Annotated in this window: 43 protein-coding genes and 1 pseudogene (1 of these 44 cut by a window edge); 24 read left to right on the top strand and 20 right to left on the bottom strand. The window is 67.9% G+C overall.

Features of this window, described 5'->3' with window-relative positions:
* Positions 1-254: 254 nt before the first annotated feature.
* The 6 genes from rpmH to ACZK08_RS19495 all read left to right on the top strand — a co-directional run bounded on the left by rpmH (position 255) and on the right by ACZK08_RS19495 (position 8010).
* Positions 255-395: a 50S ribosomal protein L34 gene (gene rpmH, locus ACZK08_RS19520; protein ID WP_005411729.1), complete on the top strand. Its 141-nt coding sequence runs from the start codon at positions 255-257 to the stop codon at positions 393-395.
* Between the two features lie 5 nt (positions 396-400).
* A complete protein-coding gene (rnpA, locus tag ACZK08_RS19515) occupies positions 401-895 on the top strand; it encodes a ribonuclease P protein component (RefSeq protein ID WP_080375251.1) in 495 nt (164 codons plus the stop codon).
* Complete coding sequence (gene yidC, locus ACZK08_RS19510) at positions 895-2610, top strand: membrane protein insertase YidC (protein ID WP_065182136.1); 1716 nt, start codon at positions 895-897, stop codon at positions 2608-2610. Before rnpA ends, yidC begins: the two co-directional genes overlap by 1 nt.
* A 115-nt stretch (positions 2611-2725) precedes the next feature.
* Positions 2726-5398 (top strand): polysaccharide deacetylase family protein, encoded by a 2673-nt coding sequence (locus ACZK08_RS19505; RefSeq protein ID WP_065182137.1) that lies wholly within the window; start codon positions 2726-2728, stop codon positions 5396-5398.
* Between the two features lie 3 nt (positions 5399-5401).
* A complete protein-coding gene (gene mnmE, locus ACZK08_RS19500) occupies positions 5402-6751 on the top strand; it encodes a tRNA uridine-5-carboxymethylaminomethyl(34) synthesis GTPase MnmE (RefSeq protein ID WP_478452372.1) in 1350 nt (449 codons plus the stop codon).
* 143 nt (positions 6752-6894) lie between these two features.
* A complete protein-coding gene (locus tag ACZK08_RS19495) occupies positions 6895-8010 on the top strand; it encodes a glycerophosphodiester phosphodiesterase (RefSeq protein ID WP_065182139.1) in 1116 nt (371 codons plus the stop codon).
* A 69-nt stretch (positions 8011-8079) separates the two neighbouring features.
* Here the strand turns inward: ACZK08_RS19495 and ACZK08_RS19490 are convergent, their stop codons facing one another.
* Both ACZK08_RS19490 and ACZK08_RS19485 read right to left on the bottom strand, forming a co-directional pair.
* Positions 8080-8850: a rhomboid family intramembrane serine protease gene (locus ACZK08_RS19490; RefSeq protein WP_053517228.1), complete on the bottom strand. Its 771-nt coding sequence runs from the start codon at positions 8848-8850 to the stop codon at positions 8080-8082.
* 103 nt (positions 8851-8953) lie between these two features.
* Positions 8954-9916 (bottom strand): TerC family protein, encoded by a 963-nt coding sequence (locus ACZK08_RS19485; RefSeq protein WP_053517229.1) that lies wholly within the window; start codon positions 9914-9916, stop codon positions 8954-8956.
* Positions 9917-10266: 350 nt separating this feature from the next.
* On the opposite strand from ACZK08_RS19485, the gene ACZK08_RS19480 reads away from it, so the two are divergent.
* Positions 10267-11436 (top strand): class I SAM-dependent rRNA methyltransferase, encoded by a 1170-nt coding sequence (locus ACZK08_RS19480; protein WP_053517230.1) that lies wholly within the window; start codon positions 10267-10269, stop codon positions 11434-11436.
* Between the two features lie 128 nt (positions 11437-11564).
* Positions 11565-12806 (top strand): dipeptidase, encoded by a 1242-nt coding sequence (locus ACZK08_RS19475; protein WP_065182140.1) that lies wholly within the window; start codon positions 11565-11567, stop codon positions 12804-12806.
* 51 nt (positions 12807-12857) lie between these two features.
* On the opposite strand, the gene ACZK08_RS19470 is transcribed toward ACZK08_RS19475, so the two are convergent.
* From ACZK08_RS19470 to ACZK08_RS19460, 3 genes are all read right to left on the bottom strand, one after another.
* Positions 12858-14285 (bottom strand): amino acid permease, encoded by a 1428-nt coding sequence (locus ACZK08_RS19470; protein ID WP_053517233.1) that lies wholly within the window; start codon positions 14283-14285, stop codon positions 12858-12860.
* Positions 14286-14458: 173 nt separating this feature from the next.
* Positions 14459-15088, bottom strand: coding sequence for a leucine efflux protein LeuE (gene leuE, locus ACZK08_RS19465; protein ID WP_053517234.1), 630 nt, complete (start codon positions 15086-15088; stop codon positions 14459-14461).
* Between the two features lie 15 nt (positions 15089-15103).
* Positions 15104-16075: a LysR family transcriptional regulator gene (locus ACZK08_RS19460; RefSeq protein ID WP_065182141.1), complete on the bottom strand. Its 972-nt coding sequence runs from the start codon at positions 16073-16075 to the stop codon at positions 15104-15106.
* Positions 16076-16166: 91 nt separating this feature from the next.
* Here ACZK08_RS19460 and ACZK08_RS19455 point away from each other — a divergent pair, with 91 nt between their 5' ends.
* Positions 16167-17174 carry a zinc-binding alcohol dehydrogenase family protein gene (locus ACZK08_RS19455; protein WP_065182142.1) on the top strand — a complete coding sequence of 336 codons (1008 nt, stop codon included), beginning with the start codon at positions 16167-16169 and terminating at the stop codon, positions 17172-17174.
* A gap of 72 nt (positions 17175-17246) precedes the next feature.
* Here ACZK08_RS19455 and ACZK08_RS19450 read toward each other — a convergent pair whose 3' ends face one another.
* Complete coding sequence (locus tag ACZK08_RS19450; RefSeq protein ID WP_065182143.1) at positions 17247-17852, bottom strand: glutathione S-transferase family protein; 606 nt, start codon at positions 17850-17852, stop codon at positions 17247-17249.
* A 50-nt stretch (positions 17853-17902) separates the two neighbouring features.
* Between ACZK08_RS19450 and ACZK08_RS19445 the strand changes: the two genes are divergently transcribed.
* From ACZK08_RS19445 to ACZK08_RS19435, 3 genes are all read left to right on the top strand, one after another.
* The gene (locus ACZK08_RS19445; protein ID WP_065182144.1) at positions 17903-19465 is read left to right on the top strand and encodes a DNA recombination protein RmuC; all 1563 of its coding nucleotides are present in this window, start codon (positions 17903-17905) and stop codon (positions 19463-19465) included.
* Between the two features lie 71 nt (positions 19466-19536).
* On the top strand, positions 19537-19926 hold the full coding sequence (locus tag ACZK08_RS19440) for a hypothetical protein (RefSeq protein WP_065182145.1): 390 nt from the start codon (positions 19537-19539) through the stop codon (positions 19924-19926).
* Positions 19927-19994: 68 nt separating this feature from the next.
* Complete coding sequence (locus tag ACZK08_RS19435) at positions 19995-20540, top strand: glutathione peroxidase (protein ID WP_065182146.1); 546 nt, start codon at positions 19995-19997, stop codon at positions 20538-20540.
* Between the two features lie 57 nt (positions 20541-20597).
* Here the strand turns inward: ACZK08_RS19435 and ACZK08_RS19430 are convergent, their stop codons facing one another.
* Genes ACZK08_RS19430 through ACZK08_RS19405 form a run of 6 tightly spaced genes read right to left on the bottom strand, consistent with a single transcriptional unit; the run spans position 20598 to position 24684 of the window.
* Positions 20598-21602: an MlaA family lipoprotein gene (locus ACZK08_RS19430; protein ID WP_065182147.1), complete on the bottom strand. Its 1005-nt coding sequence runs from the start codon at positions 21600-21602 to the stop codon at positions 20598-20600.
* A 1-nt stretch (position 21603) separates the two neighbouring features.
* The gene (locus tag ACZK08_RS19425; RefSeq protein WP_053517244.1) at positions 21604-21915 is read right to left on the bottom strand and encodes an STAS domain-containing protein; all 312 of its coding nucleotides are present in this window, start codon (positions 21913-21915) and stop codon (positions 21604-21606) included.
* A complete protein-coding gene (locus ACZK08_RS19420) occupies positions 21905-22567 on the bottom strand; it encodes an MlaC/ttg2D family ABC transporter substrate-binding protein (RefSeq protein ID WP_053517245.1) in 663 nt (220 codons plus the stop codon). Before ACZK08_RS19420 ends, ACZK08_RS19425 begins: the two co-directional genes overlap by 11 nt.
* On the bottom strand, positions 22564-23088 hold the full coding sequence (gene mlaD / locus ACZK08_RS19415; protein ID WP_053517247.1) for an outer membrane lipid asymmetry maintenance protein MlaD: 525 nt from the start codon (positions 23086-23088) through the stop codon (positions 22564-22566). Before mlaD ends, ACZK08_RS19420 begins: the two co-directional genes overlap by 4 nt.
* A gap of 58 nt (positions 23089-23146) precedes the next feature.
* Complete coding sequence (locus ACZK08_RS19410) at positions 23147-23896, bottom strand: MlaE family lipid ABC transporter permease subunit (RefSeq protein ID WP_053517248.1); 750 nt, start codon at positions 23894-23896, stop codon at positions 23147-23149.
* Positions 23896-24684 carry an ABC transporter ATP-binding protein gene (locus ACZK08_RS19405; RefSeq protein ID WP_065174056.1) on the bottom strand — a complete coding sequence of 263 codons (789 nt, stop codon included), beginning with the start codon at positions 24682-24684 and terminating at the stop codon, positions 23896-23898. The genes ACZK08_RS19410 and ACZK08_RS19405 overlap by 1 nt, the downstream gene beginning before the upstream one ends.
* A 190-nt stretch (positions 24685-24874) precedes the next feature.
* Between ACZK08_RS19405 and recC the strand changes: the two genes are divergently transcribed.
* Genes recC through recD form a run of 3 tightly spaced genes read left to right on the top strand, consistent with a single transcriptional unit; the run spans position 24875 to position 33773 of the window.
* The gene (recC, locus tag ACZK08_RS19400) at positions 24875-28225 is read left to right on the top strand and encodes an exodeoxyribonuclease V subunit gamma (RefSeq protein WP_065182148.1); all 3351 of its coding nucleotides are present in this window, start codon (positions 24875-24877) and stop codon (positions 28223-28225) included.
* Positions 28222-31896 carry an exodeoxyribonuclease V subunit beta gene (gene recB, locus ACZK08_RS19395; RefSeq protein WP_478452368.1) on the top strand — a complete coding sequence of 1225 codons (3675 nt, stop codon included), beginning with the start codon at positions 28222-28224 and terminating at the stop codon, positions 31894-31896. The genes recC and recB overlap by 4 nt, the downstream gene beginning before the upstream one ends.
* Positions 31893-33773 carry an exodeoxyribonuclease V subunit alpha gene (gene recD, locus ACZK08_RS19390; protein WP_065182150.1) on the top strand — a complete coding sequence of 627 codons (1881 nt, stop codon included), beginning with the start codon at positions 31893-31895 and terminating at the stop codon, positions 33771-33773. Before recB ends, recD begins: the two co-directional genes overlap by 4 nt.
* Before the next feature lie 47 nt (positions 33774-33820).
* On the opposite strand, the gene ACZK08_RS19385 is transcribed toward recD, so the two are convergent.
* From ACZK08_RS19385 to ACZK08_RS19360, 6 genes are all read right to left on the bottom strand, one after another.
* The gene (locus ACZK08_RS19385) at positions 33821-34219 is read right to left on the bottom strand and encodes a hypothetical protein (RefSeq protein ID WP_053517252.1); all 399 of its coding nucleotides are present in this window, start codon (positions 34217-34219) and stop codon (positions 33821-33823) included.
* Positions 34220-34313: 94 nt separating this feature from the next.
* Complete coding sequence (locus ACZK08_RS19380; protein WP_065182151.1) at positions 34314-36353, bottom strand: FUSC family protein; 2040 nt, start codon at positions 36351-36353, stop codon at positions 34314-34316.
* Positions 36354-36356: 3 nt separating this feature from the next.
* Positions 36357-37808, bottom strand: a complete 1452-nt coding sequence (locus ACZK08_RS19375) for an efflux transporter outer membrane subunit (protein ID WP_065174051.1) — start codon at positions 37806-37808, stop codon at positions 36357-36359.
* On the bottom strand, positions 37805-38722 hold the full coding sequence (locus ACZK08_RS19370; protein WP_053517256.1) for an efflux RND transporter periplasmic adaptor subunit: 918 nt from the start codon (positions 38720-38722) through the stop codon (positions 37805-37807). Before ACZK08_RS19370 ends, ACZK08_RS19375 begins: the two co-directional genes overlap by 4 nt.
* Entirely contained in the window at positions 38719-38928 is a 210-nt protein-coding gene (locus ACZK08_RS19365) for a DUF1656 domain-containing protein (protein WP_053517257.1), read from the bottom strand. The genes ACZK08_RS19370 and ACZK08_RS19365 overlap by 4 nt, the downstream gene beginning before the upstream one ends.
* Positions 38929-39033: 105 nt before the next feature.
* Complete coding sequence (locus ACZK08_RS19360) at positions 39034-39489, bottom strand: MarR family winged helix-turn-helix transcriptional regulator (RefSeq protein WP_065174050.1); 456 nt, start codon at positions 39487-39489, stop codon at positions 39034-39036.
* A 627-nt stretch (positions 39490-40116) separates the two neighbouring features.
* On the opposite strand from ACZK08_RS19360, the gene folE reads away from it, so the two are divergent.
* From folE to ACZK08_RS19340, 4 genes are all read left to right on the top strand, one after another.
* On the top strand, positions 40117-40728 hold the full coding sequence (folE, locus tag ACZK08_RS19355) for a GTP cyclohydrolase I FolE (RefSeq protein WP_004141296.1): 612 nt from the start codon (positions 40117-40119) through the stop codon (positions 40726-40728).
* Between the two features lie 112 nt (positions 40729-40840).
* Positions 40841-42310, top strand: a complete 1470-nt coding sequence (locus tag ACZK08_RS19350) for a DUF3375 domain-containing protein (protein WP_065182152.1) — start codon at positions 40841-40843, stop codon at positions 42308-42310.
* Entirely contained in the window at positions 42297-42998 is a 702-nt protein-coding gene (locus ACZK08_RS19345; RefSeq protein ID WP_053520047.1) for a DUF4194 domain-containing protein, read from the top strand. The genes ACZK08_RS19350 and ACZK08_RS19345 overlap by 14 nt, the downstream gene beginning before the upstream one ends.
* A gap of 16 nt (positions 42999-43014) precedes the next feature.
* Entirely contained in the window at positions 43015-46395 is a 3381-nt protein-coding gene (locus tag ACZK08_RS19340; protein ID WP_065182153.1) for an ATP-binding protein, read from the top strand.
* Positions 46396-46500: 105 nt separating this feature from the next.
* Here ACZK08_RS19340 and ACZK08_RS19335 read toward each other — a convergent pair whose 3' ends face one another.
* The gene (locus tag ACZK08_RS19335; RefSeq protein WP_053520049.1) at positions 46501-47280 is read right to left on the bottom strand and encodes a sulfite exporter TauE/SafE family protein; all 780 of its coding nucleotides are present in this window, start codon (positions 47278-47280) and stop codon (positions 46501-46503) included.
* An 81-nt stretch (positions 47281-47361) separates the two neighbouring features.
* On the opposite strand from ACZK08_RS19335, the gene ACZK08_RS19330 reads away from it, so the two are divergent.
* The 5 genes from ACZK08_RS19330 (at position 47362) to ACZK08_RS19310 (ending at position 52886) form a co-directional block, all read left to right on the top strand.
* A complete protein-coding gene (locus tag ACZK08_RS19330; RefSeq protein WP_065182154.1) occupies positions 47362-47754 on the top strand; it encodes a YchJ family metal-binding protein in 393 nt (130 codons plus the stop codon).
* A gap of 84 nt (positions 47755-47838) precedes the next feature.
* The gene (gene egtB, locus ACZK08_RS19325; RefSeq protein WP_065182155.1) at positions 47839-49110 is read left to right on the top strand and encodes an ergothioneine biosynthesis protein EgtB; all 1272 of its coding nucleotides are present in this window, start codon (positions 47839-47841) and stop codon (positions 49108-49110) included.
* Positions 49107-50081 carry an L-histidine N(alpha)-methyltransferase gene (gene egtD / locus ACZK08_RS19320; protein WP_065182156.1) on the top strand — a complete coding sequence of 325 codons (975 nt, stop codon included), beginning with the start codon at positions 49107-49109 and terminating at the stop codon, positions 50079-50081. Before egtB ends, egtD begins: the two co-directional genes overlap by 4 nt.
* Positions 50082-50166: 85 nt before the next feature.
* Positions 50167-52332 carry a lytic murein transglycosylase gene (locus tag ACZK08_RS19315; RefSeq protein ID WP_081284397.1) on the top strand — a complete coding sequence of 722 codons (2166 nt, stop codon included), beginning with the start codon at positions 50167-50169 and terminating at the stop codon, positions 52330-52332.
* Positions 52329-52886, top strand: a complete 558-nt coding sequence (locus ACZK08_RS19310; protein WP_065176257.1) for a DUF2628 domain-containing protein — start codon at positions 52329-52331, stop codon at positions 52884-52886. The genes ACZK08_RS19315 and ACZK08_RS19310 overlap by 4 nt, the downstream gene beginning before the upstream one ends.
* Here ACZK08_RS19310 and ACZK08_RS19305 read toward each other — a convergent pair.
* Positions 52883-53662, bottom strand: a pseudogene (locus tag ACZK08_RS19305) (benzoate/H(+) symporter BenE family transporter) (it continues 416 nt past the right edge of the window). The gene ACZK08_RS19310 and the pseudogene ACZK08_RS19305 overlap by 4 nt on opposite strands.

Genomic DNA, 53662 nt, shown 5'->3' with positions numbered 1-53662 from the left:
CAGCAATAATCGTCCGATGGCCGGGGTGGGGGCGCGACAAGGCGCCCAAACACAGGCCGGAAAGGGGGGAAATGGATGGCTCAGACTACCACCGAGCGCCCGCCTTCGGAATGCTTGTCCCCTACTTATTCACAAAAACATCCACAGCTATTGCACAGGCCGGTGAATTCGCGTAGTCCCCAGGGCTTGACGCGGGGTGGGGTACCTCTCTAGAATTTCCGGTTCTTTCCGTCCCATTCATACGAGAGGCCCCAATGGCCACCAAGCGCACCTACCAGCCCAGCAACCTCAAGCGTAAGCGCGACCACGGCTTCCGTGCCCGTATGAAGACCGCTGACGGCCGCAAGATCCTGTCGCGTCGCCGCGCCAAGGGCCGCAAAGTCCTGAGCGCCTGATTGCCATGCCGCACATCGCGGCAGACGCAATCCCTTCGACAGTGAATACTGCAGACCCGCGCAAGCGATTCCCTCGCTCTGCGCGGGTTCGCACGCGTGCCGAATACTCAACGGTCTTCAACGGCGCCCGCCGTGTGTCCGATCCGCTGATGACCCTGCACTGGCTGCCGGCTGACCGGCCGGCCAGGCTGGGTCTGGCGGTTTCCCGCAAGGTCGATCCGAACGCCGTCGGGCGCAACCGGATCAAGCGCGTCCTGCGCGACATCCTGCGTCAGACACGAACCGATATCCAGCCAGGCGACTTTGTCGTCGTGGCCCGTAGTGCTGCGCGTCACGCCAGCAATGACGACATCCGCCAGGCCTTCCTGCGCCTGCTGCGCCGCCTGCGTGCATTGCCCGCGCCGGGCGTGGACGGCACAATGCCGCCGCCTGATGGCATCGCAACTCCCTCTTTGACCGAGCCGGCACCGCGTTCCGGCCCCGCCGAGCCTGTCCGCTGATGAACCAGACCCGCGTATTTCTCATTTTTGCCTGGCTGATGGTGGCCGTGCTGCTGTGGATGGAGTGGAGCCGCGAGCAGGCCGCTCCGCCCCCTGCTCCGACGACCCGTTCTGCCCCGGCCGCGGCGCAGACCGTGCCGGGCGCCGCCGCAGGCAGCGTTCCCAGCGCCCAGGTGCCCGCAGCCCCGGGCCAGGCGCCCACGCAGGCCCAGGCCAGCGCGACCCCGGCCGCCCAGCGCGTGACCGTCACCACCGACGTCCTGCGCCTGGTACTGGACGGGGGCCGCGTGCTCGACGCCGAGCTGCTGCAGTTCCCGCAGACCAAGGATGAAGGCAGCCCGCCGGTCCGCCTGCTGACCGAAGATCCCGCGCATCCGTACAGCGCGATCAGCGGCTGGGCCAGCCAGGACAAGAACGCCCCGGTGCCCGGCGCCGACGGCTTCAAGCTGGTCGGTGACACCCGCGACTTCGTGCTGGCCAAGGGCCAGAACGAACTGCAGATCCCGTTCGTGTGGACCGCCGACAACGGCGTGACCATCAAGCGCACCCTCACCGTCTCGCGCAACGAGTACGCCGTGCGCTTCAAGGATGAAGTCAGCAATGCCGGCGCCACCACGTGGAACGGCTACGTCTACCGCACCCTGGACCGCACCCCGACCATCCTGTCGCGGAGCATGACCAACCCGGATTCCTTCAGCTTCAACGGTGCCACCTGGTACGACAACGACAAAAAGTACCAGCGTCGTGCGTTCAAGGATTACCTGGAGGACGGTGCGCTGAACCAGAACATCACCGGCGGCTGGCTGGCGATGCTGCAGCACCACTTCTTCACCGCGTGGATCCCGCAGAAGGACCAGGTCGCCCACTACGTGCTGTCGCAGGTGGACGGTCGTGACCTGATCGAAGCGCGCGGACCGGCCTTTACCCTGGCCCCGGGCCAGTCCACCAGCACCGAAGCGCGCCTGTGGGTCGGCCCCAAGCTGGTCAACCTGATCGCCAAGGAAGACGTGCCGGGCCTGGATCGCGTGGTCGACTACAGCCGTTTCTCGATGATGGCGGTGATCGGCCAGGGCCTGTTCTGGGTGCTCAACCAGGTGCACAAGCTGGTCGGCAACTGGGGCTGGGCGATCGTCGGCCTGGTGGTGCTGCTTAAGCTGGTGCTGTACCCGCTGTCGGCCGTGCAATACAAGAGTGGCGCCAAGATGCGCCGCTTCCAGCCGCGCATCCAGCAGCTGAAGGAACGCTATGGCGATGACCGCCAGAAGTTCCAGACCGCGATGATGGAGCTGTACAAGAAGGAGAAGATCAATCCGATGGGCGGCTGTCTGCCGATCCTCATCCAGATGCCGATCTTCTTCGCCCTGTACTGGGTGCTGGTGGAGTCGGTCGAACTGCGCCAGGCGCCGTGGCTGGGCTGGATCCAGGACCTGACCGCGCGTGACCCGTACTTCATCCTGCCGGTGATCAACGTGGCGGTGATGTGGTTCACCCAGAAGCTCACGCCTGCGCCGGGCATGGACCCGATGCAGCAGAAGATGATGCAGTTCATGCCGCTGGTGTTCGGCGTCATGATGGCCTTCATGCCGTCCGGCCTGGTCCTGTACTGGGTGGTCAACGGCGGCCTGGGCCTGCTGCAGCAGTGGTGGATGACCAAGCGCCATGGCGGCGACCCGGTCCCGGCCACCGCCGCGTCGGCTCCGGTCAAGAAGAAGTAATCGGTAGAGTCGGCCGCTGGCCGGCTGACCGCAGCAGAAGCCCGCCGCAAGGCGGGCTTTTCGCATGCGGCGTTAGAATTCCCCGCACACCGTTCCTCCCACTTCCGAGTTGGCCATGCCACGTGCGTCGTCGTTCCGCCTGTTCCTTCCTTCGCTGCTGCTTACCCTGGCCGTTGCCGGCTGTGGTGACAAGGATGCGAAGGCACCGGCGACCACCGTCACCCAGCCCAGCCCGCAGGCGGCGGCGGCCGCCGATCCGGCTGCTGCGCCGTTGCTGGCTGCGTTGCAGAGGCAGCTCGACGGCTACCGCCGGATCATCGTGTTGCTGGCCGACGAGGAACAGCAGTCGGCCGCCGATCGTGGTAGGTCCACACGCGTGGGCCAGCAGCTGTTCCACGATGGGCTGGAACAGCGCACGGCGATCGCCACGCAGTTCGATACGCTGCTGCGTGGTTCCAGCTCCCAGCGTTTCGCCACTCTCGGCACCGTGCTGGACTACATCGAGTCGGCGCCGGAACTGTTCGACGCCGACCGCCTGGCCTTCCGCGAAGTGCTGCGCGATCTGCATGAGCGCATCGGCACCGACTCTTCGCTGCCGGCGGTGAAGCTGCACCAGCGCATCGGCGAGGATCTGGAAGCGCTCGATGAGATCGAGCGCAACTACAACCAGGAACTGACCCGCATCTTCAGCCGTTTCGAGCGCACCCGTGCCATCGGGCTCAAACGCGAGAAGTGGGAGGACTACATCGCCCACCTGCGCAAGGACTACAGTCGCGAAGCGATCCTGCGCGACTACGGGGTGATCGAGCCGTATCCGATGTCGATGAAGGACAGCGACCGCGAGATCTTCGGCCGCGACCTGCCGGCCAAGACCGTGGTGCTGACCTTCGACGATGGCCCGCATAAGGCCTATACCGATGAAGTGGTGGCCATCCTCAAACGCTACGACGTGCCGGGCGTGTTCTTCGAGGTCGGTCGCAACCTCGGCAAGGTGGAAGCCGATGGCAAGGTCAGTCTCGGCCCGATGGCGAAGATCAGCCGCCAGCTGATGGAAGACGGCTATGCGGTGGGCAACCACAGCCTGACCCATGCGCAGCTCTCGCGCACCACCGGTGATGCGCTGCGCCAGCAGGTGCTGGACACCGATACGCTGTTGAAGGATGTGGACAGCAAGCGCGCGCCGCTGTTCCGCTTCCCGTACGGTGCGCGCAACGCCGAAGGCATGCAGCTGCTGAACGAGGCCGGACTGAAGTCGATCATGTGGAACATCGACTCGATGGACTGGGCCGATCCGGTGCCGGAATCGATCGTGCAGCGCGTGCTCGACCAGGTGAACAAGGAACAGCGCGGCATCATCCTGTTCCACGACATCCACGATCGCGCAGTGAAGGCGCTGCCGCAGATCCTCGACCGGCTGATTGCCGACGGTTACCAGTTTGCCGGCTGGAACGGCCGCGATTTCACCGTGGCGCGTGCGCGCAAGGGTGATGCCGGTGCCGCCACCGTCACCACCGGCTACGAGAAATCATGGGCGATCGTGGTCGGTATCGACAGCTACGCCAAGTGGCCGAAACTGGAATACGCCAGCCATGATGCGCGGGCGGTCGCCGACACTCTGACCGGGCAGTTCGGCTTCCCGTCCTCGCAGGTGATCGTGCTGAAGAACGAGCAGGCCACGCGCAACAACATCCTCGCCGCCTTCCACGACCGCCTGGCCGATGACCGCACCGGAAAGAACGACCGCGTGTTCGTGTTCTTCGCTGGCCACGGCGCCACCCGCCAGCTCGCCTCCGGACGCGACCTTGGCTACATCATCCCGGTCGATTCGGACCCGAAGGAATTCGCCACCGACGCCATCGCGATGACCGACATCCAGAACATCGCCGAGAGCATGCAGGCCAAGCACGTGCTGTTCGTGATGGATGCCTGCTACAGCGGCCTGGGCCTGACCCGTAGTGGCCCCTCGTCGTCGTCGTTCCTGCGCGAGAACGCGCGTCGCAGCGCGCGGCAGATGTTGACCGCCGGCGGTGCCGACCAGCAGGTGGCCGACGCCGGCCCGAACGGGCACTCGGTGTTCACGTGGGTGCTGCTGCAGGCATTGGCCGGCAAGGGCGATCTCAACGGCGACGGCCTGATCACCGGTACCGAACTGGCCGCCTACGTGGCGCCGGCAGTATCGGCCGTTTCGCACCAGACGCCGGCCTTCGGCAGCCTGCCCGGTTCGCAGGGCGGCGAGTTCGTGTTCCAGGTTCCGGACAGCCAGGAATTCCTCAACGCCGATACGCGCCAGCTGACTGCCGATGCGATCGCACTGAACAACAAGGTCGAGGCCGCCAGTGAAGCCAAGGGCAGCCAGACGCCAGTGACCGTGGCCGACCTGCAGGGCGGCAGGGCCAAGCTGGTGGTGCCCAGCGCCGGCCCTGCGTCGGATCGCCAACGCGCGCAGCAAGCCAATGACCGAGGTCTGCAGCTGTACCGGGAAAAGCAGTACGACGAGGCGGTCGCGCAGTTCACCGAGGCGCTGAAGCTTCGCCCGGACTTCGCCCAGGCCGCGAACAACCTCGGCTTCGTCTACTACCGCCAGCAGCGCTACGCTGAAGCTGCGCGCTGGCTGGAGAACACGCTGAAGATCGACCCATCGCGCGCCGTGGCCTATCTGAATCTGGGCGATGCCTACTTCAACGCCGGCGACAAGGCCAAGGCGAAGCAGGCCTACACCACCTACCTGGCGCTGCAGCCGCAGGGCAGTGGTGCTGCACAGGCGCGCGCACAGCTGGAGAAACTCTGAGTGATGAACGACGCGACCCGCACCGACACCATTGTCGCCATCGCCAGCGCGCCAGGTGCAGGTGGCGTCGGCATTCTGCGCCTGTCCGGCCCGCGCGCCGGCGCCATCGCCAACGCACTGGGCGCAACCGGCCTGCGCCCACGTCACGCGCATTACGCACGTCTACGCGACGCCGACGGCGAGGTGATCGACGATGGCATCGTGCTGTGGTTCCCGGCACCGAACAGCTTCACCGGCGAAGAAGTGGTGGAATTGCAGGGCCATGGCAGCCCGGTGTTGCTGCAGCAACTGGTTGCACGCTGCATCGTGCTCGGCGCGCGGCAGGCGCGGCCCGGTGAGTTCAGCGAGCGCGCCTTCCTCAACGGCAAGCTCGATCTGGCTCAGGCCGAGGCCATCGCCGATCTGATCGCTGCGGGCGACAACCGCGCCGCGCGTGCTGCCCGTCGCTCGCTGGACGGGGTGTTCTCGCGCCGCATCGACGCCGTGGTCGAGCAGTTGGTGCTGCTGCGCGTGCATGTGGAAGCGGCCATCGATTTTGCCGATGAGCCGCTGGATACGCTGGGCGGCGCGCAGGTGCGCCGCGGGCTGGAACTGGCACGCAGCGACCTGGCCCTGCTGCGCCGCGATGCCGAGCGTGGCCGTCGCCTGCGCGATGGCCTGCACGCGGTGCTGATCGGCCCGCCCAACGCCGGCAAGAGTTCGTTGCTCAATGCGCTTGCCGGCAGCGAACGCGCCATCGTCACCGACATCGCCGGCACCACGCGCGACACGCTGCGCGAGACCATCCGCCTGGATGGACTGGAGCTGACCCTGGTCGATACCGCCGGCCTGCGCGACGGTGGCGACGCCATCGAACGCGAAGGCATGCGCCGCGCGCGCGTGGAGATCGAACGCACCGACCTGGCGCTGATCGTGCTGGATGCACGCGATCCGGCGGCGGGAGAGGCGGCCATCGGCGAAGCGGTGCGGGCTGTGCCGCACAAGGTCTACATCCACAACAAGTCGGATCTGCTGCAGGCCGGGCCAACCGTGGACGATCCGGACCGTGTGTTCGTTTCGGCCGCCACCGGTGCAGGACTCGACGACCTCCACGCGCGCCTGCGCGCGATCGCGTCGGCAGGCGCGGGCGAACAGGTGGACGGCGAGTTCTCCGCGCGCACCCGCCACGTGGATGCAATCGAGCGTGCGCAGGAACATGCCCGTCGCGCTGATGGCGAGCTGGCCCACGAACACCTGGAATTGGCAGCCGAAGAGCTGCGCCTGGCGCATGACGCGCTGGGCGAGATCACCGGGCAGATGAGCGCCGATGACCTGCTGGGACGGATCTTCTCCAGCTTCTGCATCGGCAAGTAAGCCGGGGTCAGATTCCCGCAGGGGCTCTGACCCCGTTTGCCACATGGGGTGACAGCCGCTGCGGGGATCCGACCCCAGGTCCCCCACCTGTCACATTGCCGCCGCATACTGCCGCCCATCACCTACCGTTGGGGGACGTTGCAGTGAAGTCGTGGGGTTGTGCGTTGCTGTTGTCGCTGGCCGTGGCACCATCGGTGGCCATGAGTGCTGAATCCTCTCTCCCGGCTGCGGCCAGGGCGTCGGTCTATGGTCATCGCGGCGCCAGCGCGCTGCTGCCGGAACACACCCTGGCTGCGTATGCACAGGCCATCGCCGACGGAGCCGACTACATCGAACCGGACCTGGTGATGACCAGGGACGGGGTGATGGTGGCCCGCCATGAGAACGAGATCGGGGGCACCACCGATGTCGCCTCGCATCCCGAATTCGCCAGCCGCCGCACCCGCAAGGTCATCGACGGGCAGACGGTGGACGGATGGTTCACCGAAGACTTCACCCTGGCCGAGCTGAAGACGCTGTACGCGCGCGAACGCCTGCCCGACCTGCGCAGCACGGCCTACGACGGCCAGTTCCGCATCGCCAGTCTCGATGAAATCCTCGCCTTCCTGGTCCAGCAGGCCGGCCGCGCCAATCGAGGCATCGGTCTGGTGCCGGAGATCAAGCATCCGACCTACTTCCAGTCCATCGGTCTGCCGATGGAAGACAAACTGCTGGCCGCGCTGCGTGGCAATGCCTACACCAACGTCGGTCCGGTCACCATCCAGTCCTTCGAGACCGCCAACCTGCGTTACCTGCGCAGCAAGATCCCGCAGGACAGCAACATCCGCCTGCTGCAGCTGTTGTGGAAGGGCGATACCCAGCCGGCCGACGTCGCCAAGGCCGGGGGCACGCTGACCTATGCACAGATGATGACTCCAGCGGGCCTGAAGGACATCGCGGCCTATGCCGATGGCATCGGTCCTGAACTGCGCTCGATCATTCCGCTGGACGCCAACGGTGCACTGGGAACGCCGACCGCGCTGGTGCGCGATGCGCACGCGGCCGGCCTGATGGTGATCCCGTATACCTTCCGCCCGGAGAATCAGTTCCAGCCCAGCAACCTGCGCAGGGGGGCGGACAACGCGCGCAACGCCGAAGGCTCGATCGCCGAGATGCGCGCCTATCTGGCCACCGGCATCGATGCGTTCTTCACCGATGACCCGGCGCTGGGCCGGCAGGCGGTGGATGGCACTGGCGCGGCGGGCAACGCGGCGAACTGACACGTCAACGCCGCCGGGCATGGCCCGGCGCTACCCGGGTGCCGGGCCATGCCCGGGACCCATCCCACCTCAGCCGCGCGGTTCGTCCGGCCGCCGGAACGGGATGACCACGTAATCCTGCCCTTCGCGCGGCTGCCACAGGACCGGCACACGGTGTGGCGACGGCGGCTCCAGTTCATCGTCGGCCAGCGGTTCTGCGTTGTCTTCCTCGTCCTCCCAGCTGTAGCGCGGACGCGGTGGCAGCGGGTCGGCGGTGCGGAACAGCAGCGCTGCGATGATGCCGGCGAAGGCGCCGCCCATGTGCGATTGCCAGGACACGCCGTCGGCATGCGGCAGGATGGTCATCAGCATGCCACCGTAGAACAGCATGCCGATCAGGCCGGTGGCGATGGCGGCGCGGTCGCGACGCAGCAGGCCGAGGCCGGCGAGCAGGAACATCAGACCGTGGGTCACGCCACTGGCACCCAGATGGACGCTGCCGGGATTGCCCAGCATCCATGCGCCCACACCCGATCCCAGCCAGAGCAGGGGCAGGGCGCGGACGGTGGCCCTGGGATAGACGCTTCCGGCCAGGGTGCCGAGGATCAGGATCGCGATGCTGTTGGCGGCGATGTGCTCGACCGAGGCATGCAGCAGCGGGCCGCCGAGCAGGCCGAGCAGGCCCTTGGCTTCCAGCGGCGCTACCGCCCAGGGGCGCCAGTCGAACGTGCCCTGCAGGGCGAACACGACCACCAGCACCAGCACGGCGGCCAGGCTGACATTGAACGCCCGCAGGATGCGGAGGCGGTCGTTACGGGGGGCCGGCACGTCGCCGGCGGGCAGGGGCGCGTTGCTGTTCATACCTCAAGCAATGGCGGTGGCTGGCGCGAAACCAAGGCCACCGCTGCGGGAGAGTGGAAGCGGCCAGCGGGACAATCCCGCTGGCCATGTCTGCCAGCCGCGATCAGGCCTGGCCTTCGCCTTCCTTGGGCGGGTACTTCAGGCTCAGCACGACGGTGGCGGCAATGATCAGCGCGACCACGCCCAGCGAGACCGGGGTCGGGATCTTGAACAGGTCGATGATCATCATCTTGATGCCGATGAAACCCAGCACCAGTGCCAGGCCGTACGGCAGCAGGTGGAAGCGGTCGGCCATGCCGGCCAGCAGGAAGAACATCGCACGCAGGCCCAGTACCGCGAACACGTTGGAGGTCAGCACGATGAACGGATCGGTGGTGATCGCGAAGATCGCCGGGATGCTGTCCACCGCGAAGATCACGTCGGTGACGGCGATCAGGATCAGCACCGCGAACAACGGGGTGAACCAGCGCACGCCGTCGCGCTTCACGCTCAGGGCGTTGCCGGCGTACTCCGGCAGCAGGCGAAGGTGCTTGCGCATCCAGCGCAGGGCCGGGTTGCTCTCCAGGTCCGGCTCCTGTCCGGCGGCAAACCACATCTTCCAGCCGGTGAACAGCAGGAAGGCGCCGAACACGTAGAGCAGCCAATGGAACTGGCTGATCAGCACGCTGCCGGCGAAGATCATGATCGTACGCAGCACGATCGCGCCCAGGATGCCGATGATCAGCACCTTCTGGCGCTGTTCCTCCGGCACCGCGAAGTAGCTCATGATCATCAGGAAGACAAAGATGTTGTCCACCGCCAGCGCCTTCTCGACCAGGTAGCCGGTCAGGAACTCGAGACCGACCTTGTTGGCCACGACCTGGCCGGCCGTCTCATTCAGGTAGTACCAGAGGCCGGCGTTGAACAGCAGGGCCAGCGCGACCCAGCCGATGGACCACCACAGGGCCTCCTTGAAGGTGACCTTGTGCGGGCCACCATGGCGCATCAACACGAGGTCGACCAGCAGGGCGATGACCACCACCGCTGCGAAGCCGCCCCACAACCACATGTTACCGATCGTCTGCATTGGGAATGTCCGTTGGAAAGATGAATGCCAGGCCGGACGGCGAGGATCTGCAACGGAGGATCGGGAGGGGATCCAGGGACAGAGCTTCGCCAGTACGGCGAAGGTCTCGCTCGCAGTTCCAGTCGGCTGGAACTGCCGTTGCACCGGAGCCTGCGGGCTCGAAATGACGGCGACAACGTCTGGGAGCTACTCCCCTTCTGGCGCCGATTCTGCGGCCTGCCGCGTCCGCCGTCAAATGCCCGGGCACCGGGGTCGGATCCCCGCAGGGGCCCCGAGCCCATGTTCCCGCCAGAGAGGGGTCAGAGCCCCTGCGGGGATCTGACTCCCGGCGGCCGGTTTACAATAGGTGGATGAATACCCCCCTTCCCGTTGTCCGCCTCAAGAACGCGTGGCGCTCCAGCCACCCGTGGATCTTCCAGAAACTGGTCGAGAAGCCGACCGTCCGGCCCAAGCCCGGTTCCCTCGTCGACGTGGTCGGGGTGGACGGGGAATTCATCGGGCGCGGGTTCTACAACGGGCACTCGCGCATCGCCGTGCGCATTCTTGAAACCCATCAGGCCGTTGCGGTTGATGCCGGCTGGTTCTCGCGCAAGATCGCCCAGGCGGTGTCGCTGCGCCGTGACGTGCTGAAGCTGGACGCCGTGTCCGACGCCTGGCGCGTGGTGCACAGCGAGGGCGATGGCCTGTCCGGCCTGGTGGTCGATCGCTACGGCGACCTGGTGGTGGTCGAGTTCTTTGCCGCCGGCATGTTCCGCCACCGCGAGTGGATCTACGATGCGCTGCGTGAGCAGTTCCCCGGCTGCCGCTTCCACAGCTTCGCCGACGAACACGTGCAGAAGCAGGAAAGCTTCGATTTCCACGGCAACACCACCACCGAAGCGTCGGTGATCACAGAGTACGGGATCAAGTTCCGCGCCGATCCGGCCGGCGCGCACAAGACCGGCTTCTTCGCCGACCAGCGCGAGAACCGGCAATGGCTGAGCCAGCAGGTGGAAGGCAAGAGCGTGCTCGACCTGTGCTGCAACACCGGCGGCTTCGCGGTCTATGCAGCGGCACGCGGGGCCTCGGACGTGGTCGGCATCGACATCGATGAAGACGTCATCCAGATCGCCAAGGGCAATTCGCGCCTGAACAACGTGCGCCCGAAGTTCATCCAGTCCGACATCTTCCCGTGGCTGCGCGATGCCGCCAACCGCGGTGAGCAGTACGACGTGGTGATCCTGGATCCGGCCAAGATGACCCGCGACCGCGACCAGGTGATCAATGCGCTGAAGAAGTACCTGGACATGAACAAGCTGGCGCTGGGCGTGGTCAAGCCCGGTGGCCTGTTCGCCACCTTCTCCTGCACCGGCCTGGTGGCCGAGGACCAGTTCCTGGACATGCTGCGCCGTGCGGCCTATTTCTCCGGCCGCACCCTGCAGATCCTGAAGGTTGCCGGTGCCGGCGCGGATCATCCGTTCATGGCCCACGTGCAGGAATCGCGTTACCTGAAGGCGGTGTTCTGCCGCGTGGTTGATTGACCGCGTGGCGCTGTAGAGCCGAGCCCACGCTCGGCTGATCTGTCTGGCAGCCGAGCATGCGCTCGGCTCTACAAATTGGCCGGCCGCAGCGCTATGGTCGGGTTCTTCCCATTGCCGGTAGGAACCTCATGCCGTCGTTGCGCCGTCTGTCCGTGCTGCTTGCCCTGGCGCTGAGCGCGCCGCTGACCGCCCATGCCATCGAGTTCAGCGCGCAGGAGCTTGCGCGTGCCAAGACATTGCAGCAGCGCCTGCTGACGCTCGACAGCCACCTGGATACGCCGGCCAACTTTGGCCGCACCGGCTTCGATATCGAACAGCGCCATGATCGCAATGCGCTGTCACAGGTGGACTACCCGCGCATGGTCGAGGGAGCACTGGACGGCGGGTTCTGGGCGATCTACACCGAGCAGGGCGACCGCAGCGCCGCCGCCCACCTGGCCGAGCGCGATCACGGCCTGCAGCGCCTGCTGGAAATCCGCGAAATGGTGGCGGCCAACGGCGATCGGTTCGCCCTGGCCCTGACCGCTGACGATGCGGCGCGGATCAAGGCCGCCGGCAAACGCGTGGTCTACATCAGCATGGAGAACGCCAGCCCGCTGGTGGCCGACCCCAGCCTGCTTTCGTTCTATCACCGTGCCGGCCTGCGCCTGCTGAGCACGGTGCATTTCGCCAACAACGAGTTCGCTGATTCTGCGACCGATCCGAAGGGACCGGAGTGGAAAGGCCTGAGCCCGGCCGGCAAGGCGCTGGTGCGCGAGGCGGTGAAGCTCGGCATCGTCATCGACCAGTCGCATGCCTCCGATGCCGTGTTCGACGATCTGCTGGCGATGATGCCGGTGCCGTTCGTGCTCTCGCACAGTTCAGCCAAGGCGGTCTACGACCATCCACGCAACCTCGACGACGCGCGGCTGAAGAAGCTGGCCAAGGCTGGTGGTGTGATCCAGGTCAACGCCTATGGCGGCTATCTGATCGACACCGGCAAGACGGCCGAGCGCAAACAGGCCGAAGAAGCACTCAGCCGGCAGCTGGGAGGCTGGGAAGGCATGGGCATCGAGCAGGGCGTGGCCCTGTTGAAGGCCGAACAGGCACTGGACCACGAACACCCCGTCCGGCACGCCAGCCTGGAGGACTTCTTCGCCCACTTCGAGCACATCCTCCAGGTGGTCGGGCCCGAACACGCGGGCATCGGCCTGGACTGGGACGGCGGCGGCGGCCTGAGTGACCTGCCCGATGTCAGCCAGCTGCCGAAGATCACCGCGTGGCTGCTGCGCAAGGGATACACGGAACAGCAGATCGCCGGCATCTGGGGCGGCAATCTGCTGCGGGTGATGCGGCAGGCGCAGGACTACGCCGCCAGGCAGGGCGGGTAACCGCCCCGCCCGGGCCGGATCTGCGCCGGGCCGTGCCCGGCGCGATCTGGATCAGCGCGCGATCAGCGCATGGCGGCGGCTGTACAGGAAGTACAGCACCAGGCCCGCGACATTCCACAGCAGGAAGTACAGCTGCGTGGTGTGCGGCAGGCTGATGAACAGGTAGATGCAGCCCAGCGCCGCCAGTGGCCCGACGATGAAGGCCAGCGGCGTGCGGAAGGTCCGCTCGCGGTTCGGTTCACGCACGCGCAGCACGACCAGGCAGATGCCTACCGCGGTGAACGCCGCCAGGGTGCCGGCGTTGGCCAATGCCGCGATCTCGTCCAGGCGTGCCACGCCGGCCAGCGCCGACACCACCAGCGCGGTGAACAGCGTGGTGGCCACCGGCGTGCCGGTGCGCGCGCTGACCTTGGACAGGCCACGCGGCAGCAGGCCATCGCGGCTCATGACGAAGAAGATGCGGCTCTGCCCGTACAGGAAGGCCAGCAGCACGGTCGGCAGGGCGATGATCGCGATGACACCGATCACCATCGCCGCGGTGGGGTGGCCGAGCTGGCGCATGATCAGCGCCAGTGGCTCGGCGCTGTGGCCGAACACCGCGTAGCTCATCGCACCCACGGCGGCCAGCGCCACCAGCACGTAGACGATGGTGCAGCCGATCATCGAACCGATGATGCCGATCGACAGGTCGCGGCCCGGGTTCTTGGTCTCCTCGGCAGCGGTGGAGATCGCGTCGAAACCGTAGAAGGCGAAGAAGATGATCGCGGCGGCCGCCATCACGCCTCGCTCGACACCATCCGGACCCAGTGATTTGGCGAAGCCATACGGCATGAACGGCTGCAGGTTGCTGCTGTCGAAGGCCGGCAGTGCCACTGCCACGAAGATGGCCAGTGCGATCAGCTTGAACACCACCAGGATCGCGTTGAGGGTCGCGCTCTCCTTGGTGCCGGCCATCAGCATCAGGGCCACCAGCCAGGTGATGACGATCGCCGGCAGATTGATCATGCCGCCTTCCACGTGCGGACCCGCGGCCAGCGCGGCCGGCAGGGTCACGTCCCAGCCGAACTGGGTGTGGACCCACTCCAGGAAGCCGACGAAGTACCCCGACCAGCCCACGGCCACCGTGCTGACCACCAGCGAGTACTCCAGGATTAGGCTCCAGCCCACCACCCAGGCGAACACCTCGCCCAACGCGCTGTAGCTGTAGGTGTAGGCACTGCCGGCGGCCGGCATCATCGTCGACAGCTCGGCGTAGGACAGGGCCGCGCAGGCGCAGACCGCACCGGCGATGGCGAAGGAGATCAGGACGGCCGGGCCGGCGAGATTGGCACCGACGCCGATCAGCGTGTAGATGCCGGTACCGACGATGGCGCCGATGCCCAGCGCGATCAGGTGCGGCCAGCTGAGTGTCGGGACCAGTCGCCTGCCGGCTTCATGGACGGTGACGGAATCTAGGGACTTGCGCCGGAGCAGGGACATGCAGGCCTCGGAAGGGGTGACTGATAACGACAAGTCTCCGAGTGTGACCGAACGCAGCGCAGCATTACCACTGACGGGGGTCATGCCTGGCGCAGCGCGCGCATGACCGCGACGACACTGCCGGAATCAGCACAAAGGTTGCGGAACGGGCCCGACCGCCGTCGCCGTGCCGGTCAGCCGTTCAGTCCCAGGCGGATGCCGAAGCCGACCAGGAACACCCCGGCCACGCGTCGCAGCGCGTCGCTGACGCGCGGATGCTGGATCAACCGGCGCCGCGCCAGGTTGCCGACCCAGATCAACAGCGAGCAGTAGGCGATGCTGACCACGAAGATGATCCCCGCCAGCGCGACGAAGGTGGCGATGCCCTGGTGCGCCCTGGGGTCGATGAACAGTGGCAGGAAGGCCATGTAGAACAGGATCGCCTTCGGATTGAGCAGGCTGACCAGGATCGCCTGCTGGAAGTAGCGGCCCGGCTGCATGCGGATCGGGCCGGCATCGCCGCCCTCCTGCCTGGGCGTGCGCAGCAGGCTGATGCCCACCCACACCAGATAGGCCGCGCCCAGGTACTGCACGGCGTGAAAGACCAGCGGGTTGGCCTTCAGCAGGGCCGCCACGCCGGCCAGGGCCAGCCACATCAGGATCTGGTCGCCGACCAGCAGGCCTGCCAGTGCGGTGTAACCACCGCGCACCCCGCCCCTGCCGGTGGCGGTCAACAGGGTGAACGTGCCAGGCCCGGGCAGGGCGAGGAACACCAGCACGGCGACCAGAAACGTCCACAGGTCCTGGATGCCCATCCACGGCATGGCGGTGTTCTCTCGCTACGGGGAGCCGGTATTGTCGGCCAGTGCCGCGCGCTGCGACAGGGGGCCGCCGCCGCCCTCGGGCATGCCCGACAGCAGCGGTTGCAGGTGCTGGCGCAGTTGCGCATGCAACTGCCGCACCGCGGGCGAGAACTGCTTGCGGTGCGGGCAGACCAGCTGCAGTGGGATGTGGCTGCCCACACCGCGAAGCAGCAGCTGCAGGCGCCCGGCGAGCACGTCCTCGCGCAGGTCCAGCCAGGACTTGTAGGTGATGCCCTCACCGGCCACCGCCCAGCGCCGCACCACATCGGCGTCGTCGCACACCAGCGGGCCCTGTACCGGGATCACCACGCGACGGCCGTCGACCTCGAAGGCCCAGCGGTCGTAGGCGCGACCACCGAGCTGGTAGGCCAGGCAGTCGTGCTCGCGCAGATCCTCCAGCCGCTGCGGCGTGCCGCGCCGCTGCAGATAGCCGGGCGACGCCGCCAGCACGCGCCGGTTGCCTTCCAGCAGGGGCAGGGCGACATAGCTGGCATCATCGAAGTGCCCGATGCGGATCGCCACATCGACCGGATCGCGGAATACATCAGCCACTTCGTCGGACAGGCGCAGATGCAGCCGCAAGCGCGGATGCATCGCACGGAACCGGGTCAGCCACGGCAGCAGCAGGTTGCGTCCGAAGTCCGACGGGGCAGAGAGCCGCAGCGTGCCATGCAGCTCGGCATCCTCGCCCTGCACCCGGGCCTGGCCTTCGCGCAGGGTCGCCAGCACCTCCTGCGCGTAAGGCAGGTACAGCGCGCCTTCGGCGGTCAGCCGCAGGCTGCGGGTGGTGCGCACGAACAGGCGCAGGTCCAGTTCGCGCTCGAGCCGGGCCACGGCGGCGGCGACCTGACCGGGCAGCAGGTCGGCCTCGCGCGCGGCCTGCGAGAAGCTGCCCAGTGCGGCGGTACGGACGAACAGCTGCAGGTCGTCGAAGCGGATCATTTTCATTGCAGGAGTGAAAGTCCTGCCCGATTGTGCGCCTTTCCGGCGGACCGTGCGCGGCGCACGCTGTGGCCTCCTTTCCCACTGGACCGCTGCCATGCGCGCCATTGCCTATTCCCATGCCGGCCTGCCGATCGACGATGCACAGGCCCTGATCGATATCGACCTGCCGCTTCCGCAGCCGGGCCCGCGCGACCTCCGGGTGGCGGTGCGCGCGGTGGCGGTGAACCCGGTCGACACCAAGGTCCGCCGCAACATGGCCACCGATGGCCCGCGCGTGCTCGGCTGGGATGCCGTCGGCATCGTCGATGCGGTGGGCGCTGAGGTGACCTTGTTCCAGCCGGGCGATGCGGTCTACTACGCAGGCGTGATCGACCGGTCCGGCAGCAATGCCGAGTACCAGCTGGTGGACGAGCGCAGCGTGGGCCGCAAGCCGGCCAGCCTCGATGATGCGGCCGCCGCAGCCCTGCCGCTGACGGCGATCACGGCCTGGGAGCTGCTGTTTGATCGCCTGCGCATCGCCGAGGGCGCAGGCGAGGGCCAGACCCTGCTGGTGATCGGCGCGGCCGGTGGCGTCGGCTCGATCCTGGTGCAGCTTGCGCGTCGCCTGACCCGCTTGACCGTGATCGGCACCGCCTCGCGCCCGGAGACGCAGGACTGGGTGTACGCGATGGGCGCGCATCATGTGATCGACCACAGCCAGCCACTGGCCGAAGGGCTGGCACGGCTGGGCATCGCGCAGGTGGAGCATGTCGCCAGCCTGACCCACACCGACCAGCATTTCGCGCAGATCGTGGAGGTGCTGGCGCCACAGGGCCAGTTGGGGCTGATCGACGATCCTGGCCAGCTGGATGTGATGGCCCTCAAGCGCAAGGCGCTGTCGCTGCATTGGGAATCGATGTTCACCCGCCCGCTGTACCGGACGCCGGACATGCAGCAGCAGCACGTGCTGTTGAACCGCGTCGCGGACCTGGTCGATGCCGGCGTGCTGCAGACCACGCTGGGCGAGCATTTCGGCCGCATTGAAGCGGCGAGCCTGCGCCGCGCGCATGCCGTGCTGGAGAGTCACCGCGCCAAGGGCAAGATCGTTCTCGAGGGCTGGTAGAGGCCTGTCTGCCTCCTGCAGAGCAAAGCATGACCCGGCCCTGCAGGAGGCCTCGCGGTACGTGCCGCTGCCTCAGGGGTCACCGTTGTCGACGTGTTCGGCGAACCCGGGTCGCGGCCGCAGGCGGTCAAACCAGGCGTCAAGGCAGGGCAGCGCGGGCTTGGCGCCGGGGGTGCTGCGCCAGCGCTGGGTGGACAGGCCGAGCACGATGTCAGCCAGGGTGAAGTCGTCGCCGGTGACATACGCTCCCGTGCCGGCCAGCTGGGCATCCAGCAGACCCATGAGCTCATTCCAGCGGGCCAGGCCGGTCTCGGCGCGGTCGTCGTCGGGATAGTCAGGATGCTGCCGCACGCGCGCCATGAACACGTGGCGCCAAGCGGTGTTGAGGTCGGTCGCCTGCCAGTCCATCCATTGCTCGACCTTCGCACGCGCCTGCGCATCTGCCGGCAGCAGGTCAGCGCGTCCGGCGCGGGAGGCCAGGTAACGGCAGATGCTGTTCGATTCCCACAGCACGAAGCCGCCGTCGCGCAGCACCGGCACCTGCAGGTTCGGATTCAGCCCGGCCAGCCGCCGTGCCGACGGTGCCGGGTCGTGCTCGATGGCCAGCCTGAGCTCGGCGCACAGCCACAGCACCTTGCGTACGTTGATCGACGTGGGCTTTCCGAACAGCGCGAGCATGACCGGGGCGGGACGCAGCAGTTGAGACTGGCCCAGCCTACACTGGTGCCATGCAAACCGAATCCCTGCTCATCGCCGGCCTCCTGTTGGTCGTACTCATCCTGCAGCTGGTCGCCCTGCTGCGCCGCCCACCGCATGATCGGCTGGAGCAGGCCGTACGCGAGGAGGCGCGGACGGGCCGCAGTGAACTGCGCGAACAGTTGGATGGCTTTGCCCGGGCGCTGACCGACCTGTCGACCCGCACCGACCAGCGCCTGGACCTGCTGCGCGAGGCGCTGGGCGAGGATGCACGCAAGGCACGCGCCGAAGCCGCCGACAGCCAGCAGCGCAGCGGTGCCCTGCTGGCGCAGCGGCTGCAGGAACTGCGCGGCCAGCTGGAGAGCTTCGGCCAGCAGCAGGAGGCGCGCATCCATGCCTTCGGCCAGCAACTGCAGGAACTCACCGGCCGCACCGATGCCCAGCTCGGCGCGCTGCGCCAGACCCTGGTGGACGATGCACGCAAGGGCCGCGAAGAGGGTGCACTGTCCCAGCAGCGCCTGACCGAGAGCCTGGGCCTGCGGCTGCAGGAGCTGACCCAGCGCAATGAACAGCGCATCGCCGAGATGCGCGCCACTCTGGAAGAACAGCTGCGCGCGCTGCAGAACGACAACGCCCAGAAGCTGGAGCAGATGCGCCACACCGTCGATGAGAAGCTGCAGTCGACGCTGGAAACACGACTGGGGCAGTCGTTCACCCTGGTCTCCGAACGCCTGGAGCAGGTGCAGCGCGGGCTGGGCGAGATGCAGCAGCTGGCCACCGGCGTCGGCGACCTCAAGCGCGTGCTGACCAACGTCAAGAACCGCGGCAGCTGGGGCGAAGTGCAGCTGGAGAACATTCTCGAGCAGACCCTGACCCAGGAGCAGTACGCGCGGGGCGTCAAGGTCCGTCCAGACAGTGGCGAGATGGTCGACATCGCCGTGCGCCTGCCGGGCCGCAGGAACGACGACACGCCGGTATGGCTGCCGATCGACTCCAAGTTCCCGCGTGAGGACTATGAGCGCCTGCTCGATGCGCAGGAGCAGGGCGATGCCGAGGGCGTGCGCCTGCAGGGCATCCAGCTTGAGCGCGCGGTGCGGGTGCAGGCCAAGTCGATCTGCGAGAAGTACATCGTGCCGCCGCACACCACGGATTTCGCAGTGATGTTCCTGCCTACCGAAGGCCTGTATGCCGAAGTGATCCGGCGTCCGGGCCTGGTCGACGGCCTGCAGCGCGATCACCGCGTGGTCGTGGCCGGGCCGACCACGGTCACCGCTCTGCTCAACAGCCTGCAGATGGGTTTCCGCACGCTGGCCATCGAACAGCGGTCCAGCGAGGTGTGGAGCCTGCTGGGGGCGGTGAAGAGCGAATTCGGCAAGTTCGCCGGCATCCTCGAGAAGGCCGAGAAGCAGATCAGCACCGTGGGCCGCAGTATTGGCGACGCCAGCCGCAAGACGCGCACCATCGAGCGCAGGCTGCGCGGAGTGGAATCGCTGGCCACCGAGCAGGCGCAATCGCTGCTCGGCGACCTGGGCGAAGGGGATGCGGAAGGCAGCGGCGAGGATGACGGAAGTGAAGGCGAGAGCGACGCCCGCTGAGCGACGCAGACACCCTGCCGACGGGGGCGATGCGTATGCTGGCGGCCTGTCCATCGCCAACAGGTACCGCCATGCGTTTCCACCTTGCCGCCAGTGCCGCCCTGGCCGCAGTGCTTGCTGCATGCAGCAGTACACCGCCTGCCACGCAGGCCGGTGATGCCCAGCCAGGCCCGGAGGCCACGCAGGCCTACCAGGACGCGCGGGATGTGGACTGCCAGGCCGCCGGCGGCACCCTGCAGCCGCTGGGACGCCTGCAGCGCCTGCAGTGCGTGATTCCATACGCCGACGCAGGAAAGACGTGCAGCAGCAAGCGTGACTGCACCGGCCAATGCCTGGCCAGCGACGGCATCGCCGTCGGCACGGCAGCCACCGGCACCTGCCAGCGCGACGTCAGCCAGAACTTCGGCTGCCGTCAGCGCATCGACGACGGCAAGGCACAGGGCACGCTCTGCGTGGATTGAGGCGTTCCGGCGCAGCCACGTGGCGCTATGCTGATGGGCCATTCCCCGCTGTTGCCGGAGCACCCCGCGTGAGCACCCCGATCCAGGACATTCCCCTCACCACCATCGACGGCCAGCCGTCCAGTCTTGCCGATTACCAGGGCAGGGTGCTGCTGCTGGTCAACGTCGCCTCCAAGTGCGGCCTGACCCCGCAGTACGAGGGCCTGCAGGCGCTGTATGCGCAGAAGCAGGCACAGGGGCTGGAAGTGCTCGGTTTCCCGGCCAACAATTTCCTTGGCCAGGAGCCGGGCAGCGAGGCGGAGATCCAGCAGTTCTGCCAGCTGACCTACGATGTCACCTTCCCGATGTTCGCCAAGATCAGCGTGGCCGGCGATGACACGCACCCGCTCTACCAGCAGCTGATCGCCGCGCAGCCGCAGGCCATCGGCGAAGGCCCGCTGCGCGAGCGACTGTCCAGCAAGGAGATTCCGATCCACCCGGCGCCGGCGGTGTTGTGGAACTTCGAGAAGTTCCTGGTGGGCCGCGACGGCGCGGTCATCGCCCGCTTCGCGCCGGATGTGGCCGCCGATGATGCGCGTCTGCGCGAGGCCGTCGACGCCGCACTGGGCGCCTGATCGCCCGCAATGAAAAACCCCGCCGAGGCGGGGTTTTTCATCGGGTGCCGGCAGGACTCAGTTGCCCCACTGCGGCATCGGCATCGCATCGATCGGGATCGGCGAATTGGGATCGTCCTGGCCGCGGTTGCGCTTGCCACGCAGATCGTTCTCGATCTGGTAGTTGCGACGCTGCAGCCACGCATCACGGACCAGCGCGTACTCGTCCACCGCCGAACTGCGCAGATCGTCCACCGCCAGCAGCTGCGCGCGGCTGTCGACCAGCTGCAGGCCCTGCAGGCCGATGCGGACCTTGTCCTCTTCGATGTTGCGGATCGGCGAGAGCGGCATGTCGCCGGCCAGGCCGAACACATCACGCACGGTGCGGGGACCGAAGAACGGCAGCTCGACGTAGCGCGAGCGACGCCAGCCCCATGCACCCAGCGTCTGGCCGAAGTCTTCCTTGCGGTTGGCGACCATCGCCTTGCTGGCCGGATCGAACAGGCCACCGATACCCAGCGTCGAGTTCATCAGGAAGCGACCCAGCGTGTCCCAGGCATCATCCGGACGGCCCTGCAGCAGCTGGTTGACGATCGTCACCGGCGAGCGCAGGTTGCTGAAGAAGTTGCTCACACCGGTGCGGGCAAAGCGTGGCACCACGTGGGTGTAAGCCGTCGCCAGCGGTCGCGCGACGGCATTGTCGACCGCCACGTTGAACCGGTGCACCTTGCGGTTGAACGGTTCCCACGGGTCGTAGGCCACCGCGTTGCCAGCCGCACCGTCGGCGCCGTACAGCGCGTCGAAATCATCGTCGCCGCCGGGCTGCGCAGCGGCAGCCGAGGCACTGGTTCCAGCAGAGGCGTCCGTGGCCGGAGGCGTATTGGCCGTGGCCGTTTCGCCGCTGGCCACGGGGGTGGGCTCCGCTGCCGGTGCGGGGGCATCGGTGGCGGTATCGGTGGCGGCGGTCGGGCTGGCCGGAACCAGCGTATCGGCAACCGGCGCATCGCTGCGCGCGGGCTTGCCGGCACAGGCGCTGAGCGCGGCGGCCAGGACGATCAGGGGGATAGCGCGTACGACGTTCATGTCAGCTCGCAGCAGAAGTAGCGTTGAAATCCAGGTCGGGCGACAGCCGGTAGGCTGCGCTCAGTTCGTTGTAGCCGGCGGGCATGCCGGAGATCACCAGGGGGTGGCCGGCCTTGCGCGCGCGCGCGGCCAGCTCGGCCAGCAGGGCCAGGCCGGCGCTGTCCACGCGCTCGACCTCGCCCAGTTCCAGCCGTGCCAGCTGCGCCGGCAACGCCTGCAGCTGCGGCCACAGTGCAATGACAGCGGCACGATCCAGCGCCCCGCGCAGGCGCAGGGTGCCGCCTTCCAGCAGTGCCAGCGCGTTACTTGCCATTGCCGGCCGGTCCGGCCTGGATGCTGCCGCTGTGCAGTTCGTTGGCCACCTGTCGGATGCCCTTCTGGCGCAGGGGACTGTCGAACTGGTTGCGGAAGGTCTGCACGTAGGAGATGCCCTCGATGTTGACGTCGAAGATCTTCCACTGGCCGTTCACGTTGCGCATCCAGTACTCGACGGGCGTCGGTTCGTTGCCCGCACGCACCAGCTCGGTGCTCACGCGCACGCCGCGGTTGCCGGGCAGCGGGCTTTCACCCTTCAGGCGGAAGCTCGGCCTGCCCTGGATGTTCAGCAGGGCCGAACCGTAGCGCTGCATCAGGCTGTCGGCCATCGCATCGGCGAACAGCTTGATGTCCGCATCCGACGCGCCGCGTGCATGCGTGCCCAGCACCAGGCGCGCCGCGTAGTCGCGGTCGAAGGTGCGGTTCAGTTCGCTGTCGATGTAGGAGCGCAGGCTGGACGGATTGCTGCTGAACTCGCTCTTGCGCTGCTGCAGGGTGGACAGGATGCGGCTGCTGGCATCGATCACCACTTTGCCGGCCTGGGCCTGCGGAGCGGCGGCAGCGGGGGCCGCGGCCTGCGCCTGGGCGAGCAACGGGGTCGCCAGCAGCAGCGAGGACGCGAGCAGGGCCGGGATCAGTTTCATCTTCATGGTTGCGGTTCCTTTGCAGGCGCCTGTGCGCCATCGTTGGGCTTCGGGTCTGCGCCGCCGCCGGCGCCGCCACTGAACATGTACTTGCCGACCAGCTGGATCAGGTCCACTGCCGGCTGGGTGAAGACGATCTCCTCACCGGGCTTGAGCACTTCCGGATCACCACCGGGCTGAAGACCGATATAGCTCTCGCCCAGCAAACCACTGGTGAAGATGCCGGCCGAGGTATCCGCCGGCAGGTCCTTGACCTTGCTGTCCATGCGCAGGGTCACGATGGATTCGAACTTGACCGGGTCCAGGTCGATTGCGGCAACCTGGCCGACGGTAACGCCGCCGATCTTGACCGGCGCCTGCTTGCGCAGCTGGCCGACCTGGGAGAAGCGCGCCTTCAGCTCGTAGCCGTCACCGCCCCAGCTCCAGCGCTGGTTGGTGGAAGCCACGGCCAGCACCAGCAGCGACGCCAGGGCCAGCAGCAGGAATGCGCCGACGGAGAATTCGAGTCTGGGACCGCGGATGGCCATGGGGAGTACCTGATCGAGTCGTTGTGGCCGCGCGCACCGCGCACCGCCGATGGAAGGGTTAGGTGAACAGCATTGCCGACAGCACGAAGTTGAACATCAGCACCAGCAGGGAGGCATTGACCACCGCACGGGTGGTGGCCACCGAAGTGCCTTCGATGGTCGGCTCGGCGTGGAAACCGACATAGGCGGCGACCAGGGCTGCAGTGCCGCCGAAGATCGCCGACTTCAGCATCGCCACGCCGAAATCGTCCCAGAAGTCGACACTGTTGCGCAGCGCCGACCAGAACACGCCATTGTCCAGGCCGAGCACGTGCACCGCTTCGAAGTAGCTGGCGCTGATCGCCAGCGAACAGAAGATGCCGGTCAGCAGCGGCACGGTCAGCACGGCTGCCCAGAAGCGCGGCGCCACGGCCTTGGCCACCGGGTCGATCGCCATCAGCTCCAGTGCCTTGATCTGGTCGGTGGCGCGCATCAGGCCCAGTTCGGCGGCGATCGAGCTGCCGGCACGGCCGATGAACAGCAGCGCGGTCAGCACCGGGGCCAGTTCACGGTAGAGCGACAAGCCGAGCAGGGTCGACAGGGCATCGGCCGCGCCGAAGGTGGTCAGCGTGCGGTAGCCCTGCAGGGTCAACACCAGACCGACGAAGGCGCCGCCGACAGCGATGATCGGCAGCGAGCGCGCGCCGATCTTGTAGATCTCGCGGGTCAGTTCGCTCAGGAAATCACGGGTCGGCAGCGAACCGCGCAGCACGGTCAGCGAAAACAGGCCGGCGCGGCCCAGCGAGCGGGTGGCTTGGATGAAGGGCATCAGGCGACCCTCGCGCGCGGCTCGGCGTCGAACGGGATGGGGCCATCGGGCTGGCCGTGCAGGAACTGACGCAGCAACGGGTCCTGGCTGGACTGCAGCGCGTCGGGCGTGCCCTGGAAGACGATGCCGCCATTGGCGATGGCGATCACCTGGTCGCAGATCGGCAGCGTCTCGTGCACGTGGTGGCTGACGATGATGCTGGTCAGTCCCAGGCTGTGGTTGAGACGCTGGATCAGGCTCATGATCACCCCGGACGCGATCGGGTCCAGCCCGGTCAGCGGCTCGTCATAGATCATCAGCGGTGGATCCAGCGCCAGCGCACGGGCCAACGCCACGCGGCGCGCCATGCCGCCGGACAGCTCGCGCGGCCAGGCGTCGGCCGCGGCCAGCAATCCCACCGCGTGCAGCTTCATCTGCACCAGCCGGCGCAGCACCGCCGCCGGCAGGCGGGTGTGGGTGCGCAGCGGCAGGGCGACGTTCTCGGCCACGGTGAGGTCGGTCAGCAGGCCATTGCCCTGCAGCAGGACGCCGACGCTCTTGCGCATCTCCAGCAGCTCGGCGCTGCGGTGCGGGATCGGCTTGCCGAACAGGGTGATATCGCCGGCCGCCGGGCGCAGTTCGCCGGTCAGCGCGGCCAGCAGGGTCGACTTGCCGCTGCCGGAGGGACCGAGCACGGCGGTGATGCTGCCCTTCGGCACCTGCAGGGAAACGTCGCGCAGGATCGTGCGTCCGCTCCGGTCGATGCGGACGTTGGACAACTGCACCAGACTGGAGGTGGAAGCCGACATGGGCACCATTAACATTTTTTCGACATCGAAGGATCGGGTCAGCCGGCTGAACATAAGCAGACTGGACGGTGCAGTATTGTGGCACGGCAGGGCCCCGGGCAGGTCGGGACAATCGCCGGGCGACCCGGAACAATCCGTGCCGGTGACAGGTTTGACCATTGAATACTGCCAGCCGTGCTGCACACTGTGCATGATGAGTGACCCGGGCAGCGACTTCCGCCTCTACCATTCCAACTCGCTGGATGTGCTGGCCGCGCTGCTGGCACGCAACGTCCGTGCGCCGATGTCAGGGCAGCCGCTGCTCGCACCGGACGTGGTGCTGATCCCGCAGGTGGCGATGCGGCGCTGGCTGCAGGCGACATTGGCCGCCGAATACGGTGTCGCCGCCAACCTCGAATTCCTCACCCCGGGTGAGTTCGTCGCCCGTGCGCTCAACGCCAACGTCGATGGCGAAGCCGACGATCTCGATGCTGCCGGCCTGCACTGGCGGCTGTACCGGGCGCTGCGCGATCCGGCGCTGCTCGGGCAACCACCGATGCGCGCGCTGCAGTCCTATCTTGCCGGCAGCGATGGGCTGAAACCCTGGGCCCTGGCCGGCGAGCTGGCGTCGGTGTTCGAGAAATACCAGGCCTGGCGGCGCGACTGGCTGCTGCGCTGGGAGGCCGGGGCCGACCCGGCCGATCCCCAGGCGATCCTGTGGCGCGCCGTTGCCGGTGGGCATGGCTACCGCGCGCGCCGCATCCAGACCTACCTGGACCGCTTCGAGGGTGCCGGCCAGCCATTGCCGCAGGGGTTGCCGCCGCGCATGTCCGCATTCGCGACGCTCAACATCTCCCCGGACGTGCTGCGGGTCATGGCGACCCAGGCGCGGGTGGGCGAACTGCATTTCTACCTCCCCACCCCGGTGCAGTCGTACTGGGGCGACCTGCAGACCCTGGCCGAGCGGCTGCGCAGCGGCGCTCCCGATCCCTTCGGCGAAGCGGCGGGAGAAAACCGCCTGCTGGAAGCCTGGGGCGCAGCCGGCCGCGACTTCATGGCGGTGCTGGGCAGCTATGAAGTGGTACACCCGGCCGGTGAGATCGCCGCCTACATCGACCCGGAAGACGATGCGCGGCCGACGATGGCCGACGGCGGCCTGTCCGACAGCCTGCTGCACCGCCTGCAGCGCGATCTGTTCCACCGTCGGGCGCTGCCGTCCGGCGAACTGCGTGATGGCCTGGCCGGCGATGATCCCAGCCTGCAGGTGCACGCCTGCCACACCCGCCTGCGCGAACTGCAGGTCCTGCACGACCAGCTGCGTGGCCTGCTTGAGGATGACCGCTTCGACCCGCCGCTGCAGGCCCGCGAGATCGCCGTGCTGGCGCCGGACATCGATCCCTACGTGCCCTACCTGGAGGCGGTGTTCGGTGGCCGCGGTGGCGAGGACGACCACATTCCCTACGCGTTGGCCGACAGCAGTCCGCTGGCGGGCGAACCGCTGGCCGATGTGTTCGTGCACCTGATTGGCCTGCCGGTCTCGCGGTTCGGCCTGAATGAAATGCTGGATCTGCTGGCCAGCGCGCCCCTGGCCGAGGCAGCCGGACTGGACGCGACCGACTTCGACCGCCTGCATGGCTGGCTGCAGCAGGCGGGCGCACGCTGGGGGCTGGATGCGGACCATCGCGCCCGGCACGGCGCTCCGCCGGATGATGCCTACACTTGGCAGTTCGCGCTGGATCGTCTGCTGCTGGGCCATGCCACCGGCAGCGATGCCGACCTGGCCGGCGTCGCGCCGTGGACCGGGCTGGAAGGTGGCGCGCTGGATGCGCTGGACCGCCTGCTGCGCCTGCTGCGGGTACTGGCCGCCTACCAGCGCCGTCTTGGCGAGACGTTGACTCCGGCGCAGTGGCGGCAGCGCTTGCTGTCGCTGCTGGATGCGCTGCTGCCGACCCCGCCCGGCTCACCCAACAGCCAGCGCGCGCTGGAGCGGCTGCGCAAACTGCTCAACCAGTTCGCCGAAGACGCGGACAAGGCCGGCTTCAGCGACGGGGTGCCTCCCGAAGTGATACGTGCGCATTTCGCCTCCGCCCTGGCCGAAGCCGACACGCGTGCACCGCTGCTGACCGGCGGCATCAGCTTCGGCCGCATGGTGCCGATGCGATTGCTGCCGTTCCGGGTGATCTGCGTACTCGGCCTCAATGATGGCGATTTCCCGCGTCGCGATCCGGCGGCCGGCCTGAACCAGCTCACCGCCGAACTGGACACGCCCCGACGCCGCCCGGGCGACCGTTCCACCCGCGAGGACGATCGCTTCCTGTTCCTGCAGCTGTTCGCCGCCGCACAGGACGTGTTCTACCTCAGTTACCTCGGCGCCGATCCGCGCGATGGCAGCGTGCGGGAACCGTCGGTGCTGGTCAGCGAGCTGATCGACGCCGTGGCGGCCTACCACCTCGATCCAGCCGCCGCCGCCGCGGCATTCACGGTCCGCCACGCGCTGCAGCCGTTCTCCCCCGCCGCGTTCGGCGATGGCGACCCGCGTCGCTTCAGCTACCGCCGGCAATGGCATCCCGCAGCCGGTCGCTTGGCCGGGCAGCGTGGCGGGCTGTCGCCGTGGTTCGACGCGGCGGCGCTGCCGCCGCCGGTCGAAGCTGCGGTGGAAGAGGAGCTGTCTCTGGAAAGCCTGCGCCGTTTTCTGTGCGATCCGGCTGGGCAGTTCCTGTCGCAGTCTCTGGGCCTTCGACTGGCCGATGAGGTCGAGGACGTCGTCGATCTGGAGCCGCTGGTGCTGTCCGCGCGAGGGCCGGACACGCGCAGTGTGCAGGCCGCGGTGGTGCGTGCCACCCTCACCGGCGATGACGACCCGCTCTACCCGAGGCTGCGCGCACGCGCGCTGGTGCCATCCGGCGCGCTGGGCGAGCGGCAGTTCGAGGTGGAACAATCGAAGACCCGCCCCTATGCCGACGCAATGCTGGGCTGGATGCAGGGCGTACAGCCGGAAAGCCGCCGCTATGAGGTCCAGATCGACGGCGTGCGCCTGCACGGCCGGGTTGCCGATCGCCATCCCGGTGGTCTGGTGCGGCTGCGCGCGGGCACGCTCAACGGCAACGCGGCGATCCGCCAGGGGCTGGACTGGCTGCTGGCCAATGCGGCAGGCGACGCGTTGCCGCTGGTCCAGTTCCACGACGGCGGTGACGCCGGTCAGGGTCCGCACGTCCTGCCGGCACTGTCCGTGCCCGCGGCGCGGGCCGCCCTGCGCGCGCTGCTGCAGCTGCGCCGGCGTGGCCTGCGTGAGCCGTTGTGGTTCGCTCCCTACACCGGCTGGGTGCTGTACACGACCAGCGGCGAGAAACAGCGCAGCGAGGGCTGGAAGCAGTGGCATGGCAGCGACCGCAGCTGGGGCGAATCCCGCAGTGACGCCTGGCAGTTGCTGATGCGCGGTGCCGATCCCTTCGCAGACGACGCCCGGTATGCCGAGCTGCTGCACAACAGCCAGGTGGTGTTCGGCGCGCTGCGCGAAGGCCGCGTGCCCGGCGCCGGTTCACATACAGAGGTCACCGGATGAACGCTACCGTGGCAGGGGCCCCCATCGAACATCCCGGTATCGACCCGTATCTCGCACTGCCCCTGGATGGCGTCCGCCTGATCGAAGCCAGTGCCGGCACCGGCAAGACCTTCACCCTGGCCACGCTGTTCACCCGGCTCGTGGTCGAGCAGGGCCTGCGTATCGGCCAGATCCTGGCGGTGACCTTCACCGATGCCGCTACCCAGGAACTGCGCAAGCGCATCCGTGAGCGACTGGCGCTGGCCGCGCGGATGGTCGACCTGCCTCCGGGCGACGGCGAGGCACCCGACATGCGGTTGACCCGGCAGATCCTGCGGCGCCATCTCGATGCCGGCAATGAGAGCGCGGCGGCGCTGAAGCGTCGCCTGCAGGTCGCTGCCGACGAAATCGATCTGGCCGCGATCTTCACCATCCACGGCTTCTGCACCCGCGTGCTGCGCGAGCACGCACTGGAGAGCGGCCACACCTTCGATCCTCCGGAGCTGCTGACCAGCGACCGCGAGCTGATGGAGGAACTGGCGGCTGACCTGTGGCGCGTGCACGCCAACGATCCGGCCACACTGGAGCCGCTGACCTTGTTGTGGTCGAGCCCGGACGCACTGGCAGGCGACCTGCGCGCGCTGCTGGCCGCACCGCCGCTGCATCCATTGCCATTGCCGACGCTGCCGGACGATCCGCGGCCGCGGATGCTGCAGGCCGCGCAGGTCCTCGCGGCCGCCATCGACTCCGGTCTTGATGCGGCCCGTGGGCAGATCGCCACGGCGTTCGAGAAGAAGGTCTTCGATGGACGTCGTGCCAAGCGGCCGAGCTTCGACAAGGCATTCTCCACCCTGGTCGCCGGGCAGGCCGGCGCGGACTGGTCACGCGATGGAAAACTCCATCTGGAGAAGCTGCTGCCCACTTCGATGCAGGCGCTCTGCCGGGACGATCAGCAGGGCGCATGCCCGGATGCACCCCTCTTCGACGCATTGCAGGCCTGGTGGGATGCCGCCGACGTGGTCATGTCGTGGCTTCGCCAGCGCGCGATCCGCTTCCTGCACGCCCTGCGCGCCGAAGCCGCGCAGCGACTGGCCCTGTTGAAACAGACGCGACGGGTGCAGACCTACGATGACCTGATCGACGGCGTGGCGCTTGCCCTGCAGGGGCCGCAACGGCTGACGCTGGTGCAACGGCTGCGCGCTCAGTACCGCATTGCCCTGGTCGATGAATTCCAGGATACCGATGACCGTCAATGGGGCATCTTCCACACCCTGTTCGGCGATTCGCCGGAGGTGCGCGAACTGGGACTGGCGCCAGCGCTGTTCCTGATCGGCGATCCGAAGCAGGCGATCTATGGCTTCCGCGGCGGCGACATCCATACCTACCTCAAGGCCAGGCAGGTTGCGCAGCCTGCGCCGGCACTGGACCAGAATTTCCGCTCGCGGCCTGCGCTGCTGCGCGTGCTGCAGATGCTGTACGACAACGGCGGTGAGGACTCCTTCCTCGAGCGTGACATCCGCTTCGAGCCGGTGCGGCCGGGCGGCGTACGTGTAGATGCGGATTACCAGCGTGATGGCCATGCCGCCGCAGCCCTGACCCTGCGCGTGCTGCGCAGCGGCGGTGACAGGCCGCTGGCTTCCGATGCCTCCCGCGAGGCAGCGACGCGGGCGTGTGTGGCCGCCATTCACCAGGTGCTGGTGGACGCGCGCGCCGGCAGGGCCCTGCTGCGTGGTCGCCCGGTGCAGCCGGCTGACATCGCCGTGCTGGTGCGTTCGCATCGCGAGGCCACGCTTGTACAGCGTGCGCTGGCGGCTGTTGGAGTTCCCGCGGTGGCAGCCGGCAGGCAGAGCCTGTTCGCCACCAGCGAAGCCCGCGACCTGCGCGCGCTGCTGCTGGCCCTGCTGCAACCGGCCGACGAAGGCCGACTGCGTACCGCGCTGGCCACCGTGCTGCTCGGCCAGCCTGCCAGTGCGATCGCAGCGATGGAACGCGAAGGCGACCTGCAGCGGGGATTCCAGGCGCAGCTGCTGCACTGGCGCGAACGATGGCAGCGCGGCGGCCCGTTCGCGGTGATCGCCGACGTCTGCGCCGCACAGGGCGAACGCCTGCTGGCGCTGATCGATGGCGAGCGCCGGCTGACCAATTACCTCCAGCTCGGTGAGCTGCTGCAGGAGGCGTCGGCACAGGCGCTGGGCATGCATGGCCTGCTGGACTGGCTGCAGGGCCGGATGGCCAGCGCCGACCAGGACGATGAGCAGCAGCTGCTGCGCCTGGAATCGGACGCGCGCCGTGTGCAGATCATCACCCTGCACAAGAGCAAGGGCCTGGAATACCCCTTGGTGTTCCTGCCGTTCGTGGGCATCGAGCGCGGCGCGAACAACAGCGCTGCACACTGCACCGTGCATCTGGACGGCGAGCGCCAGCTGCACTGGAAGCTCGACAGGGACGAGGTGTGGGACGCCGTCAGCCGCCAGGCGCGGCACGAACAGCAGGCAGAGGACGCGCGCCTGCTGTACGTCGGCATGACCCGAGCCGAGCACGCGCTGTGGATCGCCATCGGTGACCTCGCCGGTCTTGCCAGGACCCCACTGGCGCCATTGCTGGGCGACCTGCAGGCCCTGCGCGGGTGCGCCGATGTGCAGGTCGACGACAGCGAGCCGGTGGCGCAGCTGCCGCAGCTGGCGGTGGAAATGGACGGCGAACTTCCGGCAGTGCGCACGCAGGCGCGTCGCGTGCCCCACGACTGGTGGGTATACAGCTTCACCCAGCTGGCCCATGCCGATGCCGGCAGTGGCAGTGACATCGAGGCGGCCGCCACCGAACTTCCGGCGCCGGCGGCCGACGAACCGGTTGGCGCGGAGCTGCCCCTGGAGCCCGCGCTGCCGGATCCTGCCGCGACCGAAGAGGCCGCGCCGGTCGACCCGCGTTTCATGGGCAGCCGCTTCGGCAACGTGCTGCACGAAGCGATGGAGAACGTCGACTTCGCCGCATGGGGCGCCTGGCAGCCTGGCCAGGAAGCGCCGGAAGGCCAGGCCGCCGTGCTGCGCAAGGCATTGCGCGAAGAGGGCTATGCAGATGCGGACCTGGATGACGGCATCGCGGTGCTGGTGCCACTGGTCGGCCAGACCCTCATCGCGGAGCTGCCGGAGGGCGGCGCGCTGTACAGCGTGCCCGCGCAGGATCGTCGTGCCGAGATCGACTTCCACTTCGCCATCGAGCCGACCGCTGTGCCGGCGCTGCTGGATGTACTGCATGCCCATGGCATCGCCAGCGCGCGCCGGGGCTTCGGCCAGCGCCGCCGGCTGGAAGGGCTGATGACCGGCATGATCGACCTCACCTACGTGCGCGATGGCCGCTGGTACGTGCTCGACTACAAATCCAACCGGCTGCCGGGCTACAGCCCCGACCTGCTGGCCATCGCCATGCGCCACAGCGAGTACGACCTGCAGGCCCTGATCTATACCGTCGCGCTGCATCGCTGGCTGCGCTTCCGGCTGGGGGCGGCCTACCGCTACGAACGCGACATGGGCGGCATCCGCTATCTGTTCTGCCGCGGCCTGGATGGCACTGGCAATGGTGTCTACACCGATCGTTTCCCGCTTGAACTGGTGGACGCGCTCGATGCATTGTTCGCCGGAGGCAGGCAGGCCCAGGCCGAGCTGGCGGCGCGCGCGCTTGGAGCCAGCGCATGAGCCTGCTCAGGGATCTGTACCGCAATGGCCAGCTGCGGACGATCGACCACGCCTTGGCGACCGGCCTGCAGCGCCTGCGCACGGACACCCCGGAGGACGTGGCCCTGGCGGCGGCCCTGGCCTCGCTGGCGGTATCGCTGGGGCATGCCGGTTTCGATCCGGCGCAGCCGCACCGGCTGCTGGAAGGCGTATCCGCCTGGCCGGCGCCGCAATCCTGGATCGAGCAGCTGCGCGCCTCGCCCTGGGTCGCGACCCCCGGGCGCGCCGATGCTGTCGCAGATGACGCCCCGCTGGTGATGGAGAATGGCCTGCTGTACCTGCGCCGCTATCGCGAGTACGAGCGGCAGCTGGCGGCAGGCCTGCAGCGCATCGGCGGCCATCCGCTGCCGGCGCCGGATCTGCCCGCGTTGGCGCCTCTGTTCGCACGGCTGTTCCCGCAGGCCCGGGATGCCGAGGATCATCAGGCGCGCGCGGCAGGCGTGACCCTGCGTCATCCCTTGGCGCTGGTGACCGGAGGACCCGGCACCGGCAAGACCACCACCATCGCGCGCCTGCTGCTGTTGCTGGCTGCGCAGGCAGCGCATGCCGGCCAGCCACCGCCGAAGGTGGCCTTGGCCGCACCGACCGGCCGCGCCGCAGAGCGGATGGCTGAAAGCCTGCGTCTGGCCGTGCAGCGGTTGCAGGAGGAGGGCCTGGACCCGGCGCTGTGCGCCGCATTGCCTACCACCGGTACCACGCTGCATCGCCTGCTGGGCGTCATTCCCGACTCGCCCCGCTTCCGCCACCACGCCGATAATCCGCTGCCGCTGGATGTGGTGGTGATCGACGAAGCGTCGATGATCGATCTGCCGATGATGGCCAAGCTGGTCGATGCCATCGCCAGCGGCACCCGCCTGATCCTGCTCGGCGATCCTGACCAGCTGCCCTCGGTCGAAGCCGGCGACGTGCTGGGCGCGATCCTGCGAGCCAGCGGTGATGGCATGGGCACGCGCGTCGATGATGCACTGGCGTTGCAGGGGGTGTTGGCGGCACCGGCATTGCAGCCGCCGGCGCCGGTCCATGCATTCACCGGTAGGCGGGTGCAGCTGCAGCGCGGTTACCGGCAGAGCGACGCATTGGATCTGGCACCGTTGGCGCGTGCCGTCCGCGATGGCGACAGCGTCACCACGCTGCGACTGTTGCGCAGTGGCGAACTGTCGGGAGTCCGCTTCCACGAAGGGGAGCCGGATCCGCTGCGTGACCAGCGTGAGCATCTGCTGGGCCGCTGGCGTGCATTGGCCGATATCCGGGACCCGGTCCTGGCACTGCAGCAGGCCGGCCGCCTGCGCGTGCTGACCGCGCTGCGTGAAGGGCCGCAGGGAGCCCGTGGCCTCAACGAGCGGATCGAACAGCTGCTGGCCGGCACCACCCCGGGCTACTTCCAGGGGCGCCTGCTGCTGGTAACCGAGAACAGCTATCGGCATCGCTTGTTCAACGGCGATGTCGGCATCTGCCTGCGCGACAGCACGGGCGCGATGGTGGCGTGGTTCCCCGGCGACACCGCCGATCAGCCGCGCGCCTTCCATCCGGCCGCATTGCCGGCGCACGAGAGCGCGTTCGCAATGACCGTGCACAAGGCACAGGGCTCGGAGTTCGATGAGGTCTGGCTGCAACTGCCACGGCAGGACAGTCGCGTGCTGTCGCGCGAGCTGATCTACACCGGGCTGACCCGTGCCCGCCAGGTCCTGCATGTGGCGGCCAGTGCCGACGTGCTGCAGGCCGCGCTGAAGCGCCATGCCAGTCGAATCGGCGGCCTGGCCTGGCGGCTGGGTGCCGAAGAGGTGGCCGAACAACCAGCGCGCATGGAACAGCCCACGGTGCAGGGCCAGTTGTTCTGAACCGGGGTCGGATCCCCTTCCCAACGGGAACGGGATCCGACCCGGCGTCATTCCGCGATCAGCACCAGGCCATCGGGGAAGACGATGGCCGCTTCATCCGCGCTGACATCAAAGAAGCCCACCCCGTGCTCCTCCGCAAGGTCCTGTACCCGGCCGTGCGCACGCTCGGCCACGGAGTAGGCAAACGCACCGTAGATGACGTGGCGGCCGATGCTGTAGTCGGTGACCTCGGCGCGATCGTCCTCATCGTTGCTCAGCGGACCATTCAAGGGCGGGAACTCCTGTGCCATCGCGGCGAACCAGCCCTGCAGTGCCGGACTGCTGACCACCGGATCGTCGTACTCGTGGTTCTCGCCCCAGGCGGTCTGCTTCTCGAACCAGGCGATGAACGCTGCCGCCTCACGCGGGGCGACGCTGGCCTCGAACACCATCATGTCGTAACTCATTGAACCGTCCTGTTGTCGGGGCGAAAGGCCGCCGGGCATGGCCCGGCGCTACGGGGTAGCGATGGTAGCGCCGGGCCATGCCCGGCGGATCGCGTTATAGCGACGGAGCGGCAGCATCCGCCAGCCCCGGCGCCAACGCTTTCGCCTCCGGGAACAGGGCGAAGCGCAGGCCCACCAGGCCCATCAACGCCTCGTCGCGTGCCTTGCAGGCCGCCACGCTGCCGACCCGCCCCAGCGAGGCATCCAACCGCTCGCGCAGCGTCTGATCGGCGGTGATCGGCCGGCGTGCGGCGACCTGGCGCCGATAGTGCGCGGCAATCTCCTGCAGGATCTGCTCAACGGCCTCGCGGCTGCGGTCGGGCAGTTCCAGCCGGGCACGCCGCAGCTGCAGGATGTTCAGGCCGATGCGGGCTTCATTGAGCATGTCCACCGACGCGATGTCGCTGCCTTCCGGCGTCGCCGCCAGCCGGGGGGCCAGCAGCCCGAGCAGATCGAGCATGCGCGCGGCGAAGCGCTGCCGGTCCTGCTGTCCGCGGCCTTCGGCCGCTTCCGCCAGGGTGGTCCAGCCTTGCCGGACCAGCCGCCGCGCGGTCCATTCGGCACCTACCGAGCGGAACAGGCGGGTCATCACCACCGCGAAGCCGATGCCGATGAACATCGCCACTGACGAGTTCACGAACGTCTGGATGTTGGCGCTGTAGGTGTTCTGCAGGCTGAGCAGCGCGGCCAGATTGACCGTCAGCGGCAGCGCAAACAACGCACTCTTGGGGTGGTGCAGCAGCAGGCCCAGCGGCAGGAACGTCACCGCCAGCACCAGTGCCAGCAGTCCGAAGTCGTGAACGGCGGGGAATACACCGAACAGGTACACGCCTGCGACCAGCGAAGCCACCATCGCCCACACCAGGAACGAGACCATGCTCGGTGCCGGATCATCCTGTGCCGCGAAGAAGGCCGCCGTCACCGCAGCCATCATCGCGCCGTTGCCACCGCCTTCCCAGCCCAGCGCGATCCACAGCACGCAATAGCCCATCAGCGCCACGCCGGCGCTGAGCGCCGAGAACAGCGCCATGCCGTAGTCGACGTGCCTGTCGGCCGCGACCCGGTCGGTGCGGATGCGATAGTGCGCGCGGTCCAGCGGCGCGTTGCCGTGGTCGATCGCCTGCTGCAGCGTGCGGCAGTCCTGCCACAGGTCCACCAGCTCTTCCAGCCGCAGCAGCAGGCTGGCCAGCTGCAGGTGCTGCAGGTCGCGGTCCACCTGCGGCTTCACTGCGCTGATGCGCGCACGCAGGCGGGCGTAATCACTGGCACTGGCCGGTTGCTGCAGCCATTCGTGAATGTCGTCGATCACTGCCGGCAGCCCATCGGGCAGCGACTGGCCATTGCTTCGCAGCGCACTCAGGCGATCGGCAATGGAGGAAAGCACCGGCAACAGCAACAGCATGCGCTCGCGCAGCCGCTCCATGGAGACCGCCGCGCCGGTGTGGCGCGGATCATCGCGGCGCAGGAACTCGATCAATGCCTCGAACTGCACCAGATCGGCGGCCAGGCGGTTGCGCGGTGCATGCGCGCGGCCTCGCTCCAGGATCTGCCGGCACCACTGCGCCGCATCCTCCATCCAGGTGCCGATGCGTGCGCGCAGCATCGGCCGCACCGAAGCCGGGAACAGCAGCGAGGCGAACAGCACCGCCACCACCGTGCCGAGGATGATCTCCTCGCTGCGTGCCACGACCGTGTCGAAGATCGTCTCCGGCGAGGTCACGGCGGGGAAGCCGATGAAGGCGGTCGTATAGCCGGCGAGCAGGAAGGCATAGCCGCGCGGGCCGCGGTTGAGCAGGGCCAGGAACAGGCAGCCGGCCAGCCAGAACGACATCGCCGCGCTCAGCAGCAGTGGGGTTTCCACCAGCGCGGGCAGCACCAGCAGTGTGGCCAGGCCGGCCACCAGGGTGCCGACGATGCGGTATACGCCCTTGGCGCGGGTTGGTCCCAGCAGCGGCTGGCTGACGATGTAGACCGTACCCATCGCCCAGTACGGGCGCGACAGGTTGCCGGCCATGGCGATGTACAGGGCGGCGATCGCGGCCAGGTAGGTCTTGATCGAGAACAGCCACGCCTGGCGATCGGTCACGGCGTTCATCACTTAGTTCGCCGTGGCCCGTGGGGCGGCCGTCGCCTGCCAGCCACCGCCGAGCACCAGGAACAGGTGGATCTGATCGCGCGAGACCTGTGCTTCGGCCGCGGCCAGTGTGGCATCGCTGGTGGCCAGGCTGCGGTCGGCGTCCAGGCTGGCCAGGTACGGTGTCCGCCCACCCTGGTAAAGCCGGCGGTTCTGCTCGGCTGCCAGCGCGGCCTGTTCCTGGGCGATGCGCAGCGACTGCAGTCGGCGCAGGTCCTGTGCGTAGCGGTCCAGAGCGGTCTGCGTCTCACGCAGTGCCTGCAGCACGGTGTGGTCGAACTCGGCCAGCGCCGCATCGGCGCCCGCTTCGGCAGCGTGGATGCGTGCATGGCTGCCCGATGACGGCAGCGTCCACGAGATCAGCGGCCCGATCGACCACTGCTGGGTCATGGGCTGGCCGAAATCTTCCAGCAGGCCGGCGGCGCCGATCGAAGCCCCCAGACGGATGTCCGGATAGAGTTCGGCAGTAGCCACGCCAATGCGCGCGGTGGCCGCGGCCAGCCTGCGTTCGGCCTGGCGCACATCCGGACGACGCTGCAGCAGCGCACGGCCATCTCCGACCGGCAGCGGTTGCGTCAGCGACGGTGCCTGTGCGCAGTCGATCACTCCGCCCGGCAACTGGCCGGGGGTCTGGCCGAGCAGGGCGGCCAGGGAGTACGCCGCCGCCGAGCGCTGCGCGCGCAACGGCGGCAACGCGGCCTCCAGCAGGGCGACCTGGGCATTGGCACGGGCCAGTTCCGGCGGCGTGCCGCGGCCGGCCGCGATCAACCGCTCGGTCACCGAGCGGCCGCGCTGCTGCAGCTGCAGCGAATGCTCGGCCACATGCAGTTCGTGATTGGCGTGGCAGATCTCCAGATAGCTGTCGGCCACCTGTGCGACCACGCTGACCTGGGCCAGGTCGCGCGCCGCAGCGACTGCCTGCTCGTCGGCCCGCGCCGCTTCCGCACCGCGCTTGAGCTTGCCGAACAGATCGAACTGATAGCTGACCGCGAACTTGCCATCGGCCAGGTTGATCACCGGCAGTTCGTGTTCCTGCAGGAACGATTCGGCCGACAACTGCGCGCGGCTGACGCCGGCCTCGGCCTCGTACTCGAAGCCACCGGCGTCCAGTGCCTGTTCGTACACGGCCGCCGCGCGGCGCAGGTGGGCATCAGCGGCTTTCAACTCAACGTTGTCGCGCAGCGCCTGGCTGATCAGGCCGTCCAGCACCGGATCGTCGTACAGCGACCACCAGCGCGCCGGCAGCGGCTGGTTGGCGGCGATCTGCGGGTTCTGCGTATCGATGAACGCCGCATTCGCCTCCGGGCGCTTGAATGCCGAGCCTTCCGGTAGTGCATAGTCGGGACCAACGGTCCTGCACGCGGCCAGGCTGGCCAGTGCGACGATCAGGCCGAGGCGGGACAGTGCGGTATTCACAGGCGGCCCCGCGTCGGCGTGGGGCCGGCCTTGCTGTCATCCGCGCGGCGGCCGGTATCCACCGTCACGGTGGCGGTGCGGCCGGCGATCAACTCAACACCCGCGGGAAGATCATCGATGGCAATCCGCACGGGAATGCGCTGCGCCAGCCGCACCCAGTCGAATGCGGGTGTGACGTTCGGCAACAGGCTGCTGCCGTTGCTGCGGTAGCGGTCCTCGATGCCGGCGGCGATGCTCTCCACATGTCCCTGCAATGGCCTGGATTCACCCATCAGGCGGATGTCCACGCGCTGCCCGGGCACCACACCCTGCAGGCGGGTCTCCTCGAAATAGCCATCGATGCGGAATGAGCCGGTATCCAGCAACGCCAGTACCGGTTTGCCGGCCACCACGTAGTCTCCGACTCGCAGCGTACGGTCATTGACCCGGCCATCTGCCGGCGCGCGCACTTCGGTGCGGCCCAGATTGAGTTCGGCCAGATCGACTGCGGCCTGTGCCGTGGCCAGCGCGGCCTGTGCGGCCTGCAGCTTGGCCCGGCGCACTTCGGCGTCCTCGGCAGCGACGAGGTCCTGCAGGCTGCGATCGCGACCGATCTCGCGCTTCAACTGGGCGACCGACGCCTGGCGCTCGGCCAGGCTGGCCTGTGCCTGCTCCAGTGCGATGCGGTAGCGCGCGCGGTCGACCACGAACAGCAGGTCGCCCTTCTTCACCGCCTGGTTGTCGGCGACGTTCACCGTCTCCACCAGGCCGGACACATCCGGCGCCATCTGCACCACGTCCGCGCCGACATGGGCGTCACGGGTCCAGGGCTCGTCCATGTAATAGACCCACAGCTGGCGCAGCACCAGCAGCGCGACGATCACGGCGGCACCGGTGAGCAGCACCGGCAGGGACTTCTTCACGATCTTGTTCACGATTGCATCCAGCGCAGAAGGTGGAAAAGCAGGCCCAGCACGATCCCGTACAGCGCCAGGTTGAACAGCGCCGGGTGCCAGACATGGCGGTAGGCACCGGCGCGTTGCAGCAGCGCGTGCAGACCGCTGTTGAGCAGATAGGCCAGCAGCATCAACCCGAGCAGGGTCGGGACGAACACTCCGTGGAGACTGAATTCACCAGGCATCGGTAGGGCAGGGCAGATGGGGGAGGGGAGGAACAACGGCACAACAACAACGGGTGACTGCCGCTGGCGTGGCAACGGCAGCGGCGGCATCCGGGGACATCGGTCTCACGTGATGCGGTCGGCGGCCTCGGCCAGCAGGCGCCATGCCTTCAGCACGGCGTGCAGTTCATCCATGGAAAGCGCGCCGAACACGTCCTGACGCAGGTCGATCAACTGATCTTCAAGTTCCTGCACCAGCGCTTGGCCGGCCTCGGTCAGCCACAGCAGGTTGGCGCGACGGTCGCTTGCATCACTTTCACGGCGGACCAGGTCGCTGGCACAGAGCTTGTCCAGCAGGCGTACCAGCGAAGGCCCCTCCATGCCCAGCTGCTGGGCCAGGGCGACCTGGCGGATGCCGCCGCCGGAGCGGCCGATCATCAGCAGGGGCATGGTGCAGGCGGTGGAGATCCCGTAGCTGCCCAGCCGGCTGTCGGCCAAGCGCTGCCACTGCCGCCCTGCATACAGCAGGCCGGAGCTGAGCTGCATCTGCAGCACGGTGCGCTCGTCGAGGGGGCGGTCCATAGATAGATAGGATACTACTAATTTCATTCCTATCAATAGGTTTGCTGAATGGGCGCCCCATTGCGGTAGCGCCGGGCCGTGCCCGGCGAGCGGCATGGGGCCCGTCCACAGAGCCCGCCGGGCATGGCCCGGCGCTACCGCAGCACGTTCCGGAGCCATGAGCCTCGGCCCTCGACCCCGACTGCCGGGGCGCGATGAACCATCCCCACGGGACGACCCACCCCCGGTCCTCCGCCACCCGCCCCACATCCCGCGAACGCGGTGGGTTGGCTCCTTAAAGGCAAGAGCAGAAGCAGTGCGGACCAAGGGTCCGCACCCACCAGGGCAGCGGCGCGCCGCTTCCGAAGCCATGAACCCCCGCTTTTGACCCCGCTTTCGGGGGGCCGACCGCGCCAGCAGGACATTGTCGGAGAGGGGAGGGGCAGGCCGGGCAGGACCGTCCACGGCATGGATGCCGTGGCCGAGCCTACAGGGACGTACTTGCGGCGTGTCCTGCCCGGCCTGCCCTTCCTCCTCTCGCTCAGCAGCCACGAGGCGCCGGAAGAACCCCCGATGAACCATCCCCACAGGACGACCCACCCCCCGGTCAGGTACGATGCTCGCCCCCCGTTCGGGACGCTGTACGCAATGAGCAAGAACAACGAAAAGGCCGCCCCGCAGGGCGACGTGACCCAGGACCAGGCCGAGGATGCCGTGCGCACCCTGCTGCGCTGGGCCGGAGAGGACCCGTCCCGCGAAGGCCTTCTGGACACCCCCCGCCGCGTCGCCGAAGCCTACGGCGACTGGTTCAGCGGTTACCGCGATGACCCGCGCGCCTACATGGAGCGGACCTTCGAGGAAGTCGCCGGTTACGACGAACTGATCGTCCTGCGTGACATCGAGTACGAAAGCCACTGCGAGCACCACATGGCGCCGATCATCGGCCGCGTGCATGTCGGCTACCTGCCGGCCGGCAAGGTGGTGGGCATCAGCAAGCTGGCGCGCGTCGTCGAGGCCTATGCCCGCCGTTTCCAGGTGCAGGAAAAGATGACGGCGCAGATCGCCCAGTGCATCCAGGATGTGCTGCAGCCGATCGGCGTCGGCGTGGTCGTCGAAGGGGCCCACGAGTGCATGACCACCCGCGGCATCCACAAGCGTGGCGTCAGCATGGTCACCTCCAAGATGCTCGGCAGCTTCCGCGACGATGCGCGTACCCGCGCCGAGTTCCTGCGCTTCATCGAAGTGGGCGGCAAGCGCTGAGCCGCTTCTCCCCGCACCGCCGGCCCATGGTGGCCGGCCTGCCCACGGCTGTCCCCGCGACGGCCGTGCGTGGCTGCCCGCAGCCGCCTGTCTTTCCCGATCCCCTCGCTGCATGAAGCATCGCGAACGCATCTCCCGCTACCGTCACCTGCGCGAACAGCCCCAATGGAAGCTGCTTGCCGCCGACCACGCGCCCGAAATCATCGGTCTGCTGCAGAGCCTGCTGATGGACGGCGAACGCACCTTGCCGTCCTCGGTGCTCAACGAGCGCCTGCAGCGCGCGCTGGACCAGCTCAATGGGGACGAACTGGCCCGTGACCTGCCGCGCACGGCGCAGGCCTACATCGCACACTGGCTGTCCCAGGGCTGGCTGGAGCGGCGGTTGCCCGAGGGTGCCGACCAGGAGCAGTACGAACTGTCGACCCAGGCCCTGCAGGCGATCCGCTTCGCCGACAGCCTCGAGCAGGCGCGCGTGGTTGCCACCGAGAGCCGCCTGGCACTGGTCATCGAACAGCTCTCGCAGCTGGCTGCACAGACCGAATCCGACCCCGACGCACGCCTGTCTGCGCTGCGCGACGAGCGCGACCGCATCGACGCCGAGATCGCGCGGGTCAGCGCCGGTCGTGTGGTCGCCCTGGACGGCAAGCGTGCACTGGAGCGCGCCCGCCAGATCATCGGTCTCGCCGACGAGCTGACCGAAGACTTCCGCCGGGTGCGCGACGGCTTCGAGCAGCTCAACCGGGAGTTCCGCGAGCGCATCATCGATGACGAAGGCGAACGTGGCGATGTGCTGTCGCAGCTGTTCGAGGGTGTGGACGTGATCGGCGAAAGCGATGCCGGCCGCAGCTTCCAGGCATTCTGGCGCCTGCTCAATGATGCCGAGCAGAGCGCGCAGCTCGATGCCGCGCTGGAAGCCGTGCTGGCACGCGGCTTTGCACGCCGCCTGGATCGCAACGAGCGCAACTTCCTGCGCAGCTTCACCAGCACCATGCTTGAACGCGGCGGCCAGGTACACGATGTCCTGCAGAATTTCGCGCGCAGCCTGCGTGGCTTCGTGCAGAGCCGTGGCTATCTTGAACAGCGTCGCCTCAATCAGCTGCTGAAGCAGGCCCAGTCCGAAGCGCTGGCTCTGCGCGACGAGTTCCCGGCCCAGCGCACGATCGGTCGTGACCTGCAGTTGACGACCAGCCGGCTGCGTTCGTGGTCGCAGTGGAAGCTGCACGACCCCCGCAGCGCCCAGGTCGATGGCAATGTCGAGTACAACGACGCGGCCAGCATCAGCCTGGAGAGCGTCGGTGATCTGGTGGCCTCGTCCGAAATCGATTTCCGCACCCTGCGCCGCGACCTGCACGACCTGCTCGATGCACAGCCGCGGCTCAGCATCGCCCAGGCGCTGTCGCAGCGCGAAGCGCCGCAGGGCCTGGGCAGCGTCATCGGCTACCTGTCGCTGGGCACGCGCTTCGGCAGCGTGGTCGCTGGCGAACAGGAGCTCGCCGAATGGCGTGGCGGCGACGGCCAACTGCGCCGCGCACGCATCCCGCTGGTTTGGTTCACCCAGGAGAGACGCCATGAGCTGGCATGAAGACCCCATCGAAGCACCGTCTGCCGACCAGGCCGAGGACGCCTACGAGGCCGAGCCGGCGATGCTCGAAGCGCAGCCACGGCGCGGCAACAGCGTGTACTACCTGGGTGATACCGGCCGCCTGCCGCTGGATGCCCGGCGCGCGCTGTGCCAGCTGCTGATCGGTCCCAGCATCGACCAGCTGCGCCACGCCAAGCTGTGGCCGGCACTGGTGCGCAGCGAGGCGGGCATCCGTTCAGCGCTGTCCGACCTGTTCCTGGAACTGGTGCTCGACCGCGAAAGCGGTGTGGCATTCACCCGCCAGGCCGACACCGAAGACGTCGATGCACCGGTACTGCTGCGGACCTCGCCGCTGACCTTCATCGACTCGGTGCTGTTGTTGTTCCTGCGCCAGCAGCTGGCTGAGGCCGACGCGCGCGGCAACCGCGCGGTGGTCGCCGACGCCGAGATGGCCGAAGCACTGGCCATCTACGAGAAGAACCTGTCCACCGACCGCGCCGGCTTCAATCGCCGCGTTGCATCGGCCGTGCAGAAAATGAAGGACAACCACATCCTGACCCGTCTGAGCGGCCAGGACGACCGCCACGAAGTCTCGCCGGCGCTGAAGCTGCTGTTCTCCGCCGAAGACGTGTCCCAGCTTTCGGCAGTGTACCGCCAGCTGCGCGAAACCCCGGCCGCCGAAGCCTGAGAGACCCGAACACCGCATGGCCATTTCCAAGCACACCCCCGCCCTGTTCAATGAAGGCCTGCCGGACCCGCGCCTGCAGCAGTTCCGCATGCGCCGCCTGCAGGTGCACAACTGGGGCACCTTCAACGGCCTGACCGAAGTGCCGATCGCCGAGCGCGGCTTCCTGTTCGTCGGCCGTTCCGGCTCGGGCAAGTCGACCCTGCTCGATGCCATGTCCGCGCTGCTGACGCCGCCGGCCATCGTCGACTTCAACGCGGCTGCACGCGAAGCCGAGCGCAGTGGCCGCGACCGCAACCTGGTGTCCTACGTGCGCGGCGCGTGGGCCGACCAGCAGGACAGTGGCACCGGCGAGATTGCCACGCAGTACCTGCGCAAGGGTGCGACCTGGACCGCACTGGTGCTGGAGTACCGGGCCGGCGACGGCCGCGTGGTCAGCCTGGTGCGCCTGTTGTGGATCTCCGGCAATGGCACCTCGGCCGGCGACGTGCGCAAGCACTACGTGATCGCCGAGCGTCCGTTCGACATCGCCAAGGATCTGGGCGGCTTCGATCTGGACCTGCGCAAGCTCAAGCAGAAGCTGGCCGACGTCCACCACTTCGACACCTTCTCCGGCTATGCCGAGCGCTTCCGCGACCTGCTCGGCATCGACAACGAGATGGCGCTGCGCCTGCTGCACAAGACGCAATCAGCGAAGAACCTGGGTGATCTCAACGTCTTCCTGCGCGACTTCATGCTCGACACGCCGAAGACGTTCGACGCCGCCGAGCGCCTGGTGAGTGATTTCGCCGAGCTTGACGGGGCCCATCAGGCGGTCGTCACCGCCCGTCGCCAGGTGGAGACGCTGTTGCCGGCGCGCGCCTATTACGCCGATCTGAAGGAAATGCACCGGCAGCGCGGTGACGACGAGGCGCTCAAGCTGGGCGTCGACAGTTTCCGCGAGAGCCGCCGCCAGGCGCTGATCGAAGCGCGCCTGCGCGAGATGGACGTGCGTGACCGTGGCCTGCTGGGGGAAGAGGCGCAGCGCCGCGCTGCGCTGGACAACCACAGCGAACGCCTGGCCGAGCTGGAACTGCAGCGGCGTCAGCAGGGCGGCGAGCGCATCGAAGAGCTGGAGCGCGAGCAGGGCCGCGCCGAAGCCGAGCGCGACCGCCGCAAGGCCAAGCGCGACCAGGCGCAGGAAGCCGCACGGAAACTGCAGGCCGAACTGCCCGACGACGCCCATGGCTTCGCCGAACTGGTCGAGCGTGCGCAGAACGAACTGCAGGATCGCCAGCGCGCTTCGGCCTCGCTGGACGATGCCATCAGCGAGCGCCTCGGTGGCAAGCGCGATGACGAGCGTCGCTTCGCTGAAGTACGCCTCGAACTTGACGCGATGCAGCGCACGCCCTCCAACATTCCGGCGCCGATGCAGAAGCTGCGTGCACGGTTGGCGGAAGAGACCGGCATTTCCGAAGTGGCGTTGCCGTTCGTCGGCGAGCTGATCCAGGTCCGCTCCGAGGAACAGGGCTGGCAGGGTGCGATCGAACGCGTGCTGGGTGGCTTCGCGCTGTCGCTGCTGGTTGACGACAAGCACTACAACGCGGTTGCCGACTGGGTGAACCGCACCCACCTCGGCATGCGCTTCACCTACTACCGCGTGCGCCGCAACGACGAGGCGTTCGCCCGCGAACCATCGGCGAAGTCGCTGCTGCACAAGCTGGAGCTGCGCGACCACGTGTTCGAGAGCTGGCTGCGGCGTGAGCTGGGCAAGCGATTCGACTACGAATGCGTGGATGCCAGACAGCTGCGCAACGTCGACCGCGGCATCACCCGCGAAGGCCAGGTCAAGCATCCGGGCGACCGCTTCGAGAAGGACGACCGCAGTGCCGTGGGCGACCGCCGTCGCTGGATTCTCGGTTTCAACAATCACGACAAGGTCGGTGCGTTCGAACGTGAGGCGCAGGAACTGGCCAAGCGCATCGCCAGCTGCGAGACCGATATCGCGAGCCTGCGTGGCCAGCGCGATCGTGACAACGAGCGCCGCCTGGCCTGCCACGAGCTCGCGGGTATCCAATGGAACGAGATCGACGTCGCCGCGCCCCAGCAGCGCCTGACCGACATCGAAGCCAGCCTGCGCGACCTGCGCGAAGGCAATGCCGACCTGGCCAGGCTGGCACAGCAGATCGACGCCGTGCGCGCCGACATCGAGCAGGCCCGCCGCACCTATGAGGATGTCCGCGTCGAGCGCGGCCAGCTGGTCCGGGAACGTGACCGCCTCGACCGCGCGCGCCAGCAGAGCCGCGCGCTGGTGCTGCCAACGCTGGCCGAAGCGCAGGAGAGCGGCCTGGCAGAGCGGTTGCAGCAACAGGGCCCGCTCAGCCTGGAAACGCTGGAAGCGCACATGCGCCAGGTCAGCAATGCGCTGAACGAACAGTTGTCGTCCTCGCAGCAGGACCTCAACCGTATCGAGAACCAGCTGGTCGGCTGCTTCCGCCGCTTCATCCAGCAGTGGCCGGAAGAATCCGGCGACTTCACCGCATCGGTGGCGTCGGCCGAGGACTTCCTTGCCCGCCTCGACCGTCTCGAACGCGATGGCCTGCCGCAGCATGAGGAACGCTTCTTCGATCTGCTGCAGAACCAGAGCAAGAACAACCTGTTGGCCCTGCAGCGCCACAGCGCCGAGGCCCGCAAGTCGATCGGCCAGCGCCTGGACGAAGTCAACGCCAGCCTGGAGCAGGTGCCGTTCAACCGGGGCACCCTGCTGACCATCGAATTGAGCGACCGCCGGCTGCCGGAAGTGCTGGAGTTCCAGCTGCAGCTGCGCGAAGTGCTGTCGCAGCAGCAGACCGAGCAGCGTGAACTGGCGGAGTCACAGTTCACCGTGCTGCGCCAGCTGGTCAACCGCCTGGGTTCGCAGGAAGGTGAGGACAAGCGCTGGCGCGAGCTGGTCCTGGACGTGCGCATGCACGTGGAGTTCATCGGCGTCGAACTCGATGCGGAAACGCGCCAGCAGGTCGAGATCTACCGCAGCGGCGCCGGCAAGTCCGGTGGCCAGCGGCAGAAGCTCGCCACCACCTGCCTGGCCGCAGCGCTGCGTTACCAGCTCGGCGGCGCTGACAGCCAGCTGCCCAGTTACGCGGCGGTCGTGCTCGACGAGGCCTTCGACAAGGCCGACAACGAGTTCACCGCGCTGGCGATGAACATCTTCGACAACTTCGGTTTCCAGATGGTGGTCGCCACGCCGCTGAAGTCGGTGATGACCCTGGAGCCCTTCATCGGTGGTGCCTGCTTCGTCGAGATCAGCGGCCGCCACGATTCGGGCGTGCTGCTGATCGAGTACGACGAAGAAGGAAGGCGCCTGAAGCTGCCCGAGCGCAGCCGCCAGCAGGCCAATGAACCGGAGGAAGCCGAAGCCTGACCGCCTCGGGCAATCCACCTGTAGAGCCGAGCCATGCTCGGCTGCTCTTCGCGACCTGAAACAACGTGCCAACCAAGGTTGGCACCTACCATTTCATAACGTCCCTCACGAACCGCGGAACGTATCCCACGCCATCCGCGCGATCAGCACCACCACCAGGCCCACGAACAGTTTGCGGATGAACGGCGTGCCGCCTTTCAGTGCCAGCCGCGTGCCGACCACCGAACCGATGATGTTGGCCGTGGCCATCGGCAGCGCGAACAACCACAGGATGTTGCCGGTCGGCACGAAGAACGAGATTGCCGCCATGTTCGTCGCCAGGTTCACGACCTTCGATGCGGCCGACGCACGCAGGAAGTCCAGGCCGAAGAAGCGCACGAACAGGAAGATCAGGAAGCTGCCGGTGCCTGGCCCGAAGAATCCATCGTAGAAGCCGATCGCAGCGCCGATCACCAGCGCGATGGTCAGTTCGCGCCGGCCGATCTCCTGCGGCCGGTGCAGCGCGCCGAAATCCTTCTTCCACAGGGTGTAGGCCAGCATCGCCACCAGCAGCACCAGCACCAGCGGCCGCACGGCATCCTTGGGCAGCAGGCTCACCGCCGTAGCCCCGGCGAACGAGAACACGAATGCCGTGCCCGCGGCGAACAGTACCGGCTTCCAGGGGAACCGCACGTTGCGTGCATAGCGCCACGCCGCCGCCGCCGTGCCGAACATCGAACTGAACTTGTTGGTACCGAACAGCATCGCCGGCGTCTGCTGGGGCAGCACGGTGAACAGGCCGGGCAGCTGTACCAGTCCCCCTCCACCCACGGCAGCATCGACCAGGCCGGCAATGAAGGCGATCACCACCAGCCACCACAACTCGGGGGGAACCAGTTCCAGCACGGGGATCATTCAATGTGGGGGCGCGACAGCATACGCCTATCGCCGATGGATGCCCGACGTGACTCAAGCGACAATACCCCCATGAGCCGAAACCCTGCCGATTCCTGCCCCTGTGGCCTCGCCACGGGCTACGCCGACTGCTGCGGCCGCTTCCATGCCGGCGAGCCCGCACCGGACGCCGAGCGCCTGATGCGCTCGCGCTACAGCGCGTACGTGCGTGGTCTGGCCGACTACCTGCGGGCCACCTGGCATCCGGCCACCCGTCCCGCCGAACTGTCACTGGACGAGGCGCCCGGCCAGCGGACGCACTGGCTTGGCCTGACCGTCCACGAGCACCAGGTGAATGGGCCCGACCATGCCGAAGTGCGATTCACCGCCCGCTACCGGGTGGGCGGCGGCAGTGCGGTGAAAATGAACGAGCGCAGCCGGTTCGAGCGCATCGACGGACGCTGGTACTACCTCGACGCGATCTGAACCGGTTACGCGACGGCATCGATGTGAACGGCGCGATGTCACGCCATGACGTTGCGCTCACCCGCACCGCTGGATGCTGGCTGCATGGACAGCGCTACCGTCGCCGTCGCTGCTCCGCAGCGTGAACTCGCCCACCGCTATGCGCAGACGCGCGCCCGCAGCGTGCTGCTGGCCGAACCGCTCAGTGCCGAAGATGCCATGCTGCAGAGCATGGCGGACGCCAGCCCGAGCAAATGGCATCTGGCGCACACCACGTGGTTCTTCGACCGCTTCGTGCTGGCCGGTCTATCCGGCGCACCGGCACGTGACCCCGCGTGGGACTACCTGTTCAACAGCTACTACAAGAGCATTGGACCGGCGCATGCCAGGCCGCAGCGTGGCCTGCTCTCGCGCCCGTCGCTTCAGCAGGTACTCGATTACCGGCAGCAGGTCGATGCACACCTCCTGACGCGTCTCCGCGATGGCGATCTTGACGATGAAGCCCTGCAGCATCTCCAGCTGGGCCTGCAGCACGAGCAGCAGCACCAGGAGCTGCTGCTGACCGACATCAAGCACGCGCTCTGGTGCAATCCGCTGCATCCGCCCTACCGCCAGGACCTGCGCGCCGCCGTCAGCGCAGCCAGTCCGCTGGGCTGGATCGAATCTCCCGAGCGCATCGTCACCGTCGGCGCACCGGCATGGCCACAGCACGCTACCTTCGCCTACGACAACGAATCGCCACCGCATCGCGTGCTGTTGCCGGCCCACATGCTGGCTGATCGACCGGTCTGCAACGCGGAGTACCGGGACTTCGTCGAAGCCGGCGGTTACCGCGATCCGCGCTGGTGGCTCAGTGAGGGGTGGGCTCTGCGCGAAAGCGAGGACTGGCAGCATCCCCTCTATTGGGATGACGCCCTCCAGCGCGAATACACGCTCGGCGGCTGGCGCGACCTCGACGCGCATGCGCCGGTGTGCCATCTCAGCTACTACGAAGCCGATGCGTATGCCCGCTGGGCCGGTGCGCGCCTGCCCAGCGAATTCGAGTGGGAGGCCGCCGCGACGTCGCAGCCGATCGCCGGCCATTTCGCCGAGGACGATCATCTGCATCCTGCTGCAGCACAGGGCAGGGGACTGCGGCAGCTGTTCGGCGACGTCTGGGAATGGACCGGCAGCGCCTATGGCGCGTACCCCGGATTCCGTCCGTTCGCCGGCAATCTGGGTGAGTACAACGGCAAGTTCATGTGCGGGCAGTGGGTCCTGCGCGGCGGCAGCTGTGCCACCCCGCGCGGGCATGTGCGCGCCAGCTACCGCAACTTCTTCATGCCACCTGCGCGCTGGCAGTTCTCCGGCCTGCGCCTGGCGAGGGATCTGCCGTGAGCACCGTACAGGATGCGCTGCAGGCGCTGACCGATCTGACGCCCAGCCGCGAGCAGATCCTCGCCGACACACTGGCCGGACTGTCGCGCACTGCGCGCCAGCTGCCGTCGAAGTACTTCTATGATGCGCGCGGATCACGCCTGTTCGAACAGATCACCCACACGCCGGAGTACTACCCCACGCGCACCGAGCTGGCCCTGCTGAATCGGGTGCTGCCGGATATCGCACGCGTGGTGGGCCCGCGCCTGCACGTGGTCGAGCTGGGCAGCGGCAGTGGTCGCAAGACCGCGCTGTTGCTGGCCGCGCTGCAGGATCCCGTGGCCTACACCCCCATCGAGATCTCCCGGGCGGCGCTGCTGTCGAGCATCGATCACCTCGCTCCCGCGCTTCCCGACGTGGAAATGCTGCCGGTCTGCGCTGATTTCACCCGGCCGGTGGACGTGCCCGCACCGGAGCGCGAGCCCGCGCGGCGCCTGCTGTTCTTCCCGGGGTCCACGCTCGGCAACTTCGCCGGCGAGGACGCCCTCGACCTGCTGCGGGCCATGCGTCAGACCATGGGTGACCACGGCCTGGCCCTGATCGGCATCGACCTGCACAAGGACCCCGCGCTGATCGAAGCCGCCTACAACGATGCCGAAGGCATCACCGCGGCATTCACCCTCAACCTGCTCGTCCGCCTCAACCGTGAGGTGGGCAGCGACTTCGATCTGGACGGCTTCCGCCACCGTGCCCGTTACAGCACCGAACGTCTGCGCATCGAGACCGATCTGGTCAGCCAGCGGGCACAGGACGTCCACCTCGATGGCCGCACCTTCCACTTCGAGGCCGGTGAGGCGATCCGCGTCGAGTACAGCCACAAGTACACCGATGATGGCTTTGATGCGCTGGTGCGGCAGGCCGGCCTGCAGGTTGCGCAGCGCTGGGACGCTGACAGTCCAGCTTACGGCCTGCGGCTGCTGCGTACGCTCTAGAGAGGCCAACGGCCGGCCACTGCTTCAGCATCGCCGGTCGCTCAGCCTCTAGTATGGTGTCAGCACCGGCAACACGGAGGACGCCATGCCCACCCTGACCGCACTCGGCCTGGCCGCGGCACTGGCCGCGCCGTCAACGGCGCCCGACCTGACCCCGCCCGATCCCGCGTTCACCCGGTGTCTGGCACAGCTGCAGGCAACGGCAGCTACCCAGGGCATTGCCGCAGACCGCTTCGGTGCGATCACCGCCGACCTGCGTCCTGATCCCAGCGTGCTCGGCTTGCTGGATGCGCAGCCCGAATTCTCCACCCCGATCTGGGACTACCTGGCTGCACTGGTGGACCGCCAGCGCGTCGACGATGGACGGGCCATGCTGCAGCAGCACCGCGACCTGCTTGATCGCATCGCCGCGCAGTATGGTGTCGATCCGGTCACCATCGTCGCCGTCTGGGGCGTGGAGAGCGACTATGGCCGTGTATTCGGCAAGCGTCCGCTGCTGCAGTCGCTGGCGACGCTGTCCTGCGCCGGCCGGCGGCAGGCGTTCTTCCGTGGCGAACTGCTGGCCCTGCTCACGCTGATCGATCGCGGTGATCTGCAGGCTCAAGGTCTGACCGGGTCCTGGGCCGGCGCGTTCGGCCATACGCAGTTCATGCCCAGCACCTACGCACGCATCGCCGTCGACGGCGATGGCGACGGTCGCCGTGACCTGGTGGGCAGCATTCCCGACGCACTGGCGTCTACCGCCAACTACCTCAAGCGCGCCGGCTGGCGCACGGGAGAACCGTGGGGCATGGAGGTGCGTGTTGCCGACGGCTTCAATTCCAGCCTGGCCGGCCGTACCCAACGCCGGTCACTGGCTGAATGGCGTACGCAGGGCGTGACAGCGCTGGACGGCAGCGCGCTGGCTCCGGCGGGTCTGGCTGCCGACGCGCGGGCGGCACTGCTGCTGCCCGCCGGCATCAAGGGGCCGGCCCTGCTGGTGTTCCGCAACTACGATGCGATCTACAGCTACAACGCCGCCGAAAGCTATGCGCTGGCGATCGCGACGCTGGCTGATCGCCTGCGCGGCGGCAGCGGCCTGGCCACCGCCTGGCCGACCGATGACCCCGGGCTCGGCCGTGATGAGCGCCGTCAGCTGCAGACCCTGCTGCTGGCGCGGGGGCATGATATCGGTACCGCTGATGGCATGATCGGCACAGCCAGCCGCCGGGCGATCCAGGCCGAACAGCGCCGCCTGGGATGGAGCACGGCCGATGGACGAGCCGGCCAACGCATCCTGCGCGCGCTGCAGAGCGCGGCGCCGCCTGCGGTGGCCTCCACCCGCTTCACGCTTCCCAGCAACTACAGTGCCGTGCAGTCGCCGGCCATACGGAGTCGATCCAACGTGCAACAGATCCAGGGCGTACGCAGTGGCCAGTTCCAGGGGCTTGATGCCTGGCTGGTGGAAACCCCCCAGGCCACCGCAGCCATCAGTGTGTTCGGCGGCCAGCTGCTCTCCTTCGTACCCAAGGGGCAGCCCGATCTGCTGTGGCTTTCGCCACGCCGTGCCGCATTGCCGACCCCCATCCGCGGCGGCAGCCCGGTGTGCTGGCCGTATTTCGGGCGACAGGGGCAAGGCGACGATGTGCCCGCGCATGGTTTCGTGCGCACCCTGCCGTGGGAGCTGAAGAAGGCCCGCCGGCTGGACGACGGCAGCATCGAACTCGTATTGGCTCCCCCTGCATTGGACAACCTCGCTCTGCGCCTGGCCATGACCGTGCGCATCGGCCGTGAACTACGGCAGCAGCTGGTGACCGACAATCCTGGCACCGTGCCGGTGACGATCACCCAGGCGCTGCACAACTACTTCCGCGTGGGCGATGCCAGCAAGGTCGAAGTCGATGGCGTGGACGGGCTGGAGTATCTGGACAAGTTCGAGAACTATGCACAGGCGCGGCGCCAGCAGGGCCCGTGGTCCCTGCGCGATCCGCGCGACCCGGGCCGCAGTGACCGCATCTATACCGGGGCAGGTGGCCACTACGTCCTGCGCGATCCGGTGCTGAAGCGTCGCATCACGATCCGTACCGAAGGCAGCCGCTCGCTGGTGGCCTGGAATCCCGGCGCGGAAGCGGCAGCGAAGATGGCCGACGTGGGAGACGGCTGGCGCGATTACGTCTGTCTGGAAGCGGCCAATGCCGGGCCCGACGTGATCACCATCGCACCGGCCGGTCGCCACGTGCTGGTACAGACCTTGTCCAGCTCGCCACTGTGAGTGGACATCCCGCCACGGATGGCAATCCCTACGCTGCACCGGTTGCCGGCGATGCGCCGTCGAGCCTGGACGCCGCAATGGCGGTCTATGACCGTCATCCACGGCTCGCCCGCGTGGTGGCCGACAACTTCGCTGTCTATGCCGAGTTGTGGCGGCTGCGTCGGGATCCGCCGGGCTGGCCGCGTCCCTGGAACTGGGCCGCGTTCCTGTTCGATTTCAAGTGGCTGCTGTACCGGCGCATGTACGGCATGGCGGTGGCCTACGTCCTGATCAGCATGGTGGGGGGGGCCGCCATCGTGCTGGCCGGAATGGACGACGCGGCGATATGGGGGTTGACGTTGGCCTTGAAGATCGCAGTGTCACTGGCGGCCAATGCGCTGTATCTGCGCCGCTGCAGGGCGGTGATCGCCCGCGCCGAAGCCGCCGGCGCGGGTGACGGCGCACGCGTCGAGGCCTATATCGACCGGCGCAGCGGCGTCAGCCGGCTGGCCCTGGGCCTGGGCATCGCGTTCAGCGTCGCACTGCAGGCGTTGGACCTCTTCGGCGGCGCCTAGCTGCGGGGCTCACGTGGCCGCAGGACCAGCAGGCACAGCGCGCCAGCGACCAGCCCCGAAGGCAGAAGGCGGAACCGATACCCGCCAGCGACATCCCCGACGCAGTGACCAGAAAGGTGACCAGTGCCGCCTCGCGGTCGCGCTCCACCGCCAGTGCGCTGGCGAGGCTGTTGCCGATGGTGCCGAACAGTGCGATGCCAGCCACGCAGGCCACCAGCTCCCGCGGGAACGCGGCGAACAGTGCGGCCACGGTGGCGCCGAACAGGCCGATGACGATGTAGAACACACCTGCCGCCATCGCCGCGGTGTAGCGCCGGGCAGGATCCTCATGGGCATCGCGGCCCATGCAGATGGCTGCGGTGATCGCGGCCAGGTTCAGCGCATAGGCACCGAAGGGGGCCAGTACCGTGTTGACCACGCCGATCCAGCCGATCAGCGGCGATACCGGGGCGTCGTAGCCGGAGGCGCGCATCACGGCGACGCCGGGAATGTTCTGCGAGGCCATGGTCACCACGAACAGGGGCAGGGCGATGCCTGCCACGGCAGTCCACGACAGGGAAGGTGCCACCCACTGCGGGACCGCCAGCTGCAACTGCAGCTGCTGCGCGTGCAGCAGACCGCGGCTGGCCGCGACCGCGATGCCAACCAGCAGGGTCGCGATCACGGCGTAACGCGGGAACAGGCGCCGGCCAGCCAGCCAGGTCGCGAACATCGCCAGGGCAAGTACCCTCTGGCTGTCCATTGCGACGAACACATCCAGGCCGAAGCGCAACAGC

Source organism: Stenotrophomonas sp. 112478_Sma, assembly GCF_056479905.1.
This window is presented reverse-complemented; position numbering and strand designations above follow the sequence as displayed.

What these genes read in the sequence shown, in the direction of transcription:
- rpmH (WP_005411729.1), top strand. Translation starts at nt 255, where the DNA reads ATGGCCACCAAGCGCACCTACCAGCCCAGCAACCTCAAGCGTAAGCGC.
- rnpA (WP_080375251.1), top strand. Translation starts at nt 401, where the DNA reads ATGCCGCACATCGCGGCAGACGCAATCCCTTCGACAGTGAATACTGCA.
- yidC (WP_065182136.1), top strand. Translation starts at nt 895, where the DNA reads ATGAACCAGACCCGCGTATTTCTCATTTTTGCCTGGCTGATGGTGGCC.
- ACZK08_RS19505 (WP_065182137.1), top strand. Translation starts at nt 2,726, where the DNA reads ATGCCACGTGCGTCGTCGTTCCGCCTGTTCCTTCCTTCGCTGCTGCTT.
- mnmE (WP_478452372.1), top strand. Translation starts at nt 5,402, where the DNA reads ATGAACGACGCGACCCGCACCGACACCATTGTCGCCATCGCCAGCGCG.
- ACZK08_RS19490 (WP_053517228.1), bottom strand. Translation starts at nt 8,850, where the DNA reads ATGAACAGCAACGCGCCCCTGCCCGCCGGCGACGTGCCGGCCCCCCGT.
- ACZK08_RS19485 (WP_053517229.1), bottom strand. Translation starts at nt 9,916, where the DNA reads ATGCAGACGATCGGTAACATGTGGTTGTGGGGCGGCTTCGCAGCGGTG.
- ACZK08_RS19480 (WP_053517230.1), top strand. Translation starts at nt 10,267, where the DNA reads ATGAATACCCCCCTTCCCGTTGTCCGCCTCAAGAACGCGTGGCGCTCC.
- ACZK08_RS19475 (WP_065182140.1), top strand. Translation starts at nt 11,565, where the DNA reads ATGCCGTCGTTGCGCCGTCTGTCCGTGCTGCTTGCCCTGGCGCTGAGC.
- ACZK08_RS19470 (WP_053517233.1), bottom strand. Translation starts at nt 14,285, where the DNA reads ATGTCCCTGCTCCGGCGCAAGTCCCTAGATTCCGTCACCGTCCATGAA.
- leuE (WP_053517234.1), bottom strand. Translation starts at nt 15,088, where the DNA reads ATGCCGTGGATGGGCATCCAGGACCTGTGGACGTTTCTGGTCGCCGTG.
- ACZK08_RS19460 (WP_065182141.1), bottom strand. Translation starts at nt 16,075, where the DNA reads ATGAAAATGATCCGCTTCGACGACCTGCAGCTGTTCGTCCGTACCGCC.
- ACZK08_RS19455 (WP_065182142.1), top strand. Translation starts at nt 16,167, where the DNA reads ATGCGCGCCATTGCCTATTCCCATGCCGGCCTGCCGATCGACGATGCA.
- ACZK08_RS19450 (WP_065182143.1), bottom strand. Translation starts at nt 17,852, where the DNA reads ATGCTCGCGCTGTTCGGAAAGCCCACGTCGATCAACGTACGCAAGGTG.
- ACZK08_RS19445 (WP_065182144.1), top strand. Translation starts at nt 17,903, where the DNA reads ATGCAAACCGAATCCCTGCTCATCGCCGGCCTCCTGTTGGTCGTACTC.
- ACZK08_RS19440 (WP_065182145.1), top strand. Translation starts at nt 19,537, where the DNA reads ATGCGTTTCCACCTTGCCGCCAGTGCCGCCCTGGCCGCAGTGCTTGCT.
- ACZK08_RS19430 (WP_065182147.1), bottom strand. Translation starts at nt 21,602, where the DNA reads ATGAACGTCGTACGCGCTATCCCCCTGATCGTCCTGGCCGCCGCGCTC.
- ACZK08_RS19425 (WP_053517244.1), bottom strand. Translation starts at nt 21,915, where the DNA reads ATGGCAAGTAACGCGCTGGCACTGCTGGAAGGCGGCACCCTGCGCCTG.
- ACZK08_RS19420 (WP_053517245.1), bottom strand. Translation starts at nt 22,567, where the DNA reads ATGAAGATGAAACTGATCCCGGCCCTGCTCGCGTCCTCGCTGCTGCTG.
- mlaD (WP_053517247.1), bottom strand. Translation starts at nt 23,088, where the DNA reads ATGGCCATCCGCGGTCCCAGACTCGAATTCTCCGTCGGCGCATTCCTG.
- ACZK08_RS19410 (WP_053517248.1), bottom strand. Translation starts at nt 23,896, where the DNA reads ATGCCCTTCATCCAAGCCACCCGCTCGCTGGGCCGCGCCGGCCTGTTT.
- ACZK08_RS19405 (WP_065174056.1), bottom strand. Translation starts at nt 24,684, where the DNA reads ATGTCGGCTTCCACCTCCAGTCTGGTGCAGTTGTCCAACGTCCGCATC.
- recC (WP_065182148.1), top strand. Translation starts at nt 24,875, where the DNA reads ATGATGAGTGACCCGGGCAGCGACTTCCGCCTCTACCATTCCAACTCG.
- recB (WP_478452368.1), top strand. Translation starts at nt 28,222, where the DNA reads ATGAACGCTACCGTGGCAGGGGCCCCCATCGAACATCCCGGTATCGAC.
- recD (WP_065182150.1), top strand. Translation starts at nt 31,893, where the DNA reads ATGAGCCTGCTCAGGGATCTGTACCGCAATGGCCAGCTGCGGACGATC.
- ACZK08_RS19385 (WP_053517252.1), bottom strand. Translation starts at nt 34,219, where the DNA reads ATGAGTTACGACATGATGGTGTTCGAGGCCAGCGTCGCCCCGCGTGAG.
- ACZK08_RS19380 (WP_065182151.1), bottom strand. Translation starts at nt 36,353, where the DNA reads ATGAACGCCGTGACCGATCGCCAGGCGTGGCTGTTCTCGATCAAGACC.
- ACZK08_RS19365 (WP_053517257.1), bottom strand. Translation starts at nt 38,928, where the DNA reads ATGCCTGGTGAATTCAGTCTCCACGGAGTGTTCGTCCCGACCCTGCTC.
- ACZK08_RS19360 (WP_065174050.1), bottom strand. Translation starts at nt 39,489, where the DNA reads ATGGACCGCCCCCTCGACGAGCGCACCGTGCTGCAGATGCAGCTCAGC.
- folE (WP_004141296.1), top strand. Translation starts at nt 40,117, where the DNA reads ATGAGCAAGAACAACGAAAAGGCCGCCCCGCAGGGCGACGTGACCCAG.
- ACZK08_RS19350 (WP_065182152.1), top strand. Translation starts at nt 40,841, where the DNA reads ATGAAGCATCGCGAACGCATCTCCCGCTACCGTCACCTGCGCGAACAG.
- ACZK08_RS19345 (WP_053520047.1), top strand. Translation starts at nt 42,297, where the DNA reads ATGAGCTGGCATGAAGACCCCATCGAAGCACCGTCTGCCGACCAGGCC.
- ACZK08_RS19340 (WP_065182153.1), top strand. Translation starts at nt 43,015, where the DNA reads ATGGCCATTTCCAAGCACACCCCCGCCCTGTTCAATGAAGGCCTGCCG.
- ACZK08_RS19330 (WP_065182154.1), top strand. Translation starts at nt 47,362, where the DNA reads ATGAGCCGAAACCCTGCCGATTCCTGCCCCTGTGGCCTCGCCACGGGC.
- egtB (WP_065182155.1), top strand. Translation starts at nt 47,839, where the DNA reads ATGGACAGCGCTACCGTCGCCGTCGCTGCTCCGCAGCGTGAACTCGCC.
- ACZK08_RS19315 (WP_081284397.1), top strand. Translation starts at nt 50,167, where the DNA reads ATGCCCACCCTGACCGCACTCGGCCTGGCCGCGGCACTGGCCGCGCCG.